Below are 54,664 nucleotides of genomic sequence, written 5' to 3'. Positions count from 1 at the left end.
TGTGGGGCAGCTTGCGGCCGAAGCGCGGGCGGGCGGCGAGGGAGGTGGGGTCGGCCTGGATCACCCCCTCGCGCACCAGGAAGCGCATCAGCCCCCGCGCCGAGGACAGGTGCCGCGCGGCGCTGCGCGGCCCGAGGCCGGCCTTCGCCAGCGACGATTGCCAGGCGCTCATCCTGCCGAGATCCAGGCCATCGGCCCGGGTGATGCCCTGGTCTTCGAGGAACGCGCAGAGCTTGGTGAGGTCCCGCGCGTAGCCGGCCAGCGTGTTCGGCGACAGCGCCCGCTCCACCCTGAGGTGCGACAGGTAGAGATCGATGGCGGCGTCGAAGCGCACGCGCCGAGCTTAGCGAAACCCGGGAATTTGTCGAAAAACGCGGGCCCCTAACCCGCCGCCGCGCGCATCCGCGCGAGCAGGGCCGAGGGGTCGTCGAGGCGCATCAACGCCTCGCCGATCAGGGTGGCGTCGAGCCGCTGCGACGCCAGCTGTCGCACCTCGTGCTCCGAGCGGACCCCGGACAGGAACACGCGGGTGACGCCGCTCGGCAGCCCGTCGAGCACCCGCTGGGCTCGCGCCGCGTCCATCTGCAGCGTGTCGAGGTCCCGCGCGTTCACCCCGATCAGATCCGCGCCGGCATCGAGCGCCACGCGCGCCTCCTCGGCGCTGGCCACCTCGACCAGCGGCGCGAGGCCGCGCTCGCGTGCCGCTGCCAGCAGGCCAGCGAGCGCAGCAGGGGTCAGACAGCGAACGACGAGCAGCACGGCGTCGGCGCCGGAGGCGCGGGCCCAGTCGAGCTGCCTCTCGTCCAGCACGAACTCCTTGCACAGGATCGGCAAGTGCGTCGCCTCGCGCGCCTGGCGCAGGTGTGCGAAGGCGCCGTCGAAGTACTTCGCGTCCGTCAGCACGCTGAGCATGCTGGCCCCCGCGCGTTCGTAGGCGCGCGCGCGCTCCCCGACGTCGAGCGCGGTGGAGAGCGCGCCCGCCGAGGGCGAGCGGCGCTTGATCTCGGCGATCAGCCGGAGCGGCTCCCCTTCGCCTCGCCCCAGGCCGTGCGGGCGCGGCGCGAGGTCGCTCGGCGGCGGGGCCCCGAGCTCGGCGAGCTCGCGGCGCTTGTTCGCCAGGATCTCAGCCAGCACGCCCATCGCGGAGCTCCCGGGTCTCTCGCCTCCAGCGCTCGAGCAGCTCTCGCGCGCGCCCGGTCGCGAGCGTCTCGCGGACGCGATCCGTCGCGGCCCGCGGCTCGAGCTCCAGAGCCACCACCAGCGCCGCAGCGGCGTTGAGCACGAAGGCGTCGAGCGCGGGGTGGGGCGCGTCCGAGAGCACTTGCTCGATGGCGCGGGCGTTGTCCGCTGCGTCACCTCCCGCGATGGCGCCCGCTGGGCTCTCCTCCAGGCCGAAGTCGCTCGGGTGGACGGTGAGCTCGGTGACCCGCCCGTGCTCCAAGACGCTGACCCGGGTCGGGGCGTGCGGGCTGAGCTCGTCGAGGCCGTCGTCGCCGCGCACGACCCAGGCGCGCTCGACCCCGAGCGTGCCCAGAGTCCGCGCCAGCACCGGCCGGAGAGCGTCGTCGTACGCACCCAGGAGCTGGTGCGTGGCTCGCGCCGGGTTCGCCAGCGGGCCCAGACAGTTGAAGATGGTGCGAATGCCGAGCTCGCGTCGCGCGACCCCGCCGTGGCGCATCGCGGGGTGATGGGTGGGCGCCATCAGGAACGCGATGCCGAGGCGCTGGAGCAAGTGCTGCCCGGCGCTCGCAGGGAGATCCGTCGGCACACCCAGGGCCTCCAGCACGTCGGCGCTGCCGGCCCGGCTCGAGACCGCGCGGTTGCCGTGCTTCGCCACCGGCACCCCGGAGGCCGCGGCGAGGATCGCCGCCCCGGTGGACAGGTTCAGCGTACCCGCCGAGTCGCCGCCGGTGCCGCAGGTGTCGAGCACCTTTTCGAGGCCGTGCTCCACCGGGACCATCGCGTCGCGCAGCGAGCCGGCGGCAGCCGCGATGATCTCGGCGCTCTCCCCGGTCAAGCGCAGGGCGACCGCGAAGCCCGCGACCTGCACCGGGGTCCAGTCTCCGCGCAGCACCGCGTCGAACACTCGGCGCACGCTCGCCGGTGAGATGCCTTCGGGGCGGGTCAGCTCCGCGAAGACCTCGGAGAAGCTCGGCGCGCTCACAGCGACCGGACCCAGTTCTCGAGCAGCCGGAGCCCGTGCTCGGTCAGGATGGACTCGGGGTGGAACTGCACCCCCTCGAGCGGCAGGTCGCGGTGGCGCAGCGCCATGATCTCGCCCTCGGCCGTCCGAGCGCTGACCTCCAGGCACGCCGGGAACGAGGCTTCCTCGGCGAGCAGCGAGTGGTAGCGGGTGGCGTCGAAGGGCGAGGGGAGGCCCTGGAACAGCGTGCGCCCATCGTGCTCGATGGGCGACGTCTTGCCGTGCATCAGCCGTGGCGCCCGCACGATCTTGCCGCCGTGGGCCTGGGTGATGCTCTGGTGGCCCAGGCACACGCCCAGGATGGGAAATCGCCCGGAGAGGGCCGTGATCAGCGCGAGCGTGATGCCGGCGTCGTCGGGCGTGCCCGGCCCGGGTGAGAGCAGCACACCGTCCGGGGTCGACTCTGCGACGGCCTCGACGCTGGTTCGGTCGTTCAGCCGCACGTCGCACTCGGCGCCGAGGGTCTCCAGATATTGAACCAGGTTGTAAGTGAACGAGTCGTAGTTGTCGATGACGATGACCCGCTTGGGCACGCCCGGAAGGTGTCACCGCTCCTGCCTCGGGTCAAACCCGAGCTCGCCGGGAAGTTCACCCGCGGCCGAGCAGCCCGGTACGATTTCGCCATGCACGAGCGACGCCGCTTTCCTCGCAAGGCCGTGGACGTGTTCCTCAACAAGTTCATCGGGGGCTACCCGCACCTGTGTCGCGCGGTCGACATCTCGGCGGGCGGCATCCAGATCGTCGGCTTCCGAGAGCCGGCGACCCACATGCAGTCGTTCCCGCTCGAGCTCCGGCTGCCGGGAGACTCGCAGACGTTCTGGCTCTGGGCGCGCCGCGTCTCGGCGCGCGGGCGGCGCCAGACGCTCGAGTTCGTGCAGCCGAACCCCGACGACGTGCACCGCCTCGAGCGCTTCGTCGAGTGCGGGTAGTATCACTGCACGATCGTACTCAGTACCCGTGCTCCCTGAGGAACTTCTCGATCCTCAGGTTCACTAGCTCCGGGTACTCCATCGCGGCGTAGTGGGTGGCGCCGCGCACCACCAGGATCTCTCCGCCGCGGATCCGCCGCGCCATCTGCTGCGCCAGCTGCCGCGGCGTGAACGCGTCGCGGTCTCCGCTGATTACCAGCGTCGGCACCGCGATCGAGTCGAGCACGTGGGCGGCGTCGTGGTTGCCGAGCTCGCGGAGGATTGCGAGGTAGGTGTCCAGGTTGACGCTGCCGAACTCGGCGGCGATCTCCCGGAACAGCTCCTCGTCCATGGTGTTGCCCACCACTCCCAGGCGCTTGAGCCACATCACGGTCTCGGGCCATTGCGTCGCGCGCCGGAGCAGGCCCGAGGCCATCTCGTGCACGCGGTGCACCTGATCCACCAGGCCCGGCACGATGCGCGACGACAGCGGCACGCCCGTCGAGTCGAGGGGGCGCCCGAAGGTGCCGTTCACCAGGATCAGGTGCGAGACAAGCTCGGGGCGGCGCTCGTACAGCTCCAGGATCACCTGGACGCCCATGCTCCAGCCCATGAAGGCGGCGCGGGACACTCCGACCGCCTCGAGCACTCGTTCCAGGTCCTCCACATGGGCGTCGACGCCGAGCCGGGGTGAGTCGCCGCCCGGGGTGCTCGAGCCGTAGAGCCCGCGGTAGTCCCAGCTCACCAGCCGGTAGCGGTCCGACAGGTAGTCGATCTGGTGGCGCCAGGACTTGAAGGGCCCGCCGAGGCCGTTGGCCAAGACCAGCGGTCGCCCCGCCCCGCCGCTGTCGTGGATGGCGATGGTCACACCGTCGCTCACGGTGATGGTGCGCTCGGCGACCTCGGGGCTCGGCATCCGGATTCGCCGCAGCCTGCCCCATCGAGGGCCGGCGCGGGGGCGCCTATTTCGCCCCGCGGTCGCCCGCCAGTAAACCCCAAAGCATCCGGCGGCGTACGGTTTCCAAGTTCAATCTTGCCGGCGACAAACGAGCCGGATAGTGTGCCGGCGACCTTCCGCGCGGGCGATTCGTACGATCCGGAGGGCCCCAGAGCACGTTCAATGGCCGAAGAAAAGAAGCCCAAGATCGACCTCAAGTCCCGCCTCGGGAAGAAGACCGTCAGCGCACCGAGCGGCCCGACCATTCCGCCGCCGGTCGGGCTGCCCAAGCCAGCCGTTCCGGCGCCGCCCTTCGGCTCGTCGCCGTCGCAGCCGGCGCGCCCGCAGATCGACGCCTCCAACCCCTACTCCGCGATCCACGCGGACCAGGCTCCGGCGCGCGCCGAGCCGCAGGCGATCAAGATCGAGATGACCGAAGAGGTCGTCGCGGCTCAGAAGAAGGGGCGCGCGAAGATCGCGGTGCTCGCGGCGGTCACCGCCATGGTCGGCGGCCTGCTCGGCTACGCTCTCGGTGGTGGTGTCGAGCGCGGCAAGGCCGCCGAGGCCGCGGTCACCGGCGCCGAGGAGCTGGCCAAAGAAGTAGAGGACGCGTCCAGCAAGATCGACGAGCTCGCGGAGGTGCTGAAGAGCGCACAAGCCAAGCTGAAAGACAGCAAGTACCCCGACGAAGAGGTGCAGAAGCTCGGCGCCATCGACATTCCGTTCAAGGGCGCGAACCTCACCGGCAAGGGCATCGGCCGCTTCAAGGCCGAGATCGTGACGATGCTGATCAGCTTCGCCAGCGGCGCGCACGAGGCCAACGAGGGCAAGGACAAGATCCGCAGCCTGCTCACCAGCGCCAAGCCCGCCATCGAAGACCTGCTCGCGCAGCAGACCACGCCGAAGGTGCGCTGGGGGACCTACATCGAGAACGGCCCCGGCGGTCCCTGGATGAGCATGCAGCCTCTGCCGGAGCCCTTCCTGGTCGCGAAGAAGGACGACAAGAACTTCAAGTGGCCGGAAGACTTCAAGCTCGCTCAGGGCGGCAAGACCTTCACGCTCAAGCGCTACTCCAGCGGCGATCCGACCAAGGCCAAGCAGGGCGAGCCGTACATCATCCCGGTGAACCCGCAGACGCAGAACGCGGTGTGCCCTTCGGACATCCAGATCCGGCTGGTGCGCGAGCTGCGCGGCCTCGAAGACGTGCTGCGCGGCGACAAGACACCCGGCCAGGAGAAGGACGGCCTGATCGACATGGGCACCGTCCTCGCCGACAAGCTCAAGGGCGTCGGCCGGCCCTAGCCTCGACGCGGACGACTCTCGGCTCGCGTCAGGCCGCCGACACGCGGGTGGTCTTCGGCGTCTCGGCCGCCTGCTCCGCTGCCAGCTTCTCGACCTCGACCTTGATCACGCGGCGGTCGTCCGCCTCGCGCACCAGGAAGGCGAAGCCGCTCTCGGCGATGCGCTCGCCCACCTCCGGCACGCGGCCCAGCCGTTCGAGCACCAGTCCGCCGACGGTGTTGTAGTCACCGTCCTCGGGGAAGCCGGCGTCGAGCAAGCGGTTCAGCTCCGCGATCGACACGCTCGCGTCCACCAGCAGCCGCCCTTCGCCGAGCTCCACGATGCTCTGCTCGTCCATGTCGTGCTCGTCCTGGATGTCACCGACGATCTCCTCGATCAGGTCCTCGAGCGTGACGATGCCGCTCATGCCCCCGAACTCGTCGATCACGATGGCCAGGTGGTGGCGTCCGGCGCGCATGTCCTTCAGGACCTTGCTCGCCTCCTGGGTCTCCGGCACGAACGCGACGGGCCGGCGCAGGATGGTCTGCACGTCGAGCGCGCTGAGCTGTTCGTTGTGCGCCGCGTGGCTGAGCAGATCCTTGGCGTGCAGGATGCCCACCACGTTGTCGATGCGCTCGCGGTACACCGGGAAGCGGGAGTGCCCGCTCTCGCCGACGCGCTTCAGCAGCTCTTCCGGCGCGGTCTCGATGTCGAAGGCCGACACGCGCGTCCGGGGGATCATGGCCTGCCCGGCGGTCAGCTCGCCGAACTCGAGCACGTTGCGCACCATCTCCGCCTGGTCGTGGTCCAACGAGCCGGCGCGCTCGCCTTCGTCCACCAGCATCTCCATCTCGGTCTCGGTCACCCGGGGCGGAGGGATGGTGTGAGCGGCCGTGACCACCTTGCGGCCGATCAGCCGCCCCAAGAGCCACATCGGCGCCGCCAGCGGCGCCGCCATCAGCTCGAAGGGGCGGAGCAGCCGCAGCATCAGCACGCAGGCCCGCTCGGGGGCCCGGAGCGCGACGCCCTTCAGCACCTCGGCGGGCAGCCCGTAGGCCAGCACCGCCGCGAAGGCGGCCACCAGCGGCGACCAGGCGCCGAAGAGGTAACCGGCCTGCTGGATGAGCAGGGCGGCGCTGGTCGCGATGCCCACCACGCGCAAGACCAGCCAGCGCGACTCGACCTGTTGGCCCTGGTCGATGTAGCGCTCCACCGCCGCGCGGCTCGCCCCCTCGAGCGTATCCCGCAAGGCCGCCTTGCGGGGGCCCGACAGCATGCCCAGTGCGGCGCTCGCCGCGCCGAACACCGAGACGAGAGCCGCTGGAACAGCGGCCAGGAGCAGGCCGAAGACGGAAGGTGGGGTGCTCAATGCCGGGGACGCCTGGGGTACCTGGCCGGCACCCCTCCAGGGCCAACCTTAGCGTCGGGCCCGGGAAGCGCGCAACCCGGGCCGACTCCCCGCCGATAGGGGCCCGTGACCCGACCTGGACCTCCCGCCCCGCGCCGCCCTCCGGTCCCACCCAAGCCGCTCCCCACGCCGCCTCGAGCCAAGAGAATTGCACAGGAGTTCCGGACGCTCTTGGCCCCCGGCCTGGGCCGGGCGGGGGCTTCGTCGCCGGCCCTCCCTCCGCTGACGCCCCCGTCGCCGGCCCTCCCTCCGCCGGCGCACCCCGAGCCGCCGCGCGAGCGGGGCGCCCGCGCGGCCGGGGAGCCCGACCCCCCGCTGGACGTCCCCCAACCGCGCTCCGCCCCCATCGACGTGCTCGACCCCATGGCCCGCACCCTCGCCCAACCGCTGGTGCGCGGCGCCGAGCCCGCGCCAGCCGCGGCGCCGCCGAGCCCCCTCAGCCCTCCCGACGAGCTCCTGCTCGACCGCCTGGTCAAGCGCCTGTCCTGGGGGGGCAACGGCCGGCGCGGGAGCGCGCGCATCGAGCTCGGGGCAGGCTCGTTGGCCGGCGCGACGCTGCTCGTTCACGCCGACGGAAGCGAGCTGACGCTGGAGATCGAAGGCGCCGACCCTCGTGCCGCAGAGGAGTTCACCGCGCGCATCAGCCAGCGCCTGGGTGACAAGGGCTTCTCGCTCCGTCAAGCCTGAAACCCGCGCAACACGCGGTACTCGCCGGGCGCGGTCTCGGAGCCGAGCGCCACCAGCTCACCGGCTTCGCTCATCCAAGCCGTCACCGCCTCGCCGGCAGGGACTTCGGTGAAGTGGCTCGCGTCGAGCGCGCGCCCGGTCCGCGCACGCGCGACGCCTTCGCCGGTCAGAGTGGCGCAGGGCAGGGCGCGGCGCGCAGCCGTCGCGGTCGGCATCAGCGGGGCCACCGTGTCCCGCGGCCAGGCCACCGCGTCGGCCAGCGTGAACGCGCCGCTCGCGAGCCGCCGGAGCGCCGAGAGGTGCGCCGGCACCCCCAGCGCGTCGCCCAGATCTCGCGCCAGCGCGCGGACGTAGTAGCCCTTCGACACCTCGAGCTCGAGGCTCAGGCGCTCGTCGCTCGCGCCGTGCAGCGTGAGCTCCGCGACGCGCACCGGGCGGGCGGGCAAGCTCAGGCTCTGCCCGCGGCGCGCGGCGCGGTACGCGCGCTCGCCGCCGACTTGAACGGCGCTGACCGCGGGCGGCACTTGCAGCTCGCGCGCGCGCTCCGCCGAGAGCGCGCCCTCGAGGGCGTCCGGGTCGAGCCACCCGGGGCCCAGCTCGCGCCGCTCGGTGACCTGGCCCGTCGCGTCGAGGCTGTCCGTGCTCGAGCCGAAGCTCACCTCGGCGCGGTAGCGCTTCGCGAGCGCCGTCAGGTACGCGCTCAGCTTGCAGGCCTGCCCGAACATCAACACCAAGACGCCGCTCGCCATCGGGTCGAGCGTTCCGGCGTGACCGACCTCACGGGTGCCGTAGAGCCGGCGCGCGCGCGCGACCACGTCGTGGCTGGTGGGCCCGCTCGGTTTGTCGACGACCAGCACGCCGTGCACGGCGACTCAACCGAGCCAAACGCTCTGACGTCGCGCGACTCCCGCGTCGACCAGGCGCTGAATCGTGGCGCGCACGCGCTCCGAGAGCCGCCCGACCAGCACGTGATCGTCGGCGGCCTCCGGGCCGTAGCCTTCGAAGAACATCGGCTCTCCGAAGCTGATGTGCCACTTGGTCGGCGCCGGCAGGAGACCCAGCGGTCCGAGGGCGGGGAAGGTCGGCGTCACCGGCAGGTAGGGCACGCCGAACAGCTTGGACAAGCCCTCCACCCGGTACAGCAAGGGGCTCGCCTCCTCGGCGCCGACGATGGCGCAAGGCACGACCGGCGTCTGCGTGCGCAGCGCCAAGCGGATGAAACCGCCGCGCCCGAAGCGCTGGAGCTTGTAGCGCTCGCGGTAGAGCTTGCCGATGCCCTTCACACCCTCGGGGAACACCGCGACCAAGCTGCCCTTGCCGAGCAGCCTCTCGGCGTTCTCCTGGCAGGCGCGCACTGCGCCGATGCGGTTCATGAAGGCGCCCAGGAAAGGCAGGTAGTAGATGAAGTCTTCCGCGAGCCAGCGCAGCTCGCGGCCCGAAGCGTGCTCCAGCCGCACCGCCGCGCGCAGCATCATGCCGTCGAGCGGCAAGGTGCCGGAGTGGTTGGCGACGACCAGGCAGCGGCCCTCCGCGGGGATCTGCGCGACGCCCTCGGTCTCCACGCGGAAATAGCGCTGGTAGAGGAAATCGAGCAGCGGCGTCAGGCGCGCCTCGTACTTCGGATCGAGCCCGAAGTCGTCGACGTCCTCGGCGCGGTGGCGCAGGCCGAGGCGGCCCCATTGCCTGAGGTAGTAGTCGCTCGACATCAGCTCGCGCACGGCCTCGCCCACGCCTTCGCCGCTCCCCGGCGGCTCCACCGGGACGCTCAGCCGTGACGCCATCTCGTGCGCCACGCTCTCGACCTGCTCGCGCAACGTCGGCGCCGGGGGCTCCTCGCTCGCCCCGCGGATCAGACCGTCGAGGCGCGCCTCGAGCGCGCGGATCTGCTCCTCCACGTCGCCGTCCGCCGCGGGCGTGCGCGAGCGCGCGGCGCGACCCCCGCTCGGCTCTTCCCAGTCGGTGTTCGGCGGGACCATACGCGAGCCGATGCCGAGCTCGCTCTCGTCGACGGACTCGGGGCTCTGCGCGCCGCGCGTGCGCCCGCGCGCCGCCGTCTTCTTGGTCCGGGGCTTCGCGCTCGGGCGCTTGCGAGTGGCCGTCTTGGGCTTGGGCGTCTTGCCTCGGATGCTCACGCGGGGGTCTCCGACAAGAGTCTCACGTCGCGCAGGTGCTGTGCGCTCGCGTAGTCGATCACGGCCTCACGTGTGGTGTAGACCGGTGAAAAACCCATCGCACGCTCGGCTTGGGCGCCGTCGGCCACGCACAGGTACTGCAGGTAGTCCAAGAGCGCCGGCGGCGCTTCCGACAGGTGCGCCAGCCAGAGCGCGTTGACCAGCGGGGTGGCGAGCGGACGCGGCAGCGGCAGCGCCATGCGACCCGCCAACTTCACCACCGTGGACAGCGGCAGCACGCCGTCGGCCACGATGTTGAACACGCCGGGAACGTCGTGGTCCACGGCCAGCTTGAACGCGGCGACGGCGTCGGCTTCGTGCACGAACTGCATCAGCGGGTCGAAGCCCAGCACCGTGGGGACCAAGCGCCGGCTCAGGTACTGCGTGACGTAGTTCTTGACCGTGGGGCCGAGGATGGGCGCGGTGCGGAGCACGGTGACCACGCGGCCTTTCCCCGGCTTGCCGAAGCGCAGCGCCTCGTTCTCCGCTTCGATCTTGTCGGCGAAGAACGGGTCCTCGCGCCGCGCCCTGAGCGGGTGGCGCTCGGAGAGGAAATTCGGGTTGGTGGGGTGTGCGCCGTAGAGCACGGTCTGGCTCCACATCACCAGCTTCTGCACCTCACTGCGACGACAAGCGTTGAGCACGTGCATGGTGCCGACGCTCTCGAGCTCGTGGGCCCAAGCCGTGGCGTGGGTCGGCGAGGCCAGGAAGGCGAGGTGAACGACGACGTCCACGCGCTCGGCGGCGAGGATCTCGGCGGTCCGCTCCTCGGCGGTGGGTTGGGTCAGATCCACGTCATAGACCCGGGTCTTCTGCCCGGCGGTCGTGGGGCGCTCGATGTCGAGGCTGACGATGCGACCGACTCGCTCGTCCTCTTCCAGCAGGCCGATCAGGTTCTTGCCCAAGAACGAGCAGGCGCCCGTGACTGCGACGGAGTGCGTCGCCGGGCTGGGCCGGGTCACGGCGCGGCTCTGGGCGACAGCCGGAGCGGGAGCGCTCGTGTCGGTGCGAGCCGGTTTGCTCGCGTTCTTGCGGCGGCCTCGGGCCATCGGACCGACACGGTAATCGAACCTGCGCGAAAGTGGGACCTCCCGTCTCGCCTCGGCTGCGCGGCCGGGAAAACCACGGACGAACAATCCGAGGGGCGCCAGGAACGCGCGTCTGGTAGGTTTTCGATCATGGCAGAGCTGCCCGCCGCCAGAGGCCAGCGCCTCGGCCCGTACGAGCTCGGGGAGCGCCTCGGCTCGGGCGGCATGGCGGAGGTCTACATCGCGCGCCGGGCCGGGCCGCGGGGTTTCAGTAAGCGCTTCGCCATCAAGCGCATCCTGCCGCAGCTCGCCCGCGATCCGCACTTCGTCTCGATGTTCTGCGACGAGGCTCGGATCTGCGCTGCGCTCGCGCACCCGAACATCGTGCAGGTCGTGGACTTCGGCGAGGAAGACGGCGAGCTGTTCATGGCCATGGAGTACGTCGAGGGCGTCTCCTGCGCGAAGCTGTTGCGCGCCGTGGCGGCTCGCGGCGAACGGGTGCCCCTCGGCGCTGCGCTGTTCATCACTCACGAGGTGCTCCGGGCGCTGTCGTTCGCGCACGCCGCCCGAGACGACCGCGGGCGACCTTTGGGCATCGTGCACCGGGACGTGTCCCCCGGGAACGTGCTGCTCGGTCGCGCCGGGGAGGTCAAGCTGACCGACTTCGGCATCGTGCGCAGCGACTTCATCGACCGGCGCACGAACCCCGGCGAGCTCAAGGGCAAGATCGGCTACATGTCGCCGGAGCAGGCCCTGGGCAGCGAGATCGACGCGCGCAGCGACCTGTTCACCGTCGCCATCATCCTGGCGGAGATGCTCATGGCTCGCCCGCTCTTCCCGGGGCGCAGCGAGATCGAGATCTTGTCGCGCATCCACGACGCGGATCTCGGCGTGCTCGAGCGCCACGCTCAGGGCATGCGGCCCGATCTGCTCGGGATGCTCCGGCGGGCGCTGGCGAAGCACCCCCGAGATCGCTTCGCGTCCGCGGACGAGTTCGCCGACAGCCTGCGGGCCGTCGCCCGCGCCGCCGGCGTGAGCCTGTCCGACAGCGAGCTCTCGGGTTGGCTGTCCGAGCTCGGCATCATGCCGGGCAGCGGGGTCAGGCCGGCAGTCCAGGCGCGTGACACCATCCCGATGCCGCCGCGCCTGCGCGCGGTGCCGAGCGATCGCCCCACCGAGCCCGGGCGCGTCCCGGACATGGACGCGCGCTTCCGCCTCGAGGCGGCCGTCGGGCGCGAGGTCGGGCTGCTCGGCCCCGCGGATCTCGTCGAGCTCGTCGTGACCGGCCGTGTGCCGGGCAGCGCGCGCGTCATCGAGCCCGGGCGCGCCGCGCGGCCCATCTCCGAGATCGCCGCGCTCGGCCGCATCGTGGGCCAACCCGCCTACGCCTTCGGCACGCTGCCGGAGCGCTCGGAGCCGGCGCCGCTCGTGCCGAGCGGCTTGCCGTCGCTGCTGTACGCGCTGGCGGCGAAGCGCGCGACGGGCCTCCTGGTCGCGCGGGACCGGCGGCGCGAGAAGCGCATCTACCTGCGCGGCGGCGCGCCGGTGACGGTGGCGAGCACGCAGCGCGAGGAGCTGCTCGGGCGCCGCCTGGTCGCTCAGGGTCTGGTGCGCACCGAGGAGCTCGGCGTGGCGCTCTGCGACTCCGCTGCGAGCGGCGAGCACCTCGGGGTCACGCTGGTCGATCGGGGCTACCTGCGCCCGGCCGCGCTGGTGCGCGCGCTGCACGCGCAGATCGAAGCGCGCGCCATCGATCTCGGGAGCTGGTCGGGTGGCGACGTGAGCTTCGGCAGAGGCGAGCGCCCGGGTCACGAGGTCGTCCCGCCCGCGCGCTCACCGGCGGTGTGGGTGACGCGCCTGGTGCGCGAGCGTCTCGCCCCGCGTCACGTGGAAGACGCGCTCGCGGCCATCGGCCTGGCGCCGCTGGCGCTCCACCCTGCTCCGCCCATCGAGCTCGACGCGCTCGGTCTCGACGCGGAGGAGTCGCTGGTGCTCGCCGCCGCGCCGGGCACGCGCTCGATCGGAGAGCTGACCGAGCGCCTCGCGCTGACCGGCGTTTCGCCGGCGGTGACCGCGCGCGCGCTGTTCATCGGCCTGTCCGCGGGGCTGCTGGTCGCGCCGGGCTGGACGAGAGGCTAGCCCTTCGGGCAGCGCGCCCGCACCCAGGACAGCTCCTGGCCCGAGATCAGCCAGAGCGAGAGCTGGTCCCCGCGCGTGGCGAGGGCGAAGCCGGTGGCGTCCGCGACGGCCATCGGGCTCGACGCCGGGGCACCGCTCGGGTCGAGACGAGTGAGGTAGACCACGCGTCGCTCCTGGAGCTGGCAGCTCACCGGCGCGACCCAGGCCACCAGCGCGCCGTGGGCGAGCGGGCGCGCGATCACGCTCTCCGGCGGCGCCGGCGTGCGCAGCTCGTGACGCTGCCCGCCCGAGCCGAGCACGACGACGGGGAACTCCTCGGCGCCGCACGGGCGGTCGATGCGATCGCCGGGGACGATCACCAGCGGCTCCGGGCCGAGCGTGGCGTCGTAGGCGCCGTGGGGCGCGTCGAGCACCTGCTTCTTTTCGGCGCGCTCGGCGTTCACCGAGAAGAGCGCCACGTGCTTGCCGCTCGACAGCGCCGCCCAACCGGCGCCGCCTTCCGCGAGCCCGGCGATGGCCAAAGGCAGCCAGGGCTCGTCTCCGCCGAGGTCCAGGTCGGTGCGCCGCCAGCTGCTCGCCGGCGCGCCCGCCTTGCCCGCGAGCCAGCTCGCGCCGGGAGCCGCGGCGCTCCGCACCAGGCTCGCGAGGATCGCGCAGTCGTCGCCCGCACAGGCGACGTCGGAGAGCTCGAGCTGGTCGCCCTCGGCGAGCACCTCGGCGCTGGCTCCGCCGCGCCAAAGGAGCGCGCGCCGCGTGCCGAGCGCCGTCGAGTCGAGCCAGGCGGCGAGCCAGCCCGCGCGCCCGCGCTCCATCAGCGGCGGCGCCTCGAGCTCGGCCCAGGGTGCGTCGCTCACGGCGCGGGTCGCGAGGTCGACGAAGCCCGCCGACGTCACCGCGGTCTGGCCATGGGCCAGCGCGAGCGCGTCGAGCGTCGCGCGCGCGGCGACGAAGCGCGTGCGACCCTCCGGCAGCTGGGCTCTCTCCACCTTGCCGTCAAATCGGCAGCCGCTCGGTAGGCCGTAGCCCTGCGGCGTGTCCAGCGGTCGCATCGCGGGAGCCGCGGCCCGCGCCGGCGTGCCGACGGCCAGCGGCGCCTCGCCGGCGTCGCGCGCCGCGGTCTTGGAGGAGCAGCGCTGACAGCCGGGGAGCACGAGCGAGGCGAGCGCCCAGAGCCAGAGCCGCCTCACGCGCCGGACCCCGCCGGGAAGTCGAAGCGCAGCACCGGATACGGCGCGAAGTCGTTCACGACGCGAAAGCCCCGGGCGACGTAGAGCTCGAAGGGTCCGGTCCAGAGCTGCTCCGGCGGCACGCCCTCGGCGCGTCGCGGGAAGGCCGTGAGGCTCCGGGCGCCCGCGCTCTTGGCCAGCTCGAGCCCAGCATCGAGCAGCGCACCCGCCACTTTGCGGCGCCGCCAGGCCTCGTCGATCAAGAAGCAGCCCACCACCCAGACCCGACTGCGATCTTCGCTCAGGCAGGGCAGCCCCTTGTACAAGCGCTGCTCGAAGAGCTTCGACACGGCGCTGGCCGGTGAGCATTTCATCCAGCCCACGACCTGACCGTCCGCGTCCACCGCGACCACGCCGCGCGCTTCGTCGCTGCCGCTCGCGAGCGCTCGGGCGAGCTCGTCGCGGCTCTCGTTTGGACGATTCGCGCAGCGATCGAGCCAGGCGTTCTTGTCGCCGTCGAAGTGCCACCAGCGGCAGAAGCAGGGCGAGCCCGTGCGCTCGAACAGCGCGGCGAGGCCCGCGCCGTGGGCGGCCGAGACCGGGAGCGCGCGGACGTCGCTCACGACGGCGGCCTCGCACCCTGGAACGGGCTCGTCAGCTCCGCCGCCCGCGCGACCGAGAGCAGGCGCTCCTCGGCGAACGCCGGCGCGATCAGCTGCATGCCGATGGGCAGTCCCGCGCCGGTGAGTCCCACCGGCAGCGAGAGCGCTGCGACGCCCGCCAAGCTGGCCGGGAGCGTGTAGACGTCGGCGAGGTACATGGCGAGCGGATCCTCGATCCGCGCGCCCAGCTCGAAGGCGGCGGTCGGGCTGGTCGGCGTGGCGATCACGTCCACCTCTCTGAAGGCGCGCTCGAAGTCCTTGCAGATCAGCGCGCGCACGCGCTGAGCCTGGGCGTAGTAGGCGTCGTAATAGCCGGCGGACAGCACGTAGGTGCCGAGCAGGATGCGGCGCTTCACCTCGCGACCGAAGCCGGCGGAGCGCGTGGCCTCGTACAACCCGCCGAGGTCCGAGCCGGGCGCCTCCTCGCGCAGGCCGAAGCGCACGCCGTCGAAACGCGCGAGGTTGCTCGAGGCCTCCGCGGTGGCGAGCACGTAATACGTGGCCACGCCGTGACGGGTGTGGGGCATCGCGATCGGCACCACGCTCAGGCCGTCGGACTCGAGGCGAGCGATCGCCGCGCGCACCGCGGCCTGCACCTCCGGGTCGAGGCCCTCGCCGAAGTAGTCCTCGGGCACGCCGACCCGCAGCCCCTTCGGATCGCGCTCGCAGGCGGCCTCGAAGTCGGGCACCGGCGCGGCGGACGAGGTGGAGTCGGCCGGATCGTGGCCGGCGATGACCGACAGGAGGCGCGCTGCGCCGCGCACGTCGCGGGCGAAGGGGCCGATCTGATCCAGGCTCGACGCGAAGGCGATCAGACCGAAGCGCGACACGCGCCCGTAGCTCGGCTTGAGCCCGACGCTGCCGGTGAGCGCCGCCGGCTGGCGAATCGAGCCCCCGGTGTCGCTGCCGAGCGCGCCGCTGACCAGGCCAGCGGCCACCGCCACTGCGCTGCCGCCGCTCGAGCCGCCGGGGATGCGCGACTCGTCCCAAGGGTTCTTCACCGGACCGAAGGCGCTGTTCTCGTTGGACGAGCCCATCGCGAATTCGTCCATGTTGGTCTTGCCCACGAGCAGCGCGTCGGCGGCTCGAAGCCGCGCCACCACCGTGGCGTCGTAGGGCGGGCGCCAGCCCTTGCCGGCGCGGGTCAGGATCTTCGAGGCGCAGGTGGTCGGCGCATCGAGCGTGCAGAGCGCGTCCTTGAGCGCGACGGGGACTCCCGCCAAGGGGCCCAGCGCCTCGCCGCGGCGGCGGCGCTCGTCGAGCTCTCGGGCGCGCTCGAGGGTCGCGTCCTCGGCGACGTGCAGGAAGGCGTTGAGGCTCGCTCGCCGAGCGATCGCCGCGAGGCTCTGCCGCGCGACCTCCTCGGCCGCGACGCTGCCGCTCTGCACGCTCGCGGCGAGCTCGGCGATCGACAGGCCGAGCGCGCTCATGACTCGTCCACGAACTCCGGCACGGCGAACGCCCCGTCGCTCGTGCGCGGGGCCTCGGCGAGGGCGGCTTCGCGAGACAGGCCCGGGCGCGGCTCGTCGTCGCGCAAGGGCGCGACGCTGGGGCCGACGCCTGTAGCTTCGCTCACGCCGCCAACGTCCACGCCGCCGAGCTCGTCCACGTAGGCCACGATGCGGCTGAGCTCGGCCTCGAGCCGAGGCAGCTCTTCCTCGGCGAGGTGGAGGCGGGCCAGCCGGGCCATACGGCGCACTTCGTCTCGGGTCACGGCCATCGGCCGCGGACCGTAAAACAAGGCCTCGCGACAGGCCAGTCGCGCTCCACCCTCGCCAGCGCTCGGGCGGGTGAGGTAGAAAGACCCATGAGCTTCGAGCCCGGGTCCGAGACGCGTCGGGCGCAAGGTGGGGGTTGGGGTCCGCCTGGAGGCTACGGACCGCCTGGAGGCTACGGACCGCCTGGAGGCTACGGACCGCCGGGTGCGCCGCCTGGGCCGGGTGGCTTCCAGCCGGCGCCGCCGGGTGGCTTCGCGCCTCCGCCGGGTGGAGGCGGCAAGCCCATCACCGGCGGCAAGCAGACGATGGCGTTGCACGCCATGACCATCGACCCGACCACGGGCATGCCGAAAGGCGAGAAGCCTCCGGCGAGCACCGCCGCCGTGCTCGCGCTCGTGTGCGGCATCTTGATGTGCCTGGGCCCGCTCACGGGCATCCCCGCGATCATCGCCGGCATCATCGCGCGGGGCGCCGTCAAGAAGGATCCGGCCAACGTGGGCGGCGGCGGCCTGGCCATCGCCGGCATCATCCTGGGCGTGCTGAACCTCCTCGGCTGGGCGGTGTACTTCGTGATCTTCGTGCTGGCCGCGCTCCTGGGCTGACAAAGCGCGCAACTCTGCGCCGGCTGTGCCCGATGGGCCGCGCGTGCTCGGGAAGAAGCCTTGGCCTCGACGCCCCTCCCGCGCGGGCGTACCCTCGACGCTGGTCTCCGGCCACCCCGCACGGCCGGCGCCGCCCCGCCGCATGAGCCGAGAGTTCGCCGATGGACAGATCGTGCCCGGAACGCGCTACCGGGTGCTGGGCCACCTGGGCTCCGGGGGCATGGGCTCGGTGTACCTGGTGGAGCACACCGAGCTCGGCAAGCCGTTCGTGCTCAAGGCCTTGTTCCGCGAGCTGGCGAGCCGCAAGGACCTGGTCGCGCGGCTGCGCCAGGAGTGGCGCGCGCTGGCCCGCTTGAACCACGCGAACATCGTCAACGTCACGGACGCCGGAACCAGCGACAACGGGGTGCCGTTCTACGTGATGGAGCGCGTGGAGGGCGAGACCCTGGCCGATCTGCTCAAGCGCGAGCACGCGCTCGGCATCCCCCGGGCTCTCGGCCTCGCCGCCGCGGTGCTCGACGGGCTCTCCGCCGCCCACCAGATCAGCATCGTTCACCGCGACGTGAAGCCTCCGAACATCTTCGTGGTGACCGGCGGGGGCGTGAAGATCCTCGACTTCGGCATCGCCAAGCTCGCCGACCAGAGCGCCGAGGTGATCACGGCGCGCGGCGTGGCCATCGGCACGCCTCGCTACATGTCACCGGAGCAGGCCAAGGGTCAGGCGGTGGACGCCCGGGCTGACCTCTACGCAGTCGGCCTGGTGCTCTTCGAGGCCATCGCCGGCGAGGGCCCCTTCGACGACGCCCGTGACGCGAACGAGCTGTTGCTCGCGCACCTGTCCAAGCCGGTGCCCAAGCTGTCCAGCTTCCACCGGGGCGTCACAGCGGAGCTCGACGAGATCGTGAGCGGGCTGCTCGCGAAGGATCCGGCGGCGCGGCCCTCGAGCGCCAAGCAAGTGGCGGCGTCGCTGCGCGCGCTCTTGAAGCGCGCGGCGCGCGTGCCTTCCACCAGCTCGGTGACCCCCGAGGCCGGCTATCAGGATCCGACCCAAGGTGAGGTCACCGCGCTGCCGTCCACCCGTCCGGACGGCGTCGCCGGCCGCGTCTCGGAGCTGCCCACGGTGGAGGCGCCGCTGGTGGCGAGGCGCTCGAATCCGCCGCCCTCCGTCAACACCACGCTGATCGGCGGCACGCCGGTCGACGGCACCACCACGCTCTCGGCGACCGCGGACACCAAGACCGGCATGGAGTGGGCGAAGGATGGCTTCCAGACCGTGGCCGGCGCGAGCAGCGTCGCGCTCGGGGTCGAGGACACGCTGGTCGCCTCGGCGCCACCGTCGGCAGCGCAATCCGGTCCGGTGCGCGACGACTACACGCTGCCCATCGACGGCCCGGTCACTCCGCCGCCCAACGAAGCGCCGACTCGCACCTCCGTGCCCGCCGCGGAGCTGTCGCCCCCGATGCCGGGCACGCGGTCCATGCCCCAGGTCTCGCCGCTGCCAGCCTTCGGCCTCGCGGAGACGCCGCCGCCGTTCATGTCCGCGACCCCTGCGCCGTCGAGCCGCACCCCGGCGCCGAGCCGCACGCCGCTCTACCTGGGCGTTCTGGCGCTCGTCATCTTGGTGGGTGGCGTCGGGTCGTTTGCGGCGCTTCGGGGGAGGGCCAGCGCGCCGAAGCAGGAGCCCGCCGCGCTGGTCGAAGCCCTGCCGAACCCACCCGAGCCGGAGCCGACGCTGAGCGCCGAGCCCGCCCCGAGCCCCGAGCCCGCCCCGCTGCCGAGCGCCGAGGCGCCTGCTGCGGCCCCCGCGCTGGCGCAGACGGCTCGGACCGCGGTCGTGAGGCCCGCCCCCAAACCCGAGCGCGCCCCGGAAAAACCCAGGGACAAGCGCGCCGAGCCCAAGCCCGCGGCCACCAAGCTGCCGGCCTCGGGCCTGTGAGCCTGGACTAGCCCCGCGGCTTGCCGTAAGTTCCGCGCCCCTTCGCCGGGACCCCTCGGCGAGGAGACCCCACGTCCCGAAGCGCGAACGACCGGGAACGGTGTTCGGCGAGCACGACGCTCGCCGGGCCCCCCGGCGCGGGACGGAGGCTCAACCGAAAGGAATGCGCATCATGACCGAGACCCCCGACATCACGACCGAAGTGTCCCCGCCGCCCGCGGCTCCGCCGCTCACCGCCGTGCTCGCTGCCGAGCGCGCGCAGAGCGACACGCGCGAGCCCCGCGATCCCGCGAACCCGCTGAGCGTGCGCGACCTGTTCGAGGCCGGCACGCACTTCGGACACCAGACCAAGCGCTGGAACCCGAAGATGCGCCCGTACATCTACGGCGCGCGCAGCGGCATTCACATCATCGACCTCGATCAGACCTCGCGTCTGTTCAAGCGCGCCTTCGACTTCCTCGCGGACACCACCGCGCGCGGCGGTCACGTGCTGTTCGTGGGCACCAAGCGCCAGGCCGCGGCCATCGTCGCGGAAGAGGCGCAGCGCGCCGGCCAGTTCTACGTCACCAACCGCTGGCTGGGCGGCAGCTTGACGAACTTCCGCACCATCAAGGGCGGCCTCGAGCGCCTGCGCAACCTGGAGCGCATGAAGGAAGACGGCACCTACAGCCAGCTGCCGAAGAAGGAGACCGTCAAGCTCGAGAAGGAGCGCCTGCGCCTCGAGAAGTACATCGGCGGCCTCAAGGGCATGGGCTCGGTGCCGAGCGCGGTGTTCGTCATCGATCCGGCGCAGGAGCTGATCGCCGTGAGCGAGGCGCGCCGCCTGCACATCCCCATCGTCGCCATCACGGACACCAACTGCGACCCGGACCGGGTGGACTACCTGATCCCGGGCAACGACGACGCCATCCGCTCGGTGCGCCTGATCACGGCGGCCGTCGCGGACGCGTGCATCTACGGGGCCGCGCGCCGGCGCGAGCACGCCCCGAGCCGCGAGCGCGAGGGCGCGGCAGCAGCCGGTCCCGCCGCCGAGGTCATGTACCAGCGGCGCGGCGGCGAGAGCTGAGCTTTCAGGAGAGAGTCATGAGCCAAATCAGCATGCAGCAGGTCAAGGAGCTTCGCGATCGCACCTCGGCTGGTCTGAACGACTGCCGGAGCGCGCTTTTGGAGGCCTCCGGTGACATGGAGAAGGCCGTCGAGATCATCCTGAAGAAGGGCCTCGCCAAGAGCGCGAAGCGCGCCGGGGCCGTGGCCACGGAGGGCGAGGTCGCCGCGCGCGTGGCGCCCGACGGGCTCTCCGGCGTGATGGTCGAGGTCAACATCCAGACCGATTTCGCCTCCCGCAACGACGAGTTCAAGGCCTTCGTGCAGAAGATCCTGGACGTCGCCTCCAAGGCGAAGACCGGCGCGGACCTCGCGGCCGAGCCCTTCCCGGGCGGCGGCAGCGTCGAGGAGAACCGCCAGGCCCTGGTCGGCAAGCTCGGCGAGAACATCATCGTGCGCCGCTGGGAGCGTCTGAGCGTGGACGGCGGCAAGGTCCACGCCTACGTGCACATGGGCGGCAAGGTCGGCGTGCTCGTCGCGCTCCAGGCCACAGCCCCCGGCGCCACGGACAAGCCCGAGTTCGCCAAGTTCATCGACGACGTGGCGATGCAGGCCGCGGCGATGAGCCCGCAGTGGCTCGCCAAGGGCGACGTGCCCGAGGACGCGAAGCAGAAGCAGCGCGAGATCTACGACGCCCAGCTGATTGAGGAGGGCAAGCCCGACGCGGCGCGCCCCAAGATCATCGAGGGCAAGCTCGCCAAGTGGATGAAGGAAGTCTGCCTGCTCGAGCAGGAGAGCGTGATCGAGGCGGGCAAGACCGTCGATCAGCTGCGCGCCGAGCTGGGCAAGGCGCTCGGCGGCGACGTCGCCTTCAAGCAGTTCGCGCGCTTCCAGCTCGGCGAGGGCATCGAGAAGCCGACCGGCGAAGACTTCGCGGCCGAGGTCGCGAAGATGGCCGGCAACTAGCCTCGACTCGACTGCTCGGGTCAGCGCCGCACCCGCTCCACCCACGTCGCGTGGTCCGCGTACCACGCGACGGTGGCGCGGATGCCGGCGTCGAACGCGCGCTCCGGCCGCCAGCCGAGCTCGCTCCGGAGCTTCTCCGGGTCGATGGCGTAGCGGCGGTCGTGCCCGAGCCGGTCCGGGACGAACGTGACCAGCTCGCGGCTTCGGCCCGGGCGGCGGCCCAGGTGCGCGTCCACCGCGTCGCAGAGCAGGCCGACCAGCTCGAGGTTCACCCGCTCGTTCTCGGCGCCCACGGCGTAGGTCTCGCCGACTCGGCCGCGGCGCAGCACCGCCCAGAGCGCGCGGCAGTGATCCTCGACGTGCAGCCAGTCGCGCACGTTCTGACCGTCGCCGTAGACCGGGATGGGCGCCTCGCCCAGGGCCGCGAGGATCACCGTGGGGAAGAGCTTCTCCGGGTGCTGGTAGGGGCCGTAGTTGTTCGAGCAGTTGCTGACCAAGACCGGCAAGCCGTAGGTGTGGTGATACGCGCGCGCGAGCAGGTCCGCCGCCGCCTTGCTGGCCGAGTAGGGCGAATTCGGCGCGTAGGGCGTGCTCTCGCTGAACCTCCCGTCACTGCCCAGCGAGCCGTACACCTCGTCGGTCGAGACGTGCAGCAGTCGCTCGACGCCGGTCGCTCGCGCTGCCTCGAGCAGATGGAACGTGCCGACGACGTTGGTGTGGATGAAGTCCGCCGGCGCGGCGATGGAGCGATCGACGTGGGATTCGGCGGCCAGGTGCATCACGTGGCTGACGGCGTGCGCGCCGAGCACTTCGAGCACCCGCTCGCGCTCTCGGAGATCCACGTGCTCGAACACGTAGCGCGGGTCTGCGACGTCCTCGAGGCTCTCGAGGTGCCCCGCGTAAGTCAGCGCGTCCAGGTTCACCAGCCGCTCGACCTCCGGCTGCGCGAGCAGGAAGCGCACCAGGTTCGCGCCCACGAAGCCGGCGCCGCCGGTGACCAGGACCCTCACCGCGGGCCGTCCCAGCGGGTGAGGGCGTCGGCGAGCGCCTCGCGCACCGGCGCGAGCTTCGCGCCGGCAGCGAGGGCCTTGTCCGCGCTGAGCACGCAGTTCGAGCGCAGCGCCCGCACGCCCTGCGAGTAGAACTCCGCGTCGTCCGCGAAGTACTCGAAGCTCCGACCTGGCACGAGGTGCTCCTGGAGCAACGCCGCGATCTCGCGCGTGGAGACGAGCCCGGGGTTCACGAGATTGTAGGTGCCAAACGGCGCGCCCGAGAGCCAGAGCCCGAGTGCGGCGTCCACCGCCTGACCCAGGTGCGAGAGCGAGTTCAGGTGCTGGTAGAGCCTGGGGTAGGCGAGCAGCTTGCTCAAGAGATTCCGCGGCCCGTGGTGCTCGTCGAAGGGCAGGCGGATGCGCCAGACGTAGAGGCCCGGCGCGTCTTGCAGGACCGCCTCGCCGAGCGCTTTGCTGCCGCTGTAAAAGCTGCACGGCGGAGCGTCGAAGCTGAAGTTCGGCGGGTCGTCCTCCGTGAAGCCCTCGGCGGGCGTGCCCGCCGCGAGCAGCGCCTGCGCCTCCGGCGCGAGCAGGTCCCGGTGCACCACGCCGCCGAGCTTCGCTCCCGAGTAGATGCAACCCGAGCTGACGTGGCCCCACGGCGTCCCGGTGACCTCGCAGGCGTGCGCCACGGTCAGCGGCAGCGTGACGTTGCCGCGCAAGGTCTCGCCGCGGGCGTCCTCGCAGGCGTCCACGTTGGGCTTGCCGCTGAAGCCGGCGGCGTTGATCAAGAAGCTCGGCTTCAGGCCCTCGAGCGCCTCGCGTAGGACACCGAAGCGGTCGTACAGTACGCTCTTGCGGCTCAGCACCACGTGCTCGATGCGGCGCGCTTCGAGCGCGCGCACGAACACGCCGCCGGCCCAGCCGGTGCCGCCCAACACCACCACCGGCCCGCGCTTCATCGGCGCGCCTCGGCCAGCACGCTCGCCAGGTACTCCCGGTACTCGCAGGCCGGCATGGCGGCGACCAGGCCGGCGAGCGCGGCTTCGTCGATGAAGCCGCGCCGGAACGCGGCCTCCTCCGGGCAGCCGAGCTTGATGCCCTGCCGCTTCTCGACGGTCTGCACGAAGGCGGAGGCCTCGTGCAGGCTGGAGCTCGTGCCGGCGTCGAGCCACGCCGTGCCCCGCGCCAGGAGCTCGCAGCGGAGCGCGCCCTGCTCCAGATACTTGCGTATCAGATCGGTGATCTCGAGCTCGCCGCGGGCGCTCGGCCGGAGCTGGCGCGCGAGCGCGGGTGCGCGCGCGTCGAACAGGTAGAGGCCCGGGATGGCGTGGTTGCTCTTCGGGCGCGCGGGCTTCTCTTCGATGCTCAGCACCCGGCCGGCGTCGTCGAGCTCGACCACGCCGTAGCGCTCCGGGTTCTTGACCTGATAGCCGAAGATGGTGGCGCCGGAGGCGTAGTCCCGAAACGCGCGCGCGAGCGCGTCCCCCGCGTAGAAGACGTTGTCGCCCAGGATCAGCGCGACCGAGTCCTCGCCCACGAAGTCCTCGGCGATCAAGAGCGCCTCCGCGATGCCCGCCGGCCGCGCCTGCTCGCGATAGCCGATGCGGAGGCCGAGCCGGCTGCCGTCGCCGAACAGCCGCTGGAAGCGCGGCAGATCGACGGGCGTCGAGATCAGGCAGAGCTCCCGCACGCCGCCGTCGATCAGCGTGGTGAGCGGGTAGAAGACCATCGGCTTGTCGTACACGGGCACGAGCTGCTTGCACGCGACCTCGGTCAGCGGATACAGCCGGCTGCCGGCGCCGCCGGCCAGGAGGATGCCTTTCACGGCGAGCTCACTCCCCTTCTATCGAGAACGCGCCCGAGTAGATGGCGTCCACGTCCAGCGTCACTCCGCTCGCGAGCTCCACGCGGCCGCCGCCCTCGACCGCCCGGTAGGTCCAATCACCGTCGGCGCCCCGGCGGTAGTGCTCGATGCGGGCCTCGGTCTGCGAGACGAGCAGGTAGTCCGTGAGTGACTCGAGGCGCTGGTAGCTCTCCCACTTCAGCCCGCGGTCGTACTGCTCCGTCGTGCCCGAGAGCACCTCGACGACGACGTTCGGGTTCTCCAGCACGTCGGTCGTGCCCGACTGCAAGCGGAGCGGGCCGCAGACGACCGTGACGTCGGCGTACACGTAGCGCGTCCCTCGCCCGACGCCGAGCTTCTGATCGGACGAGAGCACGCTGCACCCCTTCTCTCGAAGGCCGCCGAGGAGCGCCGCGCTCACGTTCACCGCCAGCGCGTTGTGGCGCGGGCTGCCTCCGGCCATGGCGAAGACCTCGCCGTCGAAGTACTCGTGGCGCTCCGGCTGACTCGCTTCCCAGGTCAGGTACTCGGCGGGGGAGAGCCCCGTGCGTTCGGCGAGGCGCGACATCCGGGGCCAAGATAGCACGTCCCTCAGTACCGCCGCTTGCCCCGGCGCGGCGCGGGGAAGTCCGGCAGCGCGCGATCGACCTCGGTCCACTTCGCGCGCAGCTCGTCCGCCAGCTTCTGCCTGCCCAGGTCGTTCTGCTCCGCGGGATCGGCGTCCAGGTCGAACACCTGCGGCACCTGCTCGGTCTCGGTGACGACGATCTTCTTGCCGCCGGTGATCAGCGCGCGGCGGCGCGGCGCCTGATCGGTGTACGGCATGTCGATCACGATGTCGCGGACCGGGGGACGCGCGCCGCCGAGCTCGGGCACCAGGCTCACGCCGCGGAACGACTCCGGCGCCGGCACGCCGGCGAGCTCGCACAGCGTGCGGCCGAGGTCGATGTGGCTGCGCCGGGTGTCGATGCGCGCCGGCGGCAAGCCGGGCACGCGGATCAGGAGCGGCACCCGGGTCAGCACCTCCCACAGCGTGTAGCCGTGCTCGAAGGTGCTCTTGTGCTCGCCGAAGGCCTCGCCGTGGTCGGCGCTGATGACCACGGCCGTCTTGTCCGCCCAGGGCTGCCGCTCGACGAAGTCGAGCACGCGCCCGACCTGGGCGTCGGTGAACAGCACCTCGCCGTCGTAGAGGTTCCGGAGCGACTGGCCGACCTCGCCGAGCGGAGTGCCGGGCGGCACCACGCTGCCGGCGTCGCCGTAGGCCGAGCCGGTGAAGCGCGGCTGGCCCTCGTGGCGCGCGTAGGCGAAGTGCGGGTCCATGAAGTGGACCCAGGCGAAGAAGCGCCCGCTGCCGTGCTCTTTCAAGCCCTCGATCAGCATGTCCGCGAGCTTGTCGTCCACGATGTGGCCCTCGCGGGCGGGCAGGGTGGTGATCTTCGGGACCACGCGCCAGTCGTCGAAGCCCTGGCTCATCCCGGTGTCGCCCTGGAAGTACACGTGGCCGTGCACCGCCAGGGTCTTCAGGCCGCCGGCCTTCAGCACCTCCGCCAGCATCAGCGCCTCCGGGCCGAAGGCGCTGGTGGCCAGGCCGCTCCGCGGCAGCTCGGACGGGTAGCGCGCGCTCATCAGCCCGCCCAGGCTCATCGAGGTGTAGCTCGAGAGGGCGGAGGCGTGGGTGTAGACCACTGCCTTCTCCGCGAAGCGCGTCAGGTTCGGCGCGATCGCGCGCGGGTAGCCGAGCCAGGGCATGTCGGCGCGGAGCGCGTCGATGGTGATGAGCAGGATGTTGAGCTCGCGCGGCACGCTCGGCGCGGCGGCGGCGCCGGGGCTGGGGAAGGGGGCGGCAGCCGGCGCGGACGAGGGCCCGGCGCTGGGGAAGGGCGCAGGCCCCGCCGGTTTCGCGCGCTCCTCGCAGCCGGAGAGGGCCAGAGCGACGAACAGCAGTCGGACGAGTCTCAGAGCCCGTACACCTTCGAGCGATCGCCCGCGACGCCGTGCAGCGCGTCGCGGCTGTCCACGATGAGCTTCGCCTCACGGAGCAAGCGCCCGCGATCGAGCTTCTCGTGGTCGGTGACGATGACCACGCAGTCGTAGCTCGCGAAGCTCGACGCCGGATCGACGCTGGTCATCTGCATGCCCTCTTCGTCGAAGCTCGGCACGTGCGGGTCCATGTAGCTGACCTCGGCGCCGCGGCCGATCAGGCCGTGGATCACGTGGAACGAGGGACTCTCGCGCATGTCGTTCACGTCGCGCTTGTAGGCCACGCCGTAGACCAGGATCTTCGAGCCCTTCACGGCCTTCTTCTGGTCGTTCAGCGCGTCGGTCACGCGCTCGACCACGTAGTCCGGCATGGCGCTGTTGATGGTGTCGGCCAGCTCGATGAAGCGCGCCTGGTACTTGAGCGTGCGGAGCTTCCACGACAGGTACAAAGGGTCGATGGGGATGCAGTGCCCGCCCAGGCCCGGCCCCGGGTAGAAGGGCATGAAGCCGAAGGGCTTGCTGGCCGCGGCGCGGATCACCTCGAAGGGATCGAGGCCGAGCCGCCGGCTCATCATCGCCACCTCGTTGACCAGGCCGATGTTCACCGCGCGGAAGGTGTTCTCGAGCAGCTTGACCATCTCCGCCGTGGCGGTGCTGGAGACCGGCACCAGCGTGTCGATGATGTTGCCGTACAAGGCCTGCACCATCTTCAGGCACTCCGGCGTGGCGCCGCCGATGACCTTGGGCGTGTTCTTGGTCTTGTAGATCTGGTTGCCCGGGTCCACGCGCTCCGGCGAGAAGGCCACGAACACGTCCTTGCCGAGCACCGCGCCCTTCTCGGTGAGCTTGGGCACCACCACCTCGTCGGTGGTCCCCGGGTAGGTCGTGCTCTCCAGCACGATCAACATGCCCGGGTGCTGGTGCTTGGCGATCTCGTCGGTGGCCTCGACGATGAAGCGCATGTCCGGGTCTTTGGTCTTGTTGAGGGGAGTCGGGACGCAGACGATGACGGCGTCCGCCTCGGACAAGATCGCCGGATCTGCGGTGGCCCCCAAGCGCCGCGACTTCACGTGGGGTGCGATGTCGGCCGTCGGCACGTCCTGGATGTACGACTCGCCGGCGTTCAGGAGCCGGACCTTCTCCTTGTCGTAGTCCAGGCCGGTGACGCGGAAGCCCGCGCGCACCAGCTCGGCCACCAGGGGCAGGCCGACGTAGCCGATGCCGACGACGACGACGTGAGCGGTCTTCTGGGCGATCTTCTCGGAGAGGGAGGCCATGGCGGGCGCAATGTAAGAGGTCCTGGCGTTCGATGCCAGGGCCACGAGCCCGGTTCACCCCGCAAGCTTTACTCGAAGAAGACCGGGTTCGACGCGGCGAAGGACGAACGGCCCATCAGCGGCTGGAGGCTCGTTTCGCCGCGGGCGTGGAACACCACCCAGTTCCGCGCCTTCGCCGGATCGAGCTGCACGCTGACCACGTTCACGAACTTTTTGCCGGGCCCCGTGCCGAGCGGCGCCAGCGGCTCGGTCTTCTGGCTCACCCCGTTGACGATCACCTCCAGGGTGGTGGCATCGACGAAGCTCGCGGTCTGCACCGTCACGGTGAAGTCCGCCGTCGCCGGCTTGCCGGTCACGGTGCTCCCGGGCTTCGCGCCACCTGGGCCCTCGACGGTCATGAACAGGCCGCCGCTCACCGTCGCGGTGCCCTTGGCGAGCACGTCGCGGACCGCGTTGGCGGTGAGCTGCTGCGGATCGTCGTGGCCGAAGTACAGACACGTGCGGGGATATCCCGGCGCCTTGCTGCGAATGTGGTGCGTGTCGCTCGAGCCGACGGCCCACATGGTGTGGCCGGCGTTCAGGAGGCCGAACCAGTCCTTGACCGTGGTGCTGCGGTTCTCGTCGAAGCTCGAGTCGTTGAACACCTCGACCGCGTCGAAGTCGGTGCTCCAGAGGTCCTTGGCCTTGCCGACGCCCGTCGCGTCGTCGAAGTTGGACTGGCTGAAGTAGGCGCCGAACCCGCCGCCGCTCGGGTGGTTGACGATGAGCACCGGGTTCTCCGGCCGGCTCTGCACGTCGGCGAACATCTCCGGCGGCTTCTTGCCGACCCACTCGATGGCGCCGTTGTTGACCTCGTCGGGCTTGGGGAACAGCGGCACCACGCCGAAGTGGCCCCAGGTGAAGGTCGTCAGCTCCTCGCTCGGCATGCCGAACGCCCACTCTTTCATCCCGAGCTGCTCGACGATGGGCTGAAAATCGATCACCCACTCGTGCTCGCTCGACACCGGGACCTCGAGGCCGTCCCCGATGGCGCTCTTCACCTTGTCGACGACCGGATCGTTGGAGTCCGCGCTGAACCAGGAGTGGATGTGGAAGTCGGCGCACATCCAGCCGGTGGAGTCCACGCTGTGCTCGAGCTCCGCCGCGACGTCCACGGTCTGGCCCGCGGCCACGGTCACGGTCGTGTCCAAGAGCTCCCACTCCCAACCGCGCGTGACGATCACGCGGTGCTCGCCCGGTGGCACGCGCAAGCTGGTGTCTCCGGTCATGGCGCGATCGACGTACAGCCGGCCGTTGGCTTCGCCCTCCACGCCGTAGGCGTCCGGCACCTTCGGCAGCGCGGTCGTGGGGATGACCTGCACGCGCACCGGCAGCGCCTTGCCGCTGACCTTGTCCTTGGCCGTCACGTGCAGCGTGCCGTGCGCGGGCAGGCCGAGGTCGGCGCTCGTCGCGTCGCTCGCGACGGCGACCTCCGGGCTGAGCGCGTAGCCTTGCTTCTGCGCGACCAGCTTCGCGCCCTGACCGGGGTCGAGGTGCACCGTGTACTTCCCGTCGGCGCCGCTCCGCGTGCGGCTCAGGTAGGCGCCGGCGTCGTCGAGCGCGTGCACGACGGCGCCGGCCACCGGCGCTCCCGCCGCGTCCTTCACCACGCCGCTCACCGCGCGGCTCTCGAGCCCGTCGGCCTGGCGCACGGCCTGGCGCAGGCCGTCGAAATCAGCCGCGCCGGGGATGACCTCGGCGTGGTCCGTCCAGTGCGTCTGGCAGGACTCGACCGTGAACCCTGGCCCGAGCGAGTACACGAAGCCGCTCACCTCGAGGCCCACCTCGAGCTTTTCGCCGCCCGGGAGCCGCCACGCGAACGACGAGTCCTCGTTGACGAATCCCGCGTAGCTGACCTTGCCGGTGGACTTGCCGACGCCCGTCTCGGCGCTCGCGAACTGGTTGCGGCTCAGGTGGAAGAAGCCGTGCATCGCGTCGCTGATGTTCCCCGCGCCGATGCTCACCGGCTCCTCGCCGGGGTTCTTCATACCCACGCGGATGACGAGCTTCTTCGCGCCTGGCTCGAGCACGTAGTCGTACGCGGCCATCAAGCCGCTGTAGCGGCGCGGGAAGAGCGCGCCGAGGGAGCCGTCCAAGAACGGGATCGGCTTCAACGGGCCCGCCACCCGCACCACCGCGGCCTTGCCGTCCGCGCCGTCGTTCACCACGCTCACGCTCTCCGGCTCGATCATGTCGATGCCGAGCGCCATCAGCGTCTCGCCGTAGTACGACTTGCCCACCGGCCGCCCGTCGTCGCCCACGCGATCGATGGCCAGGATCTCGCCGCCGAAGCGCTGGTAGCCGTCCGACAGCCCCTTGTCCTCGATGTACGCGGCGACGTGCTCGTTCGCCAGCACGAAGTCCCCCACGCGCACGCGCTGCCGCCCGTGCGCGGGCTGCACGATCTGGGCGTCGCTCTGCACCCGCCCCGCGCGCGCTTGCTTCGCCGCCTTGGCCCCGAACGGATCGGCGTGCCCCGCCGGATCGCCCGCCGCGAAGCCCTCGCCCTCTTTGGGGCAAGTCTCGCCGCCCCCGCCCCCGCCGCCGTCGTCGGAGGAGCAGGAGGCTACAATCAGCGCCAGGAGCCCGAGGCCGAGTGCAGTTCTCATCCCGACGAAAGGTAGCGCAAGCCGGGCGCCCGAGCCTGCGCCAAAGTTGCGGACTTGTCCCGCCCCTCGACGCGCAACCCGCCCAGCCGCCAGCTGAGCGCGCCCGCCTGGCCCGTGACCTCGATGTGCCCGCCGTGCACACCTTCCAGGTGGCACCACGTGCAGAGCGCCGTCACGTTGTCCTCCTCGTCGCTGCCCCCCTGCGAGCGGAAGCGGATGTGGTGCGGCGTCACGTCGTGCCGCGAGCACACCGGGCTCGAGCAGGTGTAGCGATCGCGCGCGTAGACCCGCGCGTAGGCCTCGTCGCGCTGACACAGGTGCTTCCAGGCGTCCCAGAACTGGAAGCAGAGCAGCTCCGTGAAGCTCACGCTGCGCGGCAGGTGCCTCCCGAGCGCCGCCCCGAGCCCGCGAAAGAAGCGCGCCGTGTCGCGGGTCACTCGGAGCCGCACTCGGACGCTGCCGACCCGCGGCGCCAGGCGCGCGGACATCTGGCTGCCCGCCTCGAGCACCGCGTCGCGAGCCCCACCGAGCAGGCGCCCCTCCAGGTCGTGCAGCTCCCGCACCGTCTCCGGCGCGGGCGGCGCGGCGGACCCGCCGAGGTCGCGCACCAGCTCCGCCGCGCGCACGTCCTCCAGGAGGTGCTTGACCGTGCGCTCGCGGGCGCGGGAGAGCCAGGCGACGGCGGTCTCCCGCGTGGCCACCCGCGAGATCGCGAGGGCGGCCTCGAGCCCGAGCTCACCCCGCGCGAGCGCGCCGCGCACCGGCGCGAGCAGCCGGCGCGCCAAGGTGAGCTTGGCCCGGAAGCTCGACGCCGACAGGCCCAGCCGCTCGCGGGCGTATTGAGCCTCCGTGGAGTAGCCGAGGCGGCGGGCGCCCTCCGCCTGGTGAAACGCGAGCGCAGCGCGCGCGAGCTCGACCTCCTGGGCAGCGAATTCAGCGGCCAGCGCGGCGATCCGCGTGTCCAGGGCCCCGGCCCCGAGGGTCGGCAACTCCGAGACCACCGCGCCCCCGCCGCCGGGCCCGCGCGCCGCGAAATTCGCCTCGCAGCGGCGCTCGGACTCCTGCCTCCACTCCGCGAGCTGAGCCCGCCACTCGAGCTCCCTGGTCGAGTCGGCGTGCGCGCCGACGTCATTCGACGGCACCGCCCCGCACAACGTGTTGAACGCCTCTGCCAGGAGCGCGCTCACCAGCTCGTCCGTGTCGAGCTTGCCCGCCACGCGCTCCGCGTAGCGACGCGTCCACGCGAAGAGCCACGCATCGCGCTGGCTCAGCGTCAACGTGAGCGTGCAGGTGTCGTCCACGTCGCGCTGCGCCTCGGGCTGCGCGAAGTGCTCGCGCAGCTCTCGCACCGTCGAGCCGAGCGCCAGCGCGACCCAATCCGCTTCCGTCTCCGGTTCGGCATGGCGCGCCACGAGCTCGGCCTTGCACCAGCCGAGCGCGCCCGAGGCCAGCGCCGCGCGCAAGAGCGGGCGCTCCGCGAGGCGGCGCGCGAGCGTGCGTGACTCCACGGCCCAGCGCCCGCTCTGCCCGGTACGCTCGCGCGCGTAGGCTTCGAGCGACGAGTAGCCGAGCTCGTGATGACCCCCGCGACGCGCGAGCGCCTCGAGCAGCTCGCCGAGCGCGAGCCGCGCGCGCCCGCTGCCCCGCGCGAGCTCGGCGAGGCGCGCGTCGAGGCGCTCCACCTCGTTGAGCGGAGCGGCGACGGCGGGTCGCCCGGGCTCGCTGCCCCCGCTCCCCGCCAGCCGCCCGCTGGTGGCGAAGCCAGCAGGAAACATGGGCGGAACGTAGTGTGGAACTGAACGGGTGACAAGTGGCTGGGGGAGAAATTTTTGTTCGCACCGCGGTCACGAGCGCGCTGTTCGACGGAGCTCGGCGAGGGGCCCACGAGGGGCGGCGAGGGGCGGCGCGCAGCCGCGCATGCGCGCGATGTGAACACGCGTGCCCGGGATCAGGATCAGGAACAGGATCAGGATCAGGAATCAGGAACAGGAACAGGATCAGGATCAGGATCAGGAACAGGATCAGGATCAGGAACAGGATCAGGAACAGGATCAGGATGCGCGGCGCATGGGTCGCCATGTCCGCGCGGTCAGCTCGTGTTCGGCGCTTGCCGGCGCGGGCGCGGCGTCGCAAAGCGTGGCCGAGGTCGGACGCGTCCTCCGCGTCACGGTCGAACCTGCCCACCGCGCGGACATCTGGCTGTCGCCCGCGGGCTGCCCCATCAGCGCTGCCTGCCGCCGCGAAAGACCCCGAGGCGCGGCGGCAACGGGACGCCCATCACGCGCTCCCGATTCTCGATGATGTCTCCAGCTCGGAACACTCGCTCGCCAAAGCGAACGAGCTTGCACACCACGCCGACCTGGTCGCGAAGCGCGTCGGTCCGCAGCCGAGCGATCTCGCCGCCGCAAGCCTCGATGAGCACGTCGCTGGGCCAAGCCGCGCGGGTGGAGAGCTCGCCCGTCTCGGGGTCGCGCCAAGCGCCGCCGTCGAGCAGGTGCGGTGGCAGCGGGGCGACGCGTTCGGCGCTGGCGCTCCCGGCGTCGTAGCCCTCGGCGCGCTCGTGAAAGGAGCGCGCTGCCCGGGCGGACGACGCGACCACGAACCAGTTCTCGTCTCCGTCCGGCGTGGTGCACCAATACAGCGCGTGCCGAGCCATGGGATCTCTTCTCACCTCGACACGAGCACGCCGATGACGATCACCAAGAGGGCGCTCAGCACCATCAAGACCAGCGGCGCGAGCGCTCGGCGCGCGCGCTCCGGCGCGGGTGCGGGCGCGCTCGGAAGGGCGCGCTGGGGTGGTTCCACGCTCGGCTCCGTGTCCGCTAGCGCGAAGACCGCTGCGGGTGCCTCGGGGCTGGTCGGCATCAGCTGTTGGGCTGGAGACGGTGCGGGTGCGGGTGCGGGTGCGGGGGCGGGTGCGGGTGCGGGGGCGGGGGCGGGGGCGGGGGCGGCTTTGGCCGGGGGCTCGAGCTCGCTCGGATCGAAGACCGTCGTCTCCATCCAGCCCGTCGGTCGCTGCACCAGCTCTTCGACGCGAGCGAGGACGCGGTCGAGCTCCGCTGCGGTCTGACAGCGGTCGGCGGGACTCTTGGCGAGCATCCGGAGCACCAGCCGATCGAGCTCCGCGGGGACCGGATCCCGCGCGAGGGACGAAGGCGGCTCGGGTTCCCGATGGGCGTGCGCGGCGACGAGCGCGTCCTTGCCGTGGACATCGTGGAAGGGGTGCTTCCCGGTCAGGAGCATGTAGAGGACGATGCCCGTCGCGTAGAGATCCGCGCGCTGATCGATCTGCTCGCCGCGCGCCGCCTCTGGTGAGATGAAGCGAGGCGTCCCGACCAGGACGCCCTGCTCGGTCGGCATGGACGGCGGCTTCGGCGTGCGATCGGAGACGCCGGGCAGGGCCTTGGCCACGCCGAAATCCAGGACCTTGAGCGCGCGCTCGCCGCCCGGGAGGTCGTGGACGAAGAGGTTCTCGAGCTTGACGTCGCGGTGCACGATGCCGATCGCGTGGGCCTCCGACAGCGCCGCGCAGAGCTGGCGCGTCCAGCGCAGCGCGTCGAGCACGCCGAGGCGTCCGTTCGCGCGGAGCTCCGCGCCCAGCGTGCGGCCTTCCAGGCGCTCCATCACGATGAAGGGTGCGCCGCTCGGCAGCCGCCCCATGTCCGTGACCTTGACGATGTTCGGATGGTTCAGCTGCGCGAGCGTCTGCGCCTCGAAGCGCATGCGCTCGATGAGCGCCGGGTCGTCCGCGAGCCGATCGGCGAGCACCTTCACGACGACGCGCTTGCCGAGCTCCGAGTGCTCCGCGTCGTAGACGCGCCCCATGCCGCCCTGACCCAGGACTCCGCGAGCGCGATAAGCCGTCCCGGCGAGGGGATCGGCCGCGGCGGCTGACGTTCGACGTCCGGGAGGGGCAGCCATCGCGATGGAGAGAATATCGGCCCAGCGGGCGGAGAGGTTGCGCGCGAAGTTCGGCGCAGCGAAAAAAAGTCGCAACTTCGCTCTCTGGCCGTCCGAGCAGTGGGCTTGGCGCGCCGCACGACTCCTCCGCTCTCGGCTTCGGCCCGGGATTCGGCCGAGATTTCGGGCTCGTCCGCGCCGGGGCCGGCCGCTAGACTCTTCTCCGTCGTGGCGGAGGCAGCGACCATCATCGATCTGGAGGGGCGGCGCGCGCGGGCGTCCGAGCTGCGCTTCGATCGGGGTCAGCGCTGTGGGCCCTACGAGATCGTCCGGCTCGTCGCCGCCGGCGGGTTCGGCGACGTGTACGAAGGCGTCCACCACCTGCTCCGGCGCCGGGTCGCCATCAAGATCCTGCAAAATCGCCACATGAACGCCGACGAGCTCCGGGCGCGGCTGGAGCAAGAGGCGCGGGTCCTGAGCGAGATCAAGAACCCACACATGGTCACGGTCTTCGACGCGGGTGAGCTCGACGGCCGCATCTGGATGGCGATGGAGCTGCTCGAGGGCAAGACGCTCCGGGAGCACTTGATGAACGGCAAGCCGATGCCGGTGAGTCAGGCGCTCCACCACGCGGCCTGCATCGCCAACGGTGCGGCGGCGGCGCACGACCTTCGGGTCGTTCACCGCGATCTGAAGCCCGAGAACATCTTCGTCACCAGCGACGGGCACACCGTGGTCCTCGATCTCGGAACCGCGAAGGTGCTCGGTGACGTCAAGGGAAGGCAGACCCAGCGGGTCATCGGCACCGTCGCCTACATGTCGCCGGAGCACTTGCTCGGGGGAGTGGACGGGCTGCCCATCGATCAGCGCACGGACGTCTACTCGCTCTGCCTGATCCTCTACGAGATGCTGGCGGGGTTTCACCCCTTCGCGCACAACCGCGACACGCGCCAGATGCCCAGCTCCACGGAGCTCGCACGCATGCAGATCTACTCGATGCCGGAGCCGCTCCCGGACGTCGCGCCTTGGGTTCCGGACTACGTGTGGCGCATCGTTCGCACCGGCATCGCCAAAGAACGCGAGCAGCGCCAGGCGACCATGCGCGAGCTCGAGATCGAGCTCCGGCAAGCGGCGAGGTGGTTCGTCGAGGAGCGCGCGGCCGGCGAGCGGTCCAGCCAGCGGCACAAGGCACTCTCGCTCGACGCCGATACCCAGCCCGATCCGATCCCGGCCTTCGTGAGCGAAGACGCGCCGAGGGCGGCGGCGGCTGCGCCGCGGCTCGGCACCGAGCGGCTCGACTCGCCGCGGGCGCCCATCCATCCGGCGGCAATCGCGGAGACGCGCACCTCGCCCGACCTGCGCTTGGCGAGCCCCGAGCCCCCGGCGGTCACGCTGGGCGCGTTGGCCCCGAAGCGCCCCGCCATTCCGCGCCGCGTGCTCCTCGCGCCGGTGGCCGGTGCGCTCATCGGTCTGGTCATCGTCGCGGGGATGAACCTCATGAAACGACGCGCGTCCGCGTCCGCGCCGGCGGCTGCGCTGTCTGCGCCCGTCGCGCGCGCAGGTGAGCTCGCGACTCGCGCCGTGCCCGAGCCAACGCCCGCGCCCGAGCCAACGCCAACCCCAACGCGAGCGCCCGCGCCAGCCGCGACCACCCCGAGCACGCCGCGGCCCCGCGCGGTAGCGGCCAAGCGCGAGGGCGCGCCGCGTCCGATCAACGACGACGACGACGATCCCTCGGCGGTGATGCCGCTCGCGACCGCGACACCGACCCCGACCCCGACCAAAGCCAAGCCCACACCCAAGCCCACACCCAAGCCCAGCACCAAGCTTCCCGCCTCTGGACTCTGAGCCGCGATGACCCGCCACGACGACAAACCCGACGAGACCGGCGAGCGCCGCATCGAGCGCGGGCTCGGAGTCGTCCCGGGCGGCAAGGCGGCGGATCCCGAAAACTTCATCATCGACAAGACCAAGAAGCCGTCGGTGTTCCAGCTGCGCGAGGTGACGATCCCGCCGAACGTGGCCGCGGAGCGGGCCGAGCAGATCGCAGACGCGGATGCCCTGCCAACGCGAGACACCGTGCGTGATCTCGAGCCGCCTGCGCCGTCCGCGCCGGCCGACGTGATTCGCGACGAGCTCGAGATCCCGGCCGCGACCATGCCGGCGGCTCGGGGCAGATCGCGCGCGCTCTGGACGGTGCTGGCGGTCGCGCTCGCCGTTTCTGCCGTGACGCTAGTGGTCGTGGCGTCGGGCGGGTCGGCGAAGCGAAACGCAGCGAGCGAAACGAGCGCACCCGTGCAGAGCGCGCCGGTCATCCCGACGATGACAGTGCCTCCCGCCGCCAGCGGCGCTGCCGTTCCCGCGCCCGTCGAGGAGCCCGTGAAGCCAGCGGAGCCCGCGCCGCAGACGAAACCGAAACCCCCAACGGGTAAACCCGCGCTCTCGCCGGAGAAGGGCGCGAGCCCTGCGGCGCCGCCGAGCGCGTTCACGACCAAACCTCCTTTCTAGGCGCCCACCTCATGCAACGTGCACTCGTGCTCTGCACTCTGTTCGTGCTGCTCACTGGCCTGACGCCACGCACGGTGCTCGGCCAAAAGCCGGGCAGCTCGCCCACTATCTCGAAGGCGCCGGACACGCTGACTGCGGAGGCGCGAGCGCGCTTCGAAGAAGGCGTCAGAGCGGCGGCCAAGCGCGACTTCGAGGCCGCGCGCGTGGCGTTCAAGCAGGCCTTTGCGCTCAAGCCCGTCCCCGAGGTGTTGCGCAACCTGGGCGCAGCGGAGGTGATGAGCGGTCACGAGCTCGAAGGTGCGCGCCACCTGACGGAGTATCTCGCGGGAGCGAGAGAGCTGGCGAAGCGCGAGCGCGACGAGCTCGTCGAGCTGGTGCGCAAGGCCGAGAATGAGCTCGGACGCTTGGAGCTCGAGGTGGATGCCGACGGGGCCACGATCACGGTCGGAGGCGAGACGGTGGGGCAGTCGCCCCTCGGTTGGGTCTGGCACGTCAGCCCGGGAGAGCACGAAGTCGCGGCGAGCAAGGCGGGCGCGGGCGAAGCCAAACAGACCGTGCGCGTCGCAGCCGGAGCGTTGGAGAAGGTCGGCCTGCGGCTGAGCGAAGCGGGCGGCGCCGCGCCGCCCGAGGCGTCCGCCGGAGCGGCGAGCCCGAGCCCGAGCCCGAGCGGATCCGACGGAGCGACGCCCGCTGCGCCGAGCCCAGCGAAGCGCAGCATCGTGCCCGCCGTGATCGGCGGCGGGGTCGCCGCGGTCGGCATTGGTCTCGGCGTGATGTGGGGGCTCGGTGCCGCCTCGGACGCCGACGACGCCGACGCGATCCTCGATCGCCTCGGCCCCGCGCCCTGCGGCACCGGGACGCCCTACGCCGCACAATGCGCCGAGGTCAGCGACAAGAACGACTCGTCGCGCCGCAAATCGAACCTGTCCACCGCCAGCTTCGTGGTCGGCGGCGTCGCGCTCGCCGGGACGGTGGTGTACTTGCTCTGGCCCGAGCCGACGGCGGCCGCGGGATGGATTCGCCCGAGCGCGCAGGTGGGCACGCGCGGAGCGCAGTTCGGCCTCGAAGGCCGCTTCTTCTGATTGGGGTTACGATGCGACAGCAGACTCTTGGGATTGCCTTCATCATGGTTCTTGCCGGCGCTCTGGCGCTCGCGTGCTCCGACCGCGGCGACAGCTGCGAAGATGACGGGACGTGTACGCCGTTCGATGGCGGCACCGGCGCGAGCGGCGGCAGCGGCGGCAGCGGCGGTGGCGGCGGCACGAGCGGAACCGGCGCGAGCGGCGGCACCAGCGGCAGCGGCGGCAGCGGCGGCAGCGGCGGCGTTGCGGGCGGAGACGGAGGCCAGTGCGATCCGACGAAGGCACCAGGTGAAGACGCCTGCGTGATCGATGACGCGTACGGAGTGTTCGTGTCGCCGACGGGCGACGACGCGGGCGGCGACGGCACGAAGTCGAAGCCCTTCAAGACGTTGAGCAAGGCAGTGAGCGCCGCGGCGACGGCTAAGAAGCGCGTGTACGCCTGCGACGACGGCAGCGGGTTCGCGGAGAGCGCGACGCTCGATCTGACTCCGCTCGACGGCTCGGGGCTCTTCGGCGGCTTCGAGTGCACGGGATGGAAATACTCGACGACGAGCAAGGCGAAGCTCGCGGGAGCGACGAAGGCGCTCAGCGTCGCGTCGGTGTCGAGCGGTCTCGTGCTCGAGAACCTCGACGTCACCGCCGCGAACGCCGCGGGCGCGGGCGAGTCGAGCTTCGCGCTGACGGTCACGAGCTCGCAGGGCGTGAAGCTCCGCCGCGTGAAGCTCACCGCTGGCGCGGGCGGCAAGGGCGCCGACGGGATCGGCGGCGTAAAGGGAGCAGCGGGGGCAACGCCAGCCGCCGCCCAGCAAGGAGCGGCGGCGACGTGTACGAGCGCGCCGCCGTTTCTCGGTGGAGGCGCGTGGGCCGCTGCGTCGGCTTGCGGGTCGCTCGGGGGGCAGGGTGGGACGGCGACGAAGGGGGCGAAAGGAAGCGACGGGAACTTCGGGACACCGCAGACGAACGTCACTCCGTCGAGCATCGACAACGGGGGCAAAGGGCAATCGACGGCGGGATTGAGCGGCGCCAGCGGGACCAACGGCTCGGACGGCAACCCCGGCACCCTCGCTCCCGCCGCTCCGACCGCGGGCACCTTCACTGCTACCGGCTTCACCCCTGCGTCGGGCAACGCGGGCACCGACGGCTTCCCGGGACAGGGGGGTGGAGGCGGCGGGGCGAGCGCGGCGTCGCTCCCGACCTGCATCGGCGCGAGCGGCGGCGCGGGCGGGCTCGGCGGCTGTCCCGGCACGAAGGGGACCGGCGGCGGCGGCGGTGGCGCGAGCGTCGCGCTCCTGTCCTGGCAGTCGGCGGTGACGCTCGACGCGTGCGAGCTCGTCGCGCAGCAGGGCGGCGACGGCGGCGGCGGAGGAAACGCAGGCGAGGGCGGCTCCGGTGGCAGCGGCGCGCCGGGAGGCGCAGCGGGCACGGGAATGGGCGCGGGCGGCGATGGCGGCAAAGGCGGCACCGGTGGCGTGGGCGGCTCGGGCTCCGGCGGCACGGGCGGCGCGAGCTACGCGCTCGTCTGGAGCGGCACCGCGCCCGCGAAGACCAGCACCACGCTCAGCGCGGGCAGCGGCGGCGCGAAGGGCAAGGGAGGCTCGGTGGCGGGCATCGGCCTGAACCCCGCGCCGGATGGCAGCGCGGGCGCGAGCGCGGAGGAGCACGAGCAGAAGTGATGAGGGGAGCGCGTTCGTTCAAAGGCTCTCGTCCGGGAACGCGAGGCGCCTCAGACGGAGCTCCAGGTCGGCGCGGAACGACTCGAGCTCGGTGCCACTGATCCCGGCAGGCAGGACAGCTTCGGAGCCGATGCGGATCTGCCCCACGACCCAAGCGAGGGTTGCAGGGTCTGCGCCCCCGTCCTTGGCGCTCGCGCCGGCAACGGCGGAGCCGAGATCGACGCCGGCTCTCAGGATCAGCATGAGGTCCACGAGGTCGCGCGGCTCGGCGCGCCCCAGTACGGTGCAGAGCTTGTTTGCTGCGATTTCCTCCAGCGAATCAACCACGACGTCGCCGACCACGCGCTTGGGTTGCAGCGCGGGGACGCGGTCGATGACCAGGTCGACGATGGTGGACTCGTTCCGTCGCTGAATCGAGAACCGTCTGAACTCTGCGAAGCGTTGCAGCGTGGTCATCTGCGCGCCCAGGGCGAATGCGGCGTCGCGCAGCGCCCGCTCGGCGCGCTCCAGATCGGCGCCGGGACCACCAAACAGATCCAGGTCCTTGGTGACGCGGTGATGGAGGTAGAACTCCACGAGCGCTGCGCCGCCCGTCAAGAAGAAGTCGCGTTCTCGTGCGAAGAAGGCGTGCAGGAGCTCGCGCTGGAGCTCGTCCAGGCTAGGGGATGAGCCCGTCACGTTGCCATCCCCGGATCAGGTACTGCCAGAAAGCCTGTTTCCTGCCGAGTCGCCGCTCGAGTCGTGGAAATCGCGGCAGTACGTCCCGGCGCAGCGACAGGTACTTCCACACGTCGGGATAACGCGCCTCCGCGAGGATGCGCGCGGTCCAGAACAGCTTCTCTTCGTCGGACCCGACCGCGAGCGCGCGCCGGATCTCGGCGTTCGTGACCGGAGCGTCCCAGTTGAAGTAGGGGACCGCGTCGGGACGCTCGAGATCCAAGCTCGGGTCACTGGGCGTAGCCGAGTCCATGACTCGTTGAGCCTACCACGAGCTGGCCGCGCGTTCGTCGGGTTTGACGGTACTCCGGACGACCGTACAATCGCCGGTGACTTCGCACCGCGGTAACGAGCGCGATGTTCGACTGAGCTCGACGGAGCGCCCACCCCGTCGGGTATCGCGAAGCGCGTCGCGAGGGGCGGCGAGGGGCGGCGCGCAGCCGCGCATGCGCGCGATGGGGACACAGGTCCGCGGGAACGGGAGCGGGGTCGGGAACAGGTTCAGGACCAGGTTCAGGACCAGGAACAGGAACAGGAACAGGAACAGGAACAGGACCAGGACCAGGAACAGGAAGGGCGCGGTTACGGGCGACGGCTAAGCGGACATCTGGCTGCCCGCCCCGACGCCCGAACCGGTGGCTCGCGTCACCAGCTCAGCGCGACCAGGGCAGATCTGATGGCGATCGGCGCGCCAGCAGCCGCTGGCGAAGGTTGACCGATGACCCGCTTCCGGCGGACTTCCTGTCTCGCGAGAGGACCGAGGGCTCCTGAGTGGGCATACCGCTCACGGTGCCGCACAGAGTCGGCGCACGTGTCTTGTTCGGGGGACTTCGCCCGCGCGGGCGCCGAACACGGGGCCGAGCTCCTCCCAATCGGAGCAGGGAATGAGCTCGCGCGGGGGCGGGCGCGAAGCGGGCGCAACCTTCTGGCTTCGGCTCGCGCGCCGTCCCACGATGCGGAGCTCTGCGAGCTCGATGCTCGGCTGAGCGATTTCGACTCGAGGCACTGCGTCGCTCTTCGCATCGCCCTCGCTAGAGTGCTCGAGAAGTCGCGCATCGGCGCCGGGCACGCGAGCGGGCGCGCGAGCTTGCGCGTGCAGGGAGAGACAACCGAGCGCGGCGATGGCGACGGCTGACGAGAGCAGGAAGGAACCCACGAGTGTTTTAGACATGGCACGCGCGTTAGCGAGAGTCGTGCCAGGCGCGCACCCGCGTGATTGTCGCGAAATTCAGGCGCTTGCAGGTGGCGATCAGGTGGCCGCCACTGGCGATCGCCACCTCGGGGCGCTCTTCGGCGAAGCCCAGGCCGCGTCACCCACCCAGCGCAACTCGAGCGGCGCTGCGCTCCGCGTGCTCGAACGCATCCTCGAACTGGTCGAGCTCCAGCTCACTCATGCCGATGGCGCGACCCTGCTCACGCCAGCGCGCCACGGCTTGCTCGACTTCCCGCAGAATGTCCAGGGCGCGGTGCGCAGAAATCCGGAAATAGGGAGCGACCGAGAGCAGCGCATCGATCGTCGCTTCCGGTCCGGTCTCTTCGGAGATCCACGTCTTCAGCTCTCGCGCTCGTTCTGGAAACGGGTTCAGGTCGAACGCCGGCGCCAGTCGCCAGTTGCCCCGCTCGACGTGCAGGAAGCCGTGATTGTGCAGGTGGTCATCGACGTTCGTGATCAAGATGGAGAACGCCATGCGCCGCCAGAGCTCATCGATGTCGGTTTGGGCTGCTGCTCCGCTCGTCCGAAGAACGTCGACCAGGTCCGTGTAGGCGTGGTCGCTCGCGTCGGACGCTGCCGCCCCGAGCATCGTGGCGGCAGAGACGTACATGAGGCGCTTGCCGCTCCCCAGGCGATCGAAGCGGCGAACGAGCGCGACCGGCACTCCGTCGCTGTCGACGACCCGCGCCGCAGCCGCGTTGATGCCGGCGGTCTTGGCCAGGCGCATCGCCAGCACCTCTCCCTTTGTGACAGCCCGCTCATCGTTGACGCTCGGGAACTTGCCGATGGAGAGGCGCCCGTCGTCATCGACGACCGTGCACTTCGGACGCAGGCCTCCGATCGAAGTGCCTCGGCCTCTCAGGTACGCGAGATCGGCCGCCGTCTCGCTGTGGGTCTCGACCGCGCGGGTAGCGGAGAGCAGCATCCCGAGCTCGACGAGCGGCGGCGCAGTGCGGCGATGGGGCTCGGCGGCCCGCTGGAAGAGCCCCTGCTCGTCTCGAAAGCGGAGTGCTCCAACCCGGCTGTGATCATCGACGGCCAGAAGGAAGTCGAGCGCGTCGAGTGCTCGGTGCTCGACCGCCGCACCGGAGCGCTTGGCCTCCTGGCGGCGCTTGGCGTGGTCGCGCAAGATGACGCGCCGGCTCCAACCGTCGGGCTCGGTATCGGCGATGGCGGAGTGGAAGATGGAGCCGTCTCCGACCTTGCGATGAAACTGGGGACCGGCGACCAGGGGCAAAGCCGGGTCGATGGCGAAGTGGTCCGGCGCCCCGAGCCAGGTGGGGTCGTACTCGAACGAAGCGTGCTCGCGCGCACCCAGCGCCGCATGGTGGAGTTGGCCGACCGAGCGGTTGTCGTCGCCGAGGAAGACCCGCATCGTGCGCTTCATGTCGCCGTGGGCTCTCGCTTCGGCCGCACCCGCTTGGGCAGGTGCTCGTCGCCCAGCAACAGGCCCTGAGCGTCGCGGCTTGCGTGCACCAAAGTGCCGAGCGCGTCGCCGAAGCCAAGCACGAACAACGCCATGGCGTAGGCGCCCAGGGAAACCGTCGGATCGCCCTTCTCGATGCGCACGTACGTGCTCTTGGCGACGCCCAGGCGCTCCGCCATCATCGCCACGGTGAGGCCGCGTTTGCGCCGCGCGAGCGCGAGATCGGCGCCGAACGTACGCAGGGAGCGCCGGACCTTCAGCGGCATGACGTCGAGGACGGCGGAACGCATGGTGGACTCATATATACGACACTAAGTGAGTTAAGGCACTATATATGGGTTCTTCGGCTGAGCTCGACGGAGACCAGGAACAGGAACAGGAACAGGAACAGGAACAGGATCAGGATCAGGACCAGGATCAGGACCAGGATCAGGACCAGGACCAGGAACAGGAACAGGACCAGGGCCAGGAACAGGTTCAGGACCAGGATCCGCGCGTGCTAAGTTGAGCTGAGGTGCAAACGGACCATCCGATCCCGACTACGCCCGAACCGGTGGAGCGACATGAGCACGACCAGGTCGTGGTGTTGCGCGGCGTCGGTTGGGCCGACTACCAGCGGATGCTCGAGATCCGGGCTGACCGTTCCGCCCCGCGCTTCGCCTACCTCGAAGGGGTGCTCGAGACGTCCTCCGCGGGGAGCAGTACCAAGAGCTCGGAGCCAGCGAGGTGCTCGCCGGCATCGACCTGGAGCTGCTGGTCGGCTTCGTAGGCGTGAAGCCGATGACGACTGCGGTGCTTCAGTATCGAGCCGCGCTGCGAGGCGAGCGGTCTGGCGAGTGAGCCGTCATCGGAGCGGCCTTGATGGGCGTCAGGCGCGCGGACATCTGGCTGCCGCCCTGCTGCGTGTCACCGGATCGAGTCAGCCCCCGGAGAGCTGCACGAAGAAGTCATCGACCCGTGGCACGAGGCCCGGCAACGCCGGGTGCGCTGGCAACGCGGAGCCGCATTCGAACCGCGCGCTGCCGTCGGCGGTCGTGACGAGAACCTGGCGCGCGGCGGGCAGCACCACCCAGACCACCGGGACGCCCACAGACAGGTACCAGCTGGTCTTTTCCGCGAGGGCGCCCTCGGGCTCGTCGAGCGCCGCGACCTCCACGGCCAACACTGGTGGAACGCGGCGTAGCCCGCCGGTTCGCGAGCCCAGGTCCGAGCGTCGCCAAACTGCGGCGTCTGCGGCGCGGGTCGTTCCGGACAAGCGCATTCCTGCTTCGTTGGTGCCAAGGACGAACTCCCGATGGGCTCGGACCCAGGCCCCGACGGTGATCACCACGTCGGCCACCACGTCCTGCTGTTCGTCCCCGCACGGCGGCAGGTAGAGAAGTCTCCCTTCGACGTACTCGAGCCGCCCGTCCACGCGTGGCCACGTCTCCGGGCGCTCTTCGTCGAATCCCTCGGGCGGGATGAGCTCGACGGGAAACCGAATCGCGCGAGGCAGGACGATCTGCTCGTCATATCGCGCGGCCATCGGAGCCAACTATCCCACGCCGCAAGGACGGAAACAACGAGGTAGCAGGTCTTCGGAGCCGACCACGGCACTTTCGATCTTCGCACCGCGGTCACGAGCGCGATGTTCGACTGAGCTCGACAGAGTGCCCGCGAGGGGCGGCGAGGGGCGGCGCGCAGCCGCGCATGCGCGCGATGGGGACGCAGGTTCGCGGGAACAGGAACGGGGTTGGGAACAGGACCAGGTTCAGGAACAGGCTCAGGACCAGGTTCAGGACCAGGACCAGGTTCAGGACCAGGACCAGGAACAGGAACAGGACCAGGTTCAGGAACAGGACCAGGACCAGGTTCAGGAATTTCTCTTCTTCGCTTCCCCATTCTCGCGCCGTGCTCGCGCGCATCAAGGGTACGCGCGGCTGACGCCGCGCCGCGCACTCGCTGCGCTCGTGCGCGCCCTTGACCCGCGCTCTCCCCCTCCGGGGATTCCCAAGGGGCTCGCGCGGCGCCGCGGGGGCTGGCGCCCTCGAAGAGAAGAGAGGCAGAAAGAGAGATGATTCATGAGAGTCCTGGATTTGCTCGAAGACATGGTGCGCGACGTTCATCAGCTCGCAGATCAGGTCGCCCGGCACGATCGCGACCTCGCCGGTCAGATGAAGAGCGCCAGCAACAGCGCGGCGCTGAACGGTAGCGAAGGTGTGTGGAACAAGGCCGGCAAGCGTCGGTCGCGGCTGGAGGACGCGCTCAACTCCGCTCGCGAGACCGTCATGGCCCTGCGCATCGCGCGGGCTTGCCGCTACCTGCCGCCGGCCGAGGCGACGCGGGTCATGGCGAGCCTCGACGGCATCATCGCCGTGCTCTCGGTCCTCGCGTACCGGAGGTGAGTCGCGGTTCGGGCCCGCCCAGCGCCGGGGACTGGGCGGGGGCGGGGCATCCGCTTGCTCGCGCGCACCCAGCGCCGCATGAGCGCAGGTCCACGCACGAGCTCAGCGCGAACAGGGCAGATCGGATCTGATGGCGATGCCGGGGCTATCCGCGTGCGACGGCGTCGTTCAGCGCAACGGCAGGTAGCGCACCTGGTTCTCCCACTCCGCGCCATCGCCGAGAGTTGCGATGAGCACTAGGTCGTCAATCACCGCTCCGATCGACAACTGCTGATGGACAGCGAGCAACCCGGGCATACGGCGCCCGAGCCGCACACGGTCCAGGGCGTGGTGGACCATGGTCGACACGTCATGCGTCAATAGGATCCGGGCGTTGTCTGCCGCCCAGGCGAGAACAGCCGGGTCGTCAGCGCCGCGGAGGCCGGCGTCTTGCACGCGAATCAGATCGACACCCGGCAAGCGCCGCCTGAGTCCGCGCACGATGTCGTTGTCAAAGTCTTCGTCGACGGCGAAGCGCATCATCCCGGGACGTCGCGCTCGCGGCGCGCCAGCAGCCGTTGGCGAATGCCATCCGGAGGAAACTGCTTTTCGACATTCGCCTGCAGCTCGCTGGCCTTGCGCCCGCGCGCAGTCAGGTACTCGTCCACGACCGCTCGATTCCGCAGCATGTAGGCGATTACCTCGTACACCGCCGTGAGATCGACCGACGGATAACGATGGACGATCTCCTCGGGAGTGGCCCCACGGTCGAACGCTGCGACCAGCGAGTCGAGTGTCACGCGCGTGCCGGCCACGCGGAGGACGCCCTCCTCACCCTCGGTCAGTGGCGGTGGTCGCGCCTCGAAAGCGTGCATTCCTCGAGTCTAGCGCCCCGCGCTCCGGGGGACCAGGGCTCGAAGGAGTCGATACTTTCCAGATGGTTCAGGAACAGGTTCAGGACCAGGACCAGGATCAGGATCAGGAACAGGTTCAGGAACAGGAACAGGAACAGGATCAGGATCAGGTTCAGGATCAGGTTCGGGATCAGGACCAGGTTCGGATTTCTCTTCTTCGCTTCCCCATTCAGCCCAGGAAACGCAACGGACGGCGCTTGGGTCAGGCGCAGGAAGTCGTGGTCGCCCGTCAGGACGACGCGAGCCATTTCCGTCGCACGCCGCAGCTGCTGCTCATCCGAGGCGCCCAACAGATCCGCGTCACCCGCGGTCAGCACATCGACAGCGCGACGCACTCGTCGGCGTAGAGTGTCAGCGGTATGGAGCGAGCTCACCGCCGGGGTTGAGGTGTCCGCCGGGGGTCATGCTCGCGCAGCGACGAGATGACTTTACGCGCGTCCTGCCAGTCTCGCTGGATGGCTGCTTGGTGGTCGTAGTAGTACGCGAGCGCCGCGTGCACGTCCGCGAGGCTCAAGTGCGGGTGGGCCTCGACGATTTCGTCCGGAGTCATCCCCAGATGTTCGGCTTCACTCGCGATCTGGCTGACCTTGATGTCCGTGCCCGAGACCACCGGTCGCGGCACGGTGTCGTCGATGTGGGGCTCGATCTGGCGCGCGGGATCCATGCCGACAAGTTAGCGTGGGTCCTCCCACCTGGCAAAGGCGCCGGGTCCGCAGTTCGCGGACATCGGGCTGCCGCCCCTGCTGCGTGTCACCGGAGGGCAGCTGACGCGGTCACGAGCGCGATGTTCGACTGAGCTCGACGGAGCGCCCGCGAGGGGCGGCGCGCAGCCGCGCATGCGCGCGATGGGGACGCAGGTTCGCGGGAACAGGAACGGGGTCGGGACCAGGACCAGGACCAGGACCAGGTTCAGGAAGAGGAACAGGATCAGGACCAGGACCAGGTTCAGGACCAGGAACAGGACCAGGAACAGGTTCAGGAACAGGTTCAGGAATTTCTCTTCTTCGCTTCCCCATTCTCGCGCCGTGCTCGCGCGCGTCAAGGGTACGCGCGGCTGACGCCGCGCCGCGCACTCGCTTCGCTCGTGCGCGCCCTTGACCCGCGCTCCGCGCGGCGCCGCGGGGGGCTGTCGCCCTCGAAGAGGAGAGAGGCAGAAAGAGAGATGATTCATGAGAGTCCTGGATTCGCTCGAAGACATGGTGCGCGACGTTCATCAGCTCGCAGATCAGGTCGCCCGGCACGATCGCGACCTGGCGGGTCAGATGAAGCGCGCCAGCAACAGCGCGGCGCTGAACGGCAGCGAGGGTGTGTGGAACAAGGCCGGCAAGCGCCGCTCGCGGCTCGAGGACGCCCTCAACTCCGCTCGCGAGACCGTCATGGCCCTGCGCATCGCGCGAGCGTGTCGCTACCTGCCGCCGGCCGAGGCGACGCGGGTCATGGCCAGCCTCGACGGCATCATCGCCGTGCTCTGGGTCCTCGCGTACCGGAGGTGAATCGCGGGTCGGGCTCGCCCAGCGCCGGGGACTGGGCGGGGCCGGGGCATCCGCGTGCTCGCGCGCAACCCGCGAAGGGCGCGGTAGCTCGGCAGGACACAGGTCCGTGGGAACAGGACCGGGGTCGGGATCAGGAACAGGAACAGGTTCAGGAAACCGGCGGTTTGACGCCGCGCCGGACCACCGTACAATCGCCGGTAGACCACCATGTCCACGACCTCCCCAAGGACCGAACGCATCGAACTGCGGGCTGAGCCGGACCGCGCAAAGCGCATTCGCCACGCAGCGAAGCTTCGCCGGCAGTCCGTGAGCGCCTTCATGCTCGACGCGGCCAGCGAAAGAGCGGAGCGGGTGATCGCGGAGGAGACGACCACGACGGTACCCTCGTCGTTCTTCGAAAAGCTCTGGAAAGGTTTGGAAACCGCACCACGGGCGAATCGCGCGCTCGCGAAACGTGCCGCCGCTCCGCGGCGAGTCGTTCAGAAGTGAACGGGGCAGTCGGTGGGTCCGTGGGTGTCCGAGGCGCTCGCAGCGCGGCACGCGCTCGACGCGTTCGATTCGGGGCAGCCTGACCTAGATGGCTGGCTGAAGAGCAGCGCAATGCACGCCCAGGCGGCGCGTACCGCCCGGACGTTCGTCTGGCACGCCGGAGACGAGATCGTGGTCGGATACTTCAGCCTCGCAGCCCATCTGGTCCACCGAGCCGGCATTCCGAAGCGCGTCGGGCGTGGCGCGCCGGACAGCATTCCAGCCGTGCTGCTCGCCAGGCTCGCTCTGCATCGCCGCTTGCGCGGGCAGGGCCTCGGGGGCGAGCTGCTCTGGGACGCCCTGGCGCGCACAGTTGCAGCGAGCGAGGTCGCCGCCGCCAGGGTCGTTGTGGTCGATGCCATCGATGCGGCGGCGGCGGGTTTCTACGCGCACCATGGGTTCGTTCCGGTGCCCGGCAATCCGTTCCGACTGGTTCAGAAGGTCAGCGACATCGCTTCCGCGCTGGGACGCGGACGGTCCAGATGAGCGCGCTTTGACTCTCGAACTTCGGACCGCGGTCACGAGCGCGATGTTCGACTGAGCTCGGCGGAGCGCCCTCGAGGGGCGGCGCGCAGCCGCGCATGCGCGCGATGTGAACACGCATGGGTTCAGGATCAGGATCAGGACCAGGATCAGGACCAGGATCAGGACCAGGAACAGGTTCAGGAACAGGACCAGGATCAGGACCAGGACCAGGTTCGGGACCAGGACCAGGTTCAGGAATTTCTCTTCTTCGCTTCCCCATTCTCGCGCCGTGCTCGCGCGCGTCAAGGGTGCGCGCGGCTGACGCCGCGCCGCGCACTCGCTTCGCTCGTGCGCGCCCTTGACCCGCGCTCTCCCCCTCCGGGGATTCCCAAGGGGCTCGCGCGGCGCCGCGGGGGGCTGTCGCCCTCGAAGAGAAGAGAGGCAGAAAGAGAGATGATTCATGAGAGTCCTGGATTCGCTCGAAGACATGGTGCGCGACGTTCATCAGCTCGCAGATCAGGTCGCCCGGCACGATCGCGACCTGGCGGGTCAGATGAAGCGCGCCAGCAACAGCGCGGCGCTGAACGGCAGCGAAGGTGTGTGGAACAAGGGAGGGAAGCGCCGCTCGCGGCTCGAGGACGCCCTCAACTCCGCTCGCGAGACCGTCATGGCCCTGCGCATCGCGCGAGCGTGTCGCTACCTGCCGCCGGCCGAGGCGACGCGGGTCATGGCGAGCCTCGACGGCATCATCGCCGTGCTCTGGGTCCTCGCGTACCGGAGGTGAATCGCGAATCGGGCTCGCCCAGCGCCGGGGACTGGGCGGGGCCGGGGCCCCGCCACCCGCCGCCCGCTGCCCGCCGCGTGAACCGCGGTCGGCCCCCGATCAACCAATCCCGGCGCTGAAACTCCGGCCAAACCCGAGTAAGGTCTGCCCCCCGCCATGCCCAAAGCGATCATCACCGGCATCACCGGCCAAGACGGCTCCTACCTGGCCGAGCTCCTGCTCGCGAAGGGGTACGACGTCTGGGGCCTGGTCCGCCGTTCCTCGAGCTTCAACACGCAGCGCATCGACCACCTGTACCAGGATCCGCACGTCAAGGACGTGAAGCTCCGCCTGGTGTACGGCGACCTGAACGACTCGACCTCCCTCGCCAACGTGCTCGAGGAGGTGAAGCCCGACGAGGTCTACAACCTGGGCGCCCAGAGCCACGTGCGCGTGAGCTACGACATCCCGGAGTACACCGGCGAGATCAGCGGCATGGGCTCCGTCCGCCTGCTCGAGGCCATCCGCCGCCTGGACCTGAAGACGCGCTTCTACCAGGCCAGCTCCAGCGAGCTCTACGGCAAGGTCCACGAGGTCCCCCAGAAGGAGACCACGCCCTTCCACCCGCGCAGCCCCTACGCCGCGGCCAAGGCCTACGCCTTCTACATCACGCTGAACTACCGCGAGGCCTACGGCATGTTCGCGGTGAACGGGATCCTGTTCAACCACGAGTCGCCCAGACGTGGAGAGACCTTCGTCACGCGCAAGATCACCCGCGGCGCCACGCGCATCAAGGTGGGCTTGCAGCAGAAGCTCTACCTAGGCAACCTGGAGGCCAAGCGCGACTGGGGCTTCGCCGGCGATTACGTGGAGGGCATGTGGCGCATGCTGCAAGCCCCCGAGCCCGACGACTTCGTGCTCGCCACCGGCGAGACCCACAGCGTGCGCGAGTTCGCCGAGAAGGTCTTCGCCAGCCTCGACCTCGACTACAAGCAGTACGTCGAATACGACGCCAAGTACGAGCGCCCCGCCGAGGTGGACTTGCTGCTCGGCGACTACACCAAGGCCAAGACGAAGCTCGGCTGGGAGCCGAAGGTGAGCTTCGACGAGCTGGTGAAGATGATGGTGGAGTCGGATCTAGTGCTCGCCAAGGAGGAGAAGGCAGTGGCGGAGCACAAGGAGCGTGTCCGTCGAGGCGAGTCATGATCGACTGGAAGAACACCCGGGTCGTAGTCACCGGTGGCGCGGGCTTCCTGGGCAGCTTCGTGGTCGAGAAGCTCCGGGAGCGCGGGGTCAAGGAGATCGTGATCCCGCGGTCGCGGGACTACGACTTGGTGGACGGCGACGCCGTTCGGAGGCTGCTCGCCGACGCGAAGCCCGACGTCGTCCTGCACCTGGCCGCGCGCGTCGGCGGCATCGGGGCGAACCGCGAGAACCCCGGGCGCTTCTTCTACGAGAACGCCATGATGGGCATCCAGCTCCTGCACGAGAGCTGGCGGGCCGGCGTGAAGAAGTTCGTCGCCTGCGGCACCATCTGCGCCTACCCGAAGTTCACGCCGGTGCCGTTCAGGGAGGACGACATCTGGAACGGCTATCCCGAAGAGACGAACGCGCCTTACGGCATCGCCAAGAAGGTGATGAGCGTGCAGTCGGCCGGGTATCGCGAGCAGTACGGGTTCAACTCGGTGGTCGTGTACCCGGTCAACCTGTACGGTCCGCGGGACAACTTCGACCTTCAGTCGAGCCACGTGATCCCGGCGATGCTGAGGAAGTTTCACGAGGCGAAGAAGGCAGGGGACGCAGAGGTCGTGCTGTGGGGGGATGGGTCGCCGACGAGGGAGTTCTTCTACGTCGAGGATTGCGCGGAGGGCCTGCTCCTGACCGCGGAGCGTTACGACTCGAGCGAGCCGATGAACTTGGGGTCGGGGGAGGAGATCTCGATCAGGGAGCTGGCGGAGAAGGTGCAGCGGCTGGTCGGGTACGAGGGGCGCGTCGTGTGGGATGCGACGAAGCCGAATGGGCAGCCGCGAAGGCGGCTGGATGTGTCGAGAGCCAGGGAGAGGATTGGGTTCGAGGCGAGGGTGAAGTTGAGTCAGGGGCTCGGGCGGACGCTCGACTGGTGGGTCAAGAACGGGCGCGCCCAGGAGCCCTAGCGAGTGACCTCGACGCGCGCGCCTCCGAGCCCGCGGTGATAGCGCACGGTCAGCGTTTCTCCAGCCCGAACGCGCGTGGCCGGCACGCGGTGCACCCACGCGGACCAGCTGTTCTCGGGGCCTCTTCGCCCGGTGAACACTGAGAGGCCCGGCGCGAGCACGACCTCGGCCGAGACGACGGCGCCGTTCACGCTGCCACCCTGCGTGGTGGTGACTCGCGTCGTCGCGTCGACCACGGCGGTCTCGTGGCGAGCCAGGTCCAGAGTGACCAGTGGCGTGGGGTCGGAGAGGCGCGGCCATGATTGGGCGGAGCCGCTTTCGACCCGGAACCCAGGCGCCTGCGTCAGTCTCGTGAGTGCCGCCAGCTCGAGCCCGTCGCGGCCGCCCCGGGCCAGGGCGCTGGCGGCGCGGTCGCCGAGGGCGCTCCCTTGCTCGTTCGGCACCCACAAGAGCTCGACCGAGAGACGCAGAGAGTTCGGGATGACGCGGGCGTCCGGCAGCAGGAACCGACGCCGCGCATCCTGCACGAGCTCCAGGATGCTCTCGCCCAACGGCTCGTTGCCGATCGTCTCGGTGATCAGGGCGTTCGCGCGTTCTGGCAGGTCTGCTCTGGTGGACCAGCCACGCACGACCTCGACGCGATCTCCTACACCGTTGGCGAGAGCCAAGCGCTCAGCGAGGCACGCCATCTCGCCTGCTTCGATGGCGAAGACTCGACGTGCGCCGGCCTTTGCAGCCGCCACCGCCAGGACGCCGCAGCCGGTGCCCAAGTCGACGACCACGTCTCCGGGGCGCACGAGTCCGGCAATCGCATCGAGGTACGCCGCGGTGCGAGCAGCGTCGTCGAGCATCCGAACATGAATGGTAGGATCATCGAAACCGCGGTGACGCTCCGCGGGTGCAGGGTGATTCACGGGGACGACCCAGCCGGCGTCGCAGAGGCGACCCACAGCCACCCCGAGCTCGGGGCGCTGCCGCACGAGCTCGCGTGGGCGCGGCTGTGAGCACAAGAGGTCGAGCGCGACGAGGAGCTCGGGAGTGCCGGTCACCACCGCGTCGCCCGCCCGCAGGCGGACGAGCTCACCGTCGCGTTCGATGGAGAGCTTCTCTACCAGGCGATGGGCCACGTCAGCGGTCATGGAGCACCACTTGCGGTGGACCGGTGGGATCTCCGGGCGGCGCGCGGAGCGTGATCCGCTCGCCGGCGAAGCCGGCCACTTCCTTGCTCAAGAGGTGCACGGTCGCGCGCGCCGCCGCCAGGTCTCCCACGCCGAACCCGAGTGGCTCGGCAGCCCACTGGGGATCGGTGTGGACCAAGACGGCGTTGAATGGCCCATCCACCTGGACTGTGGTGGTCGCCGCCGGCGCGGCCCAGCCTTCGGAGCCGAGCTTCCAGGTGGCCAGGACGATCGGAACGCACCGTCGGATCCAGTCGGCACACGAGCTGAGCCGAATCGCGAACTGGCGCTCGTGGTCGGCGGCGAGCGCCGAGAAGTCGATGCCGTATGCTCGGCTCCAGCGCTCAGTGTTGCGCACGGTGAAGTCGTGCTCGTCGAGGATGGGCTCTGGGACGACGATCAGCTGCGCCACGCGCGCGATCCCGCGCGGGACGAAGCGCGCGCCGGGCTCGAGCAGGTGCCGGTGGCTCTCCACGTCGCGTGCCAGCCGACCTTCGTCCTGCCAGCCGACGGCCACCAGGACCGTCGCCCGCTCGCCTCCCCCGGGGAGCGGCTGCACTCGACCCTCGACGCCATTGTCTTGGAACAGGCGTCCCGCGACGGCACTGATGGGGCTGGTCTCGCTCACGTAGACGCGCCGCGCACCCACGCGGGCTACAGCCAGGGCGTGGAGCGCCGCGCCCGGACCCACAATCAGGACCACGTCTTCTGCCCTGACGACCTGGTGCAGTGCGGCTCCAATTGAGGAGAGGCCCGCCAGTGATGCCAGAGCGTCGTCGGTGTTCGAGCTCCGGAGACCAGGGGCGACCGCCTCGTCGCTCACGAGAATCCCGGCTCGGTGGAGCGCCAGGACGAGCTGCGTGAGCTCGACCCAACTCTGGGCACCTCGCGCCCTGCGACGTAGGACCGATAGCCCATCGCCCAGGGTGGTTGGCCGCCAGAACGCGGCCAGCACCGAGAGCGCTTCGGGTTCACAATCGATGGGCTCGAGCTCGCCGATCAGCCGTACGTGGCTGCCCGTCCGCTGCACCGAGAGCGGGACACACGTCTTCAGGACCACGTCGCGACCGAGGCTCATGGCGGCGCGCCGGAGAGCCCGCTTGCATGCGCGCAGCTCAGCATCGGCGAGCCCTGCCGAGCGCACGCAAGCCGAGCTCGATGGGCCGCGCCAGATAACGGAGAATCAACTTGGGGCCCACCGGCTCGTCATGGATCGCAGCAAGCCGGTTCGGGGGCGGAAACACGGCAGCCAGAAACATGCGAGGAACGCGGTGCGGATCGAGCAGCACCGCTGCGCCGAGCGTTCGCGCGTAGTCGCCGGCGCGTCGAGGTGTCGCCAGCTCCGCCGGAGAGAGGAGGCGCCGAAGCCTTGCCGCGCGGCGAGAGCCGATCGCTGGAGGTTTGGCGTCGAGCCAGCCGAGTCCCGCGGCGGACTGGAGCGCAAAATCCAGAGCATGTTGCAGACCCAGCTCCTCGGCCAGGCTCACGAGCGCGGCGACGTCGATCTCTGCGGACCACACGTTCCACGCTCGGGCGAGGTCGCGCAAGATGCGCGGCTCGCAGAACGCATGCTGCTCGTAGTGTGCCGCGAGGTGTAGCAACGTGAGCGGTTTGTCGAAGACGCGCACGGTCGCGCCCCTCAGCCGCAGTGGCTCGACGTGCTGCCAGACGATGCGCTCCGGCACTTGGTGGAGCGTCGGGTAGAACGGCGCCCAGTGCAGGTCCACCACCAGCGGGATGCCGTCCACGTGCCGCGTCAGTGCGACCTGGAAGTCCTTTTCCAAGAGCCACCCGAGGTCGGGCGTCGGCTTACGAACGTACCCGGCGCCCTCCAAGGCGCGCACCGTCCGGACCGCGTCGGCGCGGCGGACCAGGATGTCATTGTCACCAGCCCGACGGGACGATGGCGCCACGCCCAGGCGGTGGGCCAGCGGCATCCCCTTCAACACCACGCCGCGGATCTTCTCGGCCTCGAGAACCCGCCACACTCCCAGGAGCTCCCCCTGGAGGAGAAGCGAGTACCCAGGGTCGATGGGCAGCCTCGGCCCCGCCCTCACTGTTACCCGCCGGAGACTCCGCTGCGTCCCTCGGGCCCCCCAGGACCGTCGTTGCCGCGGGTCAGATCCGTGACGCGGCCGAGGTCGGTCACGCGCGGGGGCTCGTAGGGCTTCTTGGGCGCTTCGAGTTGGGGCTGGTCTTTCGGTTTCATCCTTGCGATCTCCGGGACTTCTACGCCAATTACGGCCGAAGGTGCTCCGCTACCCGCTCCAGACTCTGCGTGAATACCATGAGCGGCGTCAGCACGCCACGCTCCATTCGTCGCAGCGACGCTGGTGGACATTCGAAGAAATGGGCATCGACTACGCTGGCCAGCGCCTCGGGAAGGGTTTGGCTCCAGGGAACAGGGTCGTTGCGCCAGCCGGCCCAATACCCCTTGTCTGCCCGCTGCAGGTTTCGCCTTGGAACCGAATCGCTGAGGGCGCCCCGAAGGATCTTCTTGGTCCCGGGGCCGAAGAGCTCGAGGGGGTGCAGCTCGGCGGCCAGCTCGATCATCTCTCGGAAGTGGAACGGGAAGGGGCGGCGGACGCCCAATGTGCTGCCGGCCTCCCAATGCATCGCCTTCCAGACGTCCGTTGCCAGCAGTGCGACGAACAGTCGGTGGCTGGGTGGAAGGCGGCGTAGTTCGCGT

Annotated in this window: 59 protein-coding genes (2 of these 59 running past the window's edge); 20 read left to right on the top strand and 39 right to left on the bottom strand. The window is 70.6% G+C overall.

The window, feature by feature from the left end:
• The 4 genes in view from HS104_13945 to HS104_13930 are tightly spaced (at most 47 nt apart) and all read right to left on the bottom strand, a layout consistent with a single transcriptional unit that may run on beyond the window.
• On the bottom strand, positions 1 to 334 hold the 5' portion of the coding sequence (locus HS104_13945) for a tyrosine recombinase XerD (protein MBE7481072.1). The gene continues 563 nt to the left of window position 1, outside the view; the window shows 334 of its 897 coding nt (coding positions 1-334); its start codon is at positions 332 to 334; its stop codon lies off the left edge, out of view.
• 47 nt (positions 335 to 381) lie between these two features.
• Positions 382 to 1,140 (bottom strand): indole-3-glycerol-phosphate synthase, encoded by a 759-nt coding sequence (locus tag HS104_13940; protein ID MBE7481071.1) that lies wholly within the window; start codon positions 1,138 to 1,140, stop codon positions 382 to 384.
• Positions 1,124 to 2,164: an anthranilate phosphoribosyltransferase gene (gene trpD / locus HS104_13935; GenBank protein MBE7481070.1), complete on the bottom strand. Its 1,041-nt coding sequence runs from the start codon at positions 2,162 to 2,164 to the stop codon at positions 1,124 to 1,126. The genes HS104_13940 and trpD overlap by 17 nt, the downstream gene beginning before the upstream one ends.
• Complete coding sequence (locus HS104_13930; protein MBE7481069.1) at positions 2,161 to 2,736, bottom strand: aminodeoxychorismate/anthranilate synthase component II; 576 nt, start codon at positions 2,734 to 2,736, stop codon at positions 2,161 to 2,163. Before HS104_13930 ends, trpD begins: the two co-directional genes overlap by 4 nt.
• 90 nt (positions 2,737 to 2,826) lie before the next feature.
• On the opposite strand from HS104_13930, the gene HS104_13925 reads away from it, so the two are divergent.
• Positions 2,827 to 3,132: a PilZ domain-containing protein gene (locus HS104_13925; GenBank protein MBE7481068.1), complete on the top strand. Its 306-nt coding sequence runs from the start codon at positions 2,827 to 2,829 to the stop codon at positions 3,130 to 3,132.
• 19 nt (positions 3,133 to 3,151) lie between these two features.
• On the opposite strand, the gene HS104_13920 is transcribed toward HS104_13925, so the two are convergent.
• Positions 3,152 to 4,027: an alpha/beta hydrolase gene (locus HS104_13920; GenBank protein MBE7481067.1), complete on the bottom strand. Its 876-nt coding sequence runs from the start codon at positions 4,025 to 4,027 to the stop codon at positions 3,152 to 3,154.
• 204 nt (positions 4,028 to 4,231) lie between these two features.
• Here HS104_13920 and HS104_13915 point away from each other — a divergent pair, with 204 nt between their 5' ends.
• On the top strand, positions 4,232 to 5,350 hold the full coding sequence (locus tag HS104_13915; GenBank protein ID MBE7481066.1) for a hypothetical protein: 1,119 nt from the start codon (positions 4,232 to 4,234) through the stop codon (positions 5,348 to 5,350).
• A 28-nt stretch (positions 5,351 to 5,378) separates the two neighbouring features.
• Here the strand turns inward: HS104_13915 and HS104_13910 are convergent, their stop codons facing one another.
• Entirely contained in the window at positions 5,379 to 6,698 is a 1,320-nt protein-coding gene (locus tag HS104_13910) for an HlyC/CorC family transporter (protein ID MBE7481065.1), read from the bottom strand.
• Positions 6,699 to 7,100: 402 nt separating this feature from the next.
• Between HS104_13910 and HS104_13905 the strand changes: the two genes are divergently transcribed.
• Positions 7,101 to 7,424, top strand: a complete 324-nt coding sequence (locus tag HS104_13905; protein MBE7481064.1) for a hypothetical protein — start codon at positions 7,101 to 7,103, stop codon at positions 7,422 to 7,424.
• Here HS104_13905 and truB read toward each other — a convergent pair.
• The 3 genes from truB to HS104_13890 form a co-directional block, all read right to left on the bottom strand.
• A complete protein-coding gene (truB, locus tag HS104_13900; protein MBE7481063.1) occupies positions 7,415 to 8,290 on the bottom strand; it encodes a tRNA pseudouridine(55) synthase TruB in 876 nt (291 codons plus the stop codon). The genes HS104_13905 and truB overlap by 10 nt on opposite strands.
• 6 nt (positions 8,291 to 8,296) lie before the next feature.
• On the bottom strand, positions 8,297 to 9,400 hold the full coding sequence (locus tag HS104_13895; GenBank protein ID MBE7481062.1) for an acyltransferase family protein: 1,104 nt from the start codon (positions 9,398 to 9,400) through the stop codon (positions 8,297 to 8,299).
• 152 nt (positions 9,401 to 9,552) lie between these two features.
• Positions 9,553 to 10,644: an NAD-dependent epimerase/dehydratase family protein gene (locus tag HS104_13890; GenBank protein MBE7481061.1), complete on the bottom strand. Its 1,092-nt coding sequence runs from the start codon at positions 10,642 to 10,644 to the stop codon at positions 9,553 to 9,555.
• A gap of 129 nt (positions 10,645 to 10,773) precedes the next feature.
• Between HS104_13890 and HS104_13885 the strand changes: the two genes are divergently transcribed.
• A complete protein-coding gene (locus HS104_13885) occupies positions 10,774 to 12,762 on the top strand; it encodes a protein kinase (protein MBE7481060.1) in 1,989 nt (662 codons plus the stop codon).
• On the opposite strand, the gene HS104_13880 is transcribed toward HS104_13885, so the two are convergent.
• The 4 genes from HS104_13880 to gatC are packed head-to-tail and all read right to left on the bottom strand — an operon-like array spanning position 12,759 to position 16,310.
• A complete protein-coding gene (locus tag HS104_13880) occupies positions 12,759 to 13,949 on the bottom strand; it encodes a hypothetical protein (GenBank protein MBE7481059.1) in 1,191 nt (396 codons plus the stop codon). The genes HS104_13885 and HS104_13880 overlap by 4 nt on opposite strands.
• A complete protein-coding gene (locus tag HS104_13875; protein MBE7481058.1) occupies positions 13,946 to 14,551 on the bottom strand; it encodes a GNAT family N-acetyltransferase in 606 nt (201 codons plus the stop codon). The genes HS104_13880 and HS104_13875 overlap by 4 nt, the downstream gene beginning before the upstream one ends.
• Positions 14,548 to 16,020 carry an Asp-tRNA(Asn)/Glu-tRNA(Gln) amidotransferase subunit GatA gene (gene gatA, locus HS104_13870; GenBank protein ID MBE7481057.1) on the bottom strand — a complete coding sequence of 491 codons (1,473 nt, stop codon included), beginning with the start codon at positions 16,018 to 16,020 and terminating at the stop codon, positions 14,548 to 14,550. Before gatA ends, HS104_13875 begins: the two co-directional genes overlap by 4 nt.
• The gene (gene gatC / locus HS104_13865) at positions 16,017 to 16,310 is read right to left on the bottom strand and encodes an Asp-tRNA(Asn)/Glu-tRNA(Gln) amidotransferase subunit GatC (protein ID MBE7481056.1); all 294 of its coding nucleotides are present in this window, start codon (positions 16,308 to 16,310) and stop codon (positions 16,017 to 16,019) included. The genes gatA and gatC overlap by 4 nt, the downstream gene beginning before the upstream one ends.
• 87 nt (positions 16,311 to 16,397) lie before the next feature.
• Here gatC and HS104_13860 point away from each other — a divergent pair, with 87 nt between their 5' ends.
• The 4 genes from HS104_13860 (at position 16,398) to tsf (ending at position 20,856) form a co-directional block, all read left to right on the top strand.
• Positions 16,398 to 16,910, top strand: coding sequence for a DUF4190 domain-containing protein (locus HS104_13860; protein ID MBE7481055.1), 513 nt, complete (start codon positions 16,398 to 16,400; stop codon positions 16,908 to 16,910).
• Between the two features lie 142 nt (positions 16,911 to 17,052).
• The gene (locus HS104_13855) at positions 17,053 to 18,846 is read left to right on the top strand and encodes a protein kinase (GenBank protein MBE7481054.1); all 1,794 of its coding nucleotides are present in this window, start codon (positions 17,053 to 17,055) and stop codon (positions 18,844 to 18,846) included.
• Between the two features lie 172 nt (positions 18,847 to 19,018).
• A complete protein-coding gene (gene rpsB / locus HS104_13850; GenBank protein MBE7481053.1) occupies positions 19,019 to 19,912 on the top strand; it encodes a 30S ribosomal protein S2 in 894 nt (297 codons plus the stop codon).
• Positions 19,913 to 19,929: 17 nt separating this feature from the next.
• Entirely contained in the window at positions 19,930 to 20,856 is a 927-nt protein-coding gene (gene tsf / locus HS104_13845) for a translation elongation factor Ts (protein MBE7481052.1), read from the top strand.
• Between the two features lie 20 nt (positions 20,857 to 20,876).
• On the opposite strand, the gene rfbB is transcribed toward tsf, so the two are convergent.
• The 10 genes from rfbB to HS104_13795 all read right to left on the bottom strand — a co-directional run bounded on the left by rfbB (position 20,877) and on the right by HS104_13795 (position 33,520).
• Positions 20,877 to 21,866, bottom strand: coding sequence for a dTDP-glucose 4,6-dehydratase (gene rfbB / locus HS104_13840; protein MBE7481051.1), 990 nt, complete (start codon positions 21,864 to 21,866; stop codon positions 20,877 to 20,879).
• Positions 21,863 to 22,810 (bottom strand): sugar nucleotide-binding protein, encoded by a 948-nt coding sequence (locus HS104_13835; protein ID MBE7481050.1) that lies wholly within the window; start codon positions 22,808 to 22,810, stop codon positions 21,863 to 21,865. Before HS104_13835 ends, rfbB begins: the two co-directional genes overlap by 4 nt.
• Positions 22,807 to 23,676, bottom strand: a complete 870-nt coding sequence (gene rfbA / locus HS104_13830; protein ID MBE7481049.1) for a glucose-1-phosphate thymidylyltransferase RfbA — start codon at positions 23,674 to 23,676, stop codon at positions 22,807 to 22,809. The genes HS104_13835 and rfbA overlap by 4 nt, the downstream gene beginning before the upstream one ends.
• A 7-nt stretch (positions 23,677 to 23,683) precedes the next feature.
• A complete protein-coding gene (locus HS104_13825) occupies positions 23,684 to 24,262 on the bottom strand; it encodes a Uma2 family endonuclease (GenBank protein ID MBE7481048.1) in 579 nt (192 codons plus the stop codon).
• Between the two features lie 23 nt (positions 24,263 to 24,285).
• Positions 24,286 to 25,497, bottom strand: coding sequence for a sulfatase (locus HS104_13820; protein MBE7481047.1), 1,212 nt, complete (start codon positions 25,495 to 25,497; stop codon positions 24,286 to 24,288).
• A gap of 152 nt (positions 25,498 to 25,649) precedes the next feature.
• Complete coding sequence (locus HS104_13815; GenBank protein ID MBE7481046.1) at positions 25,650 to 26,951, bottom strand: nucleotide sugar dehydrogenase; 1,302 nt, start codon at positions 26,949 to 26,951, stop codon at positions 25,650 to 25,652.
• Positions 26,952 to 27,019: 68 nt separating this feature from the next.
• The gene (locus HS104_13810; GenBank protein ID MBE7481045.1) at positions 27,020 to 29,599 is read right to left on the bottom strand and encodes a CehA/McbA family metallohydrolase; all 2,580 of its coding nucleotides are present in this window, start codon (positions 29,597 to 29,599) and stop codon (positions 27,020 to 27,022) included.
• The gene (locus HS104_13805) at positions 29,596 to 31,374 is read right to left on the bottom strand and encodes an HNH endonuclease (protein MBE7481044.1); all 1,779 of its coding nucleotides are present in this window, start codon (positions 31,372 to 31,374) and stop codon (positions 29,596 to 29,598) included. Before HS104_13805 ends, HS104_13810 begins: the two co-directional genes overlap by 4 nt.
• Before the next feature lie 446 nt (positions 31,375 to 31,820).
• Positions 31,821 to 32,255: a hypothetical protein gene (locus HS104_13800; protein MBE7481043.1), complete on the bottom strand. Its 435-nt coding sequence runs from the start codon at positions 32,253 to 32,255 to the stop codon at positions 31,821 to 31,823.
• 11 nt (positions 32,256 to 32,266) lie between these two features.
• Positions 32,267 to 33,520, bottom strand: coding sequence for a serine/threonine protein kinase (locus tag HS104_13795; GenBank protein MBE7481042.1), 1,254 nt, complete (start codon positions 33,518 to 33,520; stop codon positions 32,267 to 32,269).
• Positions 33,521 to 33,727: 207 nt separating this feature from the next.
• Here HS104_13795 and HS104_13790 point away from each other — a divergent pair, with 207 nt between their 5' ends.
• From HS104_13790 to HS104_13775, 4 genes are read left to right on the top strand one after another with little or no spacing between them, the layout of a single operon-like run.
• Positions 33,728 to 35,347, top strand: coding sequence for a serine/threonine protein kinase (locus HS104_13790; protein ID MBE7481041.1), 1,620 nt, complete (start codon positions 33,728 to 33,730; stop codon positions 35,345 to 35,347).
• Positions 35,348 to 35,353: 6 nt separating this feature from the next.
• Positions 35,354 to 36,007, top strand: a complete 654-nt coding sequence (locus HS104_13785) for a hypothetical protein (GenBank protein ID MBE7481040.1) — start codon at positions 35,354 to 35,356, stop codon at positions 36,005 to 36,007.
• An 11-nt stretch (positions 36,008 to 36,018) separates the two neighbouring features.
• Complete coding sequence (locus HS104_13780) at positions 36,019 to 37,089, top strand: PEGA domain-containing protein (GenBank protein MBE7481039.1); 1,071 nt, start codon at positions 36,019 to 36,021, stop codon at positions 37,087 to 37,089.
• Between the two features lie 44 nt (positions 37,090 to 37,133).
• Positions 37,134 to 38,762, top strand: a complete 1,629-nt coding sequence (locus tag HS104_13775; GenBank protein MBE7481038.1) for a hypothetical protein — start codon at positions 37,134 to 37,136, stop codon at positions 38,760 to 38,762.
• Positions 38,763 to 38,780: 18 nt separating this feature from the next.
• Here the strand turns inward: HS104_13775 and HS104_13770 are convergent, their stop codons facing one another.
• The 4 genes from HS104_13770 to HS104_13755 all read right to left on the bottom strand — a co-directional run bounded on the left by HS104_13770 (position 38,781) and on the right by HS104_13755 (position 42,408).
• Positions 38,781 to 39,440, bottom strand: coding sequence for a nucleotidyl transferase AbiEii/AbiGii toxin family protein (locus tag HS104_13770; protein ID MBE7481037.1), 660 nt, complete (start codon positions 39,438 to 39,440; stop codon positions 38,781 to 38,783).
• Positions 39,421 to 39,732, bottom strand: coding sequence for a hypothetical protein (locus HS104_13765; GenBank protein ID MBE7481036.1), 312 nt, complete (start codon positions 39,730 to 39,732; stop codon positions 39,421 to 39,423). The genes HS104_13770 and HS104_13765 overlap by 20 nt, the downstream gene beginning before the upstream one ends.
• Positions 39,733 to 40,789: 1,057 nt before the next feature.
• Entirely contained in the window at positions 40,790 to 42,079 is a 1,290-nt protein-coding gene (locus HS104_13760) for a type II toxin-antitoxin system HipA family toxin (GenBank protein ID MBE7481035.1), read from the bottom strand.
• Positions 42,076 to 42,408, bottom strand: a complete 333-nt coding sequence (locus HS104_13755) for a helix-turn-helix transcriptional regulator (GenBank protein ID MBE7481034.1) — start codon at positions 42,406 to 42,408, stop codon at positions 42,076 to 42,078. The genes HS104_13760 and HS104_13755 overlap by 4 nt, the downstream gene beginning before the upstream one ends.
• 44 nt (positions 42,409 to 42,452) lie before the next feature.
• On the opposite strand from HS104_13755, the gene HS104_13750 reads away from it, so the two are divergent.
• The gene (locus tag HS104_13750) at positions 42,453 to 42,626 is read left to right on the top strand and encodes a hypothetical protein (protein ID MBE7481033.1); all 174 of its coding nucleotides are present in this window, start codon (positions 42,453 to 42,455) and stop codon (positions 42,624 to 42,626) included.
• A gap of 411 nt (positions 42,627 to 43,037) precedes the next feature.
• Here HS104_13750 and HS104_13745 read toward each other — a convergent pair whose 3' ends face one another.
• The gene (locus HS104_13745; GenBank protein ID MBE7481032.1) at positions 43,038 to 43,643 is read right to left on the bottom strand and encodes a Uma2 family endonuclease; all 606 of its coding nucleotides are present in this window, start codon (positions 43,641 to 43,643) and stop codon (positions 43,038 to 43,040) included.
• Positions 43,644 to 43,734: 91 nt separating this feature from the next.
• Complete coding sequence (locus HS104_13740) at positions 43,735 to 44,022, bottom strand: hypothetical protein (GenBank protein ID MBE7481031.1); 288 nt, start codon at positions 44,020 to 44,022, stop codon at positions 43,735 to 43,737.
• A gap of 156 nt (positions 44,023 to 44,178) precedes the next feature.
• Between HS104_13740 and HS104_13735 the strand changes: the two genes are divergently transcribed.
• Positions 44,179 to 44,502 (top strand): four helix bundle protein, encoded by a 324-nt coding sequence (locus tag HS104_13735; GenBank protein ID MBE7481030.1) that lies wholly within the window; start codon positions 44,179 to 44,181, stop codon positions 44,500 to 44,502.
• Positions 44,503 to 44,670: 168 nt separating this feature from the next.
• Here the strand turns inward: HS104_13735 and HS104_13730 are convergent, their stop codons facing one another.
• From HS104_13730 to HS104_13710, 5 genes are read right to left on the bottom strand one after another with little or no spacing between them, the layout of a single operon-like run.
• Entirely contained in the window at positions 44,671 to 45,024 is a 354-nt protein-coding gene (locus tag HS104_13730; protein ID MBE7481029.1) for a DUF5615 family PIN-like protein, read from the bottom strand.
• Positions 45,021 to 45,356: a DUF433 domain-containing protein gene (locus HS104_13725; GenBank protein MBE7481028.1), complete on the bottom strand. Its 336-nt coding sequence runs from the start codon at positions 45,354 to 45,356 to the stop codon at positions 45,021 to 45,023. The genes HS104_13730 and HS104_13725 overlap by 4 nt, the downstream gene beginning before the upstream one ends.
• On the bottom strand, positions 45,323 to 45,730 hold the full coding sequence (locus HS104_13720) for a DUF5615 family PIN-like protein (GenBank protein MBE7481027.1): 408 nt from the start codon (positions 45,728 to 45,730) through the stop codon (positions 45,323 to 45,325). The genes HS104_13725 and HS104_13720 overlap by 34 nt, the downstream gene beginning before the upstream one ends.
• Before the next feature lie 35 nt (positions 45,731 to 45,765).
• The gene (locus tag HS104_13715) at positions 45,766 to 46,059 is read right to left on the bottom strand and encodes a DUF433 domain-containing protein (GenBank protein ID MBE7481026.1); all 294 of its coding nucleotides are present in this window, start codon (positions 46,057 to 46,059) and stop codon (positions 45,766 to 45,768) included.
• A gap of 9 nt (positions 46,060 to 46,068) precedes the next feature.
• Entirely contained in the window at positions 46,069 to 46,437 is a 369-nt protein-coding gene (locus HS104_13710) for a hypothetical protein (GenBank protein ID MBE7481025.1), read from the bottom strand.
• A 127-nt stretch (positions 46,438 to 46,564) separates the two neighbouring features.
• Here HS104_13710 and HS104_13705 point away from each other — a divergent pair, with 127 nt between their 5' ends.
• From HS104_13705 to HS104_13680, 6 genes are all read left to right on the top strand, one after another.
• Positions 46,565 to 46,888 carry a four helix bundle protein gene (locus HS104_13705; GenBank protein MBE7481024.1) on the top strand — a complete coding sequence of 108 codons (324 nt, stop codon included), beginning with the start codon at positions 46,565 to 46,567 and terminating at the stop codon, positions 46,886 to 46,888.
• A 207-nt stretch (positions 46,889 to 47,095) separates the two neighbouring features.
• Positions 47,096 to 47,377: a DUF1778 domain-containing protein gene (locus HS104_13700; protein MBE7481023.1), complete on the top strand. Its 282-nt coding sequence runs from the start codon at positions 47,096 to 47,098 to the stop codon at positions 47,375 to 47,377.
• Positions 47,378 to 47,488: 111 nt separating this feature from the next.
• Entirely contained in the window at positions 47,489 to 47,902 is a 414-nt protein-coding gene (locus tag HS104_13695) for a GNAT family N-acetyltransferase (GenBank protein MBE7481022.1), read from the top strand.
• A 439-nt stretch (positions 47,903 to 48,341) separates the two neighbouring features.
• On the top strand, positions 48,342 to 48,665 hold the full coding sequence (locus tag HS104_13690) for a four helix bundle protein (GenBank protein MBE7481021.1): 324 nt from the start codon (positions 48,342 to 48,344) through the stop codon (positions 48,663 to 48,665).
• A 156-nt stretch (positions 48,666 to 48,821) separates the two neighbouring features.
• On the top strand, positions 48,822 to 49,850 hold the full coding sequence (gene gmd, locus HS104_13685; protein MBE7481020.1) for a GDP-mannose 4,6-dehydratase: 1,029 nt from the start codon (positions 48,822 to 48,824) through the stop codon (positions 49,848 to 49,850).
• Positions 49,847 to 50,797, top strand: a complete 951-nt coding sequence (locus HS104_13680; protein MBE7481019.1) for a GDP-L-fucose synthase — start codon at positions 49,847 to 49,849, stop codon at positions 50,795 to 50,797. Before gmd ends, HS104_13680 begins: the two co-directional genes overlap by 4 nt.
• Here HS104_13680 and HS104_13675 read toward each other — a convergent pair.
• The 5 genes from HS104_13675 to HS104_13655 all read right to left on the bottom strand — a co-directional run.
• Positions 50,794 to 51,936: a 50S ribosomal protein L11 methyltransferase gene (locus tag HS104_13675; protein ID MBE7481018.1), complete on the bottom strand. Its 1,143-nt coding sequence runs from the start codon at positions 51,934 to 51,936 to the stop codon at positions 50,794 to 50,796. The two genes, HS104_13680 and HS104_13675, sit on opposite strands and share 4 nt — an antisense overlap.
• Complete coding sequence (locus HS104_13670) at positions 51,926 to 53,053, bottom strand: hypothetical protein (protein ID MBE7481017.1); 1,128 nt, start codon at positions 53,051 to 53,053, stop codon at positions 51,926 to 51,928. The genes HS104_13675 and HS104_13670 overlap by 11 nt, the downstream gene beginning before the upstream one ends.
• 37 nt (positions 53,054 to 53,090) lie before the next feature.
• Positions 53,091 to 53,963, bottom strand: a complete 873-nt coding sequence (locus HS104_13665; GenBank protein MBE7481016.1) for a nucleotidyltransferase family protein — start codon at positions 53,961 to 53,963, stop codon at positions 53,091 to 53,093.
• 71 nt (positions 53,964 to 54,034) lie between these two features.
• A complete protein-coding gene (locus HS104_13660) occupies positions 54,035 to 54,184 on the bottom strand; it encodes a lasso RiPP family leader peptide-containing protein (GenBank protein ID MBE7481015.1) in 150 nt (49 codons plus the stop codon).
• A 29-nt stretch (positions 54,185 to 54,213) separates the two neighbouring features.
• Positions 54,214 to 54,664 carry the 3' end of a hypothetical protein gene (locus HS104_13655; protein ID MBE7481014.1) on the bottom strand. It continues 1,277 nt past the right edge of the window, so only the last 451 of its 1,728 coding nucleotides appear in the window; its start codon lies beyond the right edge, outside the window; it ends in the stop codon at positions 54,214 to 54,216.

The organism is Polyangiaceae bacterium (assembly GCA_015075635.1).
In the GTDB taxonomy this organism is placed as follows: Bacteria; Myxococcota_A; Polyangia; order Polyangiales; family Polyangiaceae; genus JADJKB01.
This window is presented reverse-complemented; position numbering and strand designations above follow the sequence as displayed.

Coding starts and splice junctions, on each gene's coding strand:
- HS104_13715 (MBE7481026.1), bottom strand. CDS start 46,059: ATGGATCCCGCGCGCCAGATCGAGCCCCACATCGACGACACCGTGCCG.
- HS104_13730 (MBE7481029.1), bottom strand. CDS start 45,024: ATGATGCGCTTCGCCGTCGACGAAGACTTTGACAACGACATCGTGCGC.
- HS104_13925 (MBE7481068.1), top strand. CDS start 2,827: ATGCACGAGCGACGCCGCTTTCCTCGCAAGGCCGTGGACGTGTTCCTC.
- HS104_13675 (MBE7481018.1), bottom strand. CDS start 51,936: ATGACCGCTGACGTGGCCCATCGCCTGGTAGAGAAGCTCTCCATCGAA.
- HS104_13780 (MBE7481039.1), top strand. CDS start 36,019: ATGCAACGTGCACTCGTGCTCTGCACTCTGTTCGTGCTGCTCACTGGC.
- HS104_13920 (MBE7481067.1), bottom strand. CDS start 4,027: ATGCCGAGCCCCGAGGTCGCCGAGCGCACCATCACCGTGAGCGACGGT.
- gatA (MBE7481057.1), bottom strand. CDS start 16,020: ATGAGCGCGCTCGGCCTGTCGATCGCCGAGCTCGCCGCGAGCGTGCAG.
- HS104_13815 (MBE7481046.1), bottom strand. CDS start 26,951: ATGGCCTCCCTCTCCGAGAAGATCGCCCAGAAGACCGCTCACGTCGTC.
- HS104_13905 (MBE7481064.1), top strand. CDS start 7,101: ATGGCCCGCACCCTCGCCCAACCGCTGGTGCGCGGCGCCGAGCCCGCG.
- HS104_13755 (MBE7481034.1), bottom strand. CDS start 42,408: ATGCGTTCCGCCGTCCTCGACGTCATGCCGCTGAAGGTCCGGCGCTCC.
- HS104_13785 (MBE7481040.1), top strand. CDS start 35,354: ATGACCCGCCACGACGACAAACCCGACGAGACCGGCGAGCGCCGCATC.
- HS104_13940 (MBE7481071.1), bottom strand. CDS start 1,140: ATGGGCGTGCTGGCTGAGATCCTGGCGAACAAGCGCCGCGAGCTCGCC.
- HS104_13740 (MBE7481031.1), bottom strand. CDS start 44,022: ATGCGCGCGAGCACGGCGCGAGAATGGGGAAGCGAAGAAGAGAAATTC.
- HS104_13895 (MBE7481062.1), bottom strand. CDS start 9,400: ATGGTCCCGCCGAACACCGACTGGGAAGAGCCGAGCGGGGGTCGCGCC.
- HS104_13805 (MBE7481044.1), bottom strand. CDS start 31,374: ATGTTTCCTGCTGGCTTCGCCACCAGCGGGCGGCTGGCGGGGAGCGGG.
- HS104_13800 (MBE7481043.1), bottom strand. CDS start 32,255: ATGGCTCGGCACGCGCTGTATTGGTGCACCACGCCGGACGGAGACGAG.
- HS104_13705 (MBE7481024.1), top strand. CDS start 46,565: ATGAGAGTCCTGGATTCGCTCGAAGACATGGTGCGCGACGTTCATCAG.
- HS104_13835 (MBE7481050.1), bottom strand. CDS start 22,810: ATGAAGCGCGGGCCGGTGGTGGTGTTGGGCGGCACCGGCTGGGCCGGC.
- gmd (MBE7481020.1), top strand. CDS start 48,822: ATGCCCAAAGCGATCATCACCGGCATCACCGGCCAAGACGGCTCCTAC.
- tsf (MBE7481052.1), top strand. CDS start 19,930: ATGAGCCAAATCAGCATGCAGCAGGTCAAGGAGCTTCGCGATCGCACC.
- HS104_13915 (MBE7481066.1), top strand. CDS start 4,232: ATGGCCGAAGAAAAGAAGCCCAAGATCGACCTCAAGTCCCGCCTCGGG.
- rpsB (MBE7481053.1), top strand. CDS start 19,019: ATGACCGAGACCCCCGACATCACGACCGAAGTGTCCCCGCCGCCCGCG.
- HS104_13750 (MBE7481033.1), top strand. CDS start 42,453: ATGGGTTCTTCGGCTGAGCTCGACGGAGACCAGGAACAGGAACAGGAA.
- HS104_13825 (MBE7481048.1), bottom strand. CDS start 24,262: ATGTCGCGCCTCGCCGAACGCACGGGGCTCTCCCCCGCCGAGTACCTG.
- HS104_13775 (MBE7481038.1), top strand. CDS start 37,134: ATGGTTCTTGCCGGCGCTCTGGCGCTCGCGTGCTCCGACCGCGGCGAC.
- HS104_13670 (MBE7481017.1), bottom strand. CDS start 53,053: ATGAGCCTCGGTCGCGACGTGGTCCTGAAGACGTGTGTCCCGCTCTCG.
- HS104_13725 (MBE7481028.1), bottom strand. CDS start 45,356: ATGCACGCTTTCGAGGCGCGACCACCGCCACTGACCGAGGGTGAGGAG.
- HS104_13890 (MBE7481061.1), bottom strand. CDS start 10,644: ATGGCCCGAGGCCGCCGCAAGAACGCGAGCAAACCGGCTCGCACCGAC.
- HS104_13680 (MBE7481019.1), top strand. CDS start 49,847: ATGATCGACTGGAAGAACACCCGGGTCGTAGTCACCGGTGGCGCGGGC.
- HS104_13690 (MBE7481021.1), top strand. CDS start 48,342: ATGAGAGTCCTGGATTCGCTCGAAGACATGGTGCGCGACGTTCATCAG.
- HS104_13695 (MBE7481022.1), top strand. CDS start 47,489: ATGCACGCCCAGGCGGCGCGTACCGCCCGGACGTTCGTCTGGCACGCC.
- HS104_13885 (MBE7481060.1), top strand. CDS start 10,774: ATGGCAGAGCTGCCCGCCGCCAGAGGCCAGCGCCTCGGCCCGTACGAG.
- HS104_13745 (MBE7481032.1), bottom strand. CDS start 43,643: ATGGCCGCGCGATATGACGAGCAGATCGTCCTGCCTCGCGCGATTCGG.
- HS104_13855 (MBE7481054.1), top strand. CDS start 17,053: ATGAGCCGAGAGTTCGCCGATGGACAGATCGTGCCCGGAACGCGCTAC.
- HS104_13660 (MBE7481015.1), bottom strand. CDS start 54,184: ATGAAACCGAAAGACCAGCCCCAACTCGAAGCGCCCAAGAAGCCCTAC.
- HS104_13765 (MBE7481036.1), bottom strand. CDS start 39,732: ATGGACTCGGCTACGCCCAGTGACCCGAGCTTGGATCTCGAGCGTCCC.
- gatC (MBE7481056.1), bottom strand. CDS start 16,310: ATGGCCGTGACCCGAGACGAAGTGCGCCGTATGGCCCGGCTGGCCCGC.
- HS104_13810 (MBE7481045.1), bottom strand. CDS start 29,599: ATGAGAACTGCACTCGGCCTCGGGCTCCTGGCGCTGATTGTAGCCTCC.
- HS104_13860 (MBE7481055.1), top strand. CDS start 16,398: ATGAGCTTCGAGCCCGGGTCCGAGACGCGTCGGGCGCAAGGTGGGGGT.
- HS104_13735 (MBE7481030.1), top strand. CDS start 44,179: ATGAGAGTCCTGGATTTGCTCGAAGACATGGTGCGCGACGTTCATCAG.
- HS104_13760 (MBE7481035.1), bottom strand. CDS start 42,079: ATGAAGCGCACGATGCGGGTCTTCCTCGGCGACGACAACCGCTCGGTC.
- HS104_13795 (MBE7481042.1), bottom strand. CDS start 33,520: ATGGCTGCCCCTCCCGGACGTCGAACGTCAGCCGCCGCGGCCGATCCC.
- HS104_13700 (MBE7481023.1), top strand. CDS start 47,096: ATGTCCACGACCTCCCCAAGGACCGAACGCATCGAACTGCGGGCTGAG.